This window comes from Desulfovibrio aminophilus DSM 12254, assembly GCF_000422565.1.
Classification (GTDB): domain Bacteria; phylum Desulfobacterota; class Desulfovibrionia; order Desulfovibrionales; family Desulfovibrionaceae; genus Aminidesulfovibrio; species Aminidesulfovibrio aminophilus.
Genome location: NZ_AUMA01000006.1, coordinates 55,396 through 110,208, shown reverse-complemented (window position 1 = coordinate 110,208; position 54,813 = coordinate 55,396). Strand labels below are relative to the sequence as shown.

Sequence of the window (54,813 nt, the reverse complement as noted above, 5' to 3'; positions counted from 1 at the left end):
CAGTCCGGAGCCAAATCCTTGCGGGCGACCACACCCAGATCACCGCCATGCTCCGCTCCAGGGCCCTGGGAATAGAGGGTCGCCGCCTTGGCGAAGGTCAGCTTGCCGGAATCGATCTCCTGGCGGACAGCGGCGGCGGTCATGCCCTCGGGCAGGACGATCAGCCGCAAATGCAGATATTCGCCTTCGGCGCTCTTGCCGTGCCTGGCCTCGAACGCCTCGCGCACCTCGTCCTCGCTGACGACGACCTTGACCAGACCGCTCACCAACTGACGTTTTTTGATCTCCAATCGTTTGTTCTCAAAGAACTTCTCCCAACTCAGACCCTGAACGACCAATTCCTTGCGCAGTTGCTCCTCGTTCATGCCGGTCTTTTCCATGATCCCGTTGATCGAGGCCCGTACGTCGGCGTCGGAAACCTTGATTCCGTAACGCCCCGCCTCCTGCTCCAGAAGGATGTCCATGATCATCTGGTCGATGATCTGGCGGCGCAGGGCGTGCATCTCCTCGGCGTTGGCCGGATTGGCGTAGCCGCCCTCGATGGCCATCTTGACCTGCTGTTTCAGGTCGAAGTCGGTGATGATGCTCCCGTTGGCCACGGCCACGATGCGATCCGCCACGAACTCGGCGGCACGGGCCGTGGAGGCGCCCAGGAAGACGGACAGAAAGAGCAGGATGGCCGCCGGAACGGAAAAGCGTCTGATCAAGATTCGGCTCCTTGTCGTGCCGCGCCCGCCGGAAACGGGCCGTCCGGCGGTTTGCGGAAAAGCCCGTTCACTGTAGTCTCTTTGTCCCCGGGTTGCAACGCCGGGCGAGGCCCGCCGCCAGCCGGGGCTACTTCCTTCCCGCCGGTTTCGACACGGACGCGGCGTCCGGCGAGGATTCCTCCAGATCGCCCTGGTCCACCTCCTGATCCTCGGAGGGCTCCATGACCACGCCGTCGCCGGGCTGCTCCCTCTCTCCAGTCGCCGTCGCGAGCCCCTCGCCCCCCTGCTCCTTGTCGTCGAGCAGTTCCATCTCGGCGCCCAGGGTCTTGCGGTCCTCGCCCCCTTGGCCGGCCACCTTGGGCAACAGGTGCGCGCTGACCGCGATCTTCGCCGCGATGAGCTTCGCGGAAAGCCATTTCTCGAAGGCGTCCTGGAGCTTGACCTCGGCCAGCGCCTGCTCGATGAGCGGATAGGCCTGTGGAGCGGAGAGCACCGAGGCGGGCAGCCGCTCCAGAAGCACCAAGCTCTTGTAACCGGAATCGTCATGCAGAATGGAGGTGTTCTGCCCCGGCTGAAGCTTGGCCAGGGCGTCGCGCCACTGGTCCGGCATCTGCCCATCGCGCATGGTCAGTTCGCGCACCGTGGCCGGTCCCTGATTCGCCACCAGGGCTTCCGCATCGCGCTTCCGCCGGTACTCCTCAAGGGCCTTCTCCACCGTGTCCCGCTCCGGGGCGAGGATCAGGGCCAGACGCACACGCGGCGGCAGGGAAAACTCCTGCGGATGGTTGCGGTAATAGTCCTCGGCCTCGGAAAATTCGATGCGTACCTGCGGCCGCAGCACCTGCTGGAAAAACCGTTCCAGGGTCAGGTGGGCCCGCAGTTGCCGCCGCCAGGAGTCCAGGTCGATATACTCCTCAACAAGGATCTGCTCGAAGGCGCCGGGAGGGTAATCAGCGCGGATTTTGGCCTCGGCCTCGCGCACTTCATCGTCCGTGGGTTGCAGGTCACGCGACTCCATCTCGGCGGCCACCAGCTCCAGCATGACGAGCTGGCCCAGCACCTCGCCGTACTCCTTGCGCAGCGTCGCCACGCTGGGCGCGGAGGCGGCGATCTCCAGGTGCATCATGTCGTGCTGGAACTCGAGTTGGCTCAGATAGATCGGGCGCCCGTCCACGCGGGCCACCACCCCCGTCTCCTCGTCGGAGGAGGAGGCGCAGGCCGTCAGCAGCAGACACATGGCGATGAGGGGAAGCAGTCGTTTCATCCGGTCCGTTCCGTGGTCGTCCCGGCCTCGCGGCCGAGCAGGCCGTCCAGCTCACGGTTGAGGGCGACGATGTTCTCCCGGACCGCTCCGTTTCCGGCGGCCCGGATCTCCAACTTGCCCGGCGGCAACAGCTTGGCCCGGTCAGGCCGGGCCGCGACCCAGGCCACCAGATCCGCCGGCGACACCGCGTCGTTGTCAGGGCCGAAGGACAATACGGCCCGGGTGGGCGTCAGTTCGGCCCGCACCACCTGCAACCGCGACAGGGTGCGCTTGAGGTGCAGCACGGCCAGGAAGTTCTCCAGAGCCTCGGGCAGGGGCCCGAACCGATCGCGGATTTCGGCTTCCAGCTCCTTGAGCGCCGTCTCGGTGTTGGCCGAGGACAACGCCTTGTAGTAGCTCAGCCGTTCCCGGGACTCCTGCATGTAGTCGCCGGGGATGTGCGCCTCGAAGACGAAGGTCAGTTCCGGGTCCGTGACCTGGCGGCGGGATTCGCCGCGCAGCCTGCGCACCTCTTCTTCCAGCATTTCCAGAAACAAGTCCAGCCCCACGCGGCCGATCTGGCCGGACTGGGCCTCGCCCAGGATGTTCCCGGTCCCGCGCAGACGCAGGTCCTCCATGGCCACCTTGAATCCCGCTCCGAGATAATCCAGGTCCAGGATGATCCGCAAGCGCCGTCGCGACTGCTCGGGCAGCCCATCCACCGAAGGCACCACGAAGAAGGCATAGGCCTGCCGCTCACTGCGCCCCACACGCCCGCGCAACTGGTAGAGCTGGCCCAGGCCGAACATCTGGGCCTGATCCACGATGAGCGTGTTGGCGTTGGGGAAGTCCAGCCCGGACTCGACGATGGCCGTGCAGACCAGGACGTCCATCTCGCCGTGCCAAAAGCGGTGCATGGCCTCTTCCAGGCCCTTTTCGGACATCTGGCCGTGGGCCATGCCCACGCGGGCTTCTGGCGCGAGCTTCCGCACGTACTCGGCCACACGTTCCAGCCCCTGGACCCGGTTGTAGACCCAGAAGACCTGCCCGCCACGCGCCAGTTCCCGCTTCAGCACGTTGCCCAGAAAGGTGTCGTCGCGCTCCACCAGGGCGGTTTCCACGGCTTTGCGCTCCGGCGGCGGGGTTTCGATGACCGACAGCCCGCGCAGGCCCGAGAGCGAAAGCTGGAGCGTACGTGGAATGGGCGTGGCCGTGAGCGTGAGCACGTCGATGTTCTTGCGGTAGTGCTTGAGTCTTTCCTTGTGCTTGACCCCGAAGCGCTGCTCCTCGTCAAGAATGAGCAGGCCCAGGCGGGGAAAGGACACGTCCTGGGAAAGCAGACGGTGCGTTCCGATGAGGATGTCGACCTCGCCCCTGGTCGTGGCCGAGACCACGGCCTTCTGCCGGTCCTTGGGCACGAAGCGGCTGAGCATGGCGACCCGGATCGGAAAGCTCTCCATGCGCTTGAGAAAGGTCTGGTAATGCTGCTCGGCTAGGACCGTGGTCGGGCAGAGCAAGGCCACCTGACGCCCTTCGAGCACGGCCCGGAAGGCCGCGCGCAGGGCCACCTCGGTCTTGCCGAAGCCAACGTCGCCGCAGATGAGGCGATCCATGGGCTCGGGCTTCTCCATGTCGGCGAAGACGTCGGACACGGCCCGGGCCTGGTCCGGAGTTTCCTCGAAACCGAAGGTGGTTTCGAACTCCCAGTACAATTCGGAAGGCGGCCCGTAACGGAAGCCCTTGGCCACGCGGCGGAAGGCGTACATCTCCACCAGCTCGGCCGCGATCTTCTCGATGGCCTTGCGGGCCCGCTCCGTGGCGCTACGCCAACGCGCCCCGCCGAGCTTGTCCAGGGCCGGAGACGCGCCCTCGGGCCCCTTGAAGCGCTGCACGAGGTTCAACCGGTCCACGGGCAGGTAGAGCCGGTCGTCCTTGTCGAAAAAGAGCAAAAGATAGTCGTTGGCCGCCTCGCCCACGGAGAGCCGGTGCAGTCCGCCGAAGCGAGCCAGTCCGTAATCCCGGTGCACGAGCAGGTCGCCCTCCATGAGATCGTCGTAGCGGTCCAGCCCCTCGAAGGGTTTGTCCCTGGAGGCCCGCCGTCCCTCAGCCGCGGGTTCCGGCTGAAGCACGTCCTCGGCCAGGACGAGCAGGTCGGCCCAGGTCAGGTCGAACCCCTTCTTCAACGGCGAAACCAGGGCGAACAGCCCGCGCGCCTCCGGCGAATACTCCATGGACAACGGCAGTTCGTCCTGGGCGGCCAGGGTCAGGAATTTGCGGCGCGAACGCTCGGAACGGAATGAAAGGATCGTCTGGCGGCGACTCCGCGCCCAGCCCTTGAGTCCGTTCACCAGCGCGGTCCAGGGGCGGCGCTGTTCCTCGGGCTTCCAGAAGAGGTCCGCGAAGGCGTTCACCGCTTGCTCTGGGAGTTCCGCCCCGTCGCGGTCCCGGCCCAGGGTTAGGTCTTCAAACACGAGCTGGGGTTTGTGCAGATAGGCCTGCCGCGCCGTCTCCTCGGGCCGCAGCAGGAAGCGCACGGGCCAGCGGCGGCCGGTGGCCTCGGTCTCGCGGCGCAGAAACTCCCGCCAGGAAAAGACGTGCTCTTCCAGCCGGGCGCGCAGATCCGTGGCCGAGGAGAGAATCCAGACCGCATCCGGCGGAAGGTGAGCCTCGATGCCAACGGCGTCGGACCAGAACAGGCCGGGCCAGACCTGCCCGTCCACCCGCTCCGCCCCCTCCAGCAAGGCCTGCTCCTCGGCCGGGCCCATTTCACCCGTGGTCTTGAGCTTGCGCCACCAGGCGCGGGCGGACTGGCCGTGTTCACCGGAATACAGCCCCGGCGCCACGGGCAGAATCACGGCCTCGGCCAGTTCGGCGCGCGAACGTTGGCTGGAGGGGTCGAAAAGCCGCACACCTTCCAGGGTGTCGCCGAAGAACTCCAGGCGCAGCGGCAGGCCGTAGCCTGGGGCGTAGATGTCCAGGATGTCGCCGCGCACGGCCAGTTCGCCGGGCGCGCCCACCAGAGGCCGAGAGACGTAGCCCCAGAGCGCGGCTTGTTCGCGGATCAGCTCCGGCGACATCTCGTCACCCCGGGTCAGGGTCAGGTTGTTGGCCCGCAGCAAGTCCGGCCGCGGCCAGCGCGGCAGGAGGTTGTCCGCCGTAAGCAACACTGCCCGGGGCGTGGAGCCGTAGGCCAAGGAATAGAGCGCGGCCCAGCGCGCGGCCCATTCGTCGGGTTCCGAGCGCTTGGGCAGATAGGGCGGCAGTTCGGTCCAGGGGCGTTCCCAGGGAACGAGGGCGTCCTCGTCCGGCTCCTGGCCGGGTCGGCGGCCGCATTCCAGGAACAGACGCAACAAGGCGGCCAGTTCCCGGTGCTCCCGCGCGCCGGAGGAAACCAGAACCACGCTCCGGCCCCGGGCCATGAGGGCCTGGGCCGCCAGGGCCTGGGAGGCCGAACCGCTTTTGAAGACGCGCAGGCCGGTCCTGCCGCCCTCCAGAAATTCAGTGAGTTCCTTGGGGTAGTCCAATTGTCCATCCAAAGGCGAAAGCCGCCTTCCGCCGTCGCCGGGCGGAAGGCGGCCTGCCGTCATGACGCGGATCGAGAGGGATCAGACCTGGCTCAGGGCGTCCTTCTCCTCGCCGGAAAGCAGCCGGTTCAGGTCGAGCAGAATGAGCAGGCGGTCCTGGAGCTTGCCCACGCCGCTGATGTACTCGGACTCCAGGCCCGAAACGACCGGCGGCGGCGGTTCCACCGTGTTGGCGGGTATGCGCAGAACCTCGGACACGGAGTCGACCACGAAGCCGACGATCATCTGGTTGATCTCGATGACGATGATCCGGGTATGCTTGTCGTGATCGCGTGTCTCCAAACCGAAACGCTTGCGCAGATCCACGATGGGAATGACCTTGCCGCGCAGGTTGATGACGCCCTCGACGAATTCCGGAGCGCGGGGAACCTTCGTGATCTCCATGGTGCGGATGATCTCCTGCACCTTGAGGATGTCCACGCCGAATTCCTCTTCGCCGATACTGAAGGTGACCAACTGAATGAGTTCGTCGTCCTGTTTCTTCATGGCCTCGTTCATGGCCTCTCCTCTTGTCGGAGGTTCAGGGCGGTCCCTTCCCCGCCCGTCCTAGCAAACTATTGCAATGGGATTTTTTTTTGTCAATGAGATTCGGCAACCATTCGACATGCCAAATGGTTTGCGCACCCCGGAGCGGATTTGACTCTTGACGCGGAAAACTCTAATTGACGCGGAACGCCATCGGCGGCTAATTCCCAAAAAAATCCCGGAGGACATCTCCCGCATGGGACAATATTTCCCCTTCTTTGACCAGGCCTCCCTGGAAGACCAGATCCGCAATCTGGCCGACGACGAGCTGCTCGATTTCTGGGAGGAAACCCAATACATGGCCAAGTTCTCGGACAAGGAGCAGGAAGAGGAAGCCCCGGGCTACAACCCGGAATACGAACGCCTCATCCTGCACGAACTCCAGGTCCGCACCTGCCGTCGCGGCCGCGACTAGGCCGTTCTGAACCGACCCACCGGACGCCCCGTTCGCGGGGCGTCTTTTTTTATCCTCAGCCCCACACCGGCGCCCGGCCCACGCTGAAGTAGGCGAAGCCCTTGCGGCCCATGCCCGCCGGGTCGTAGAGGTTGCGCCCGTCGAAGACAAGCGGCGCGCGCAGCAAGGATTTCATGCGGCCAAAATCCGGGTTGCGGAACTGGTTCCATTCCGTGACCACCGCCAGGGCGTCCGCCCCGATCAAGGCCTCGTATTGTCCGTCCACGATCTCCAGCAGGGGATTTCCGCCCAGTTCCCGGCGCGCCCGCTCTGCCGCCACCGGGTCGAAGGCCCGCACACGCATGCCCGAGGCCGTCAGCCGGGCGACCACCTCCCGCGCCGGGGCCTCGCGGATGTCGTCCGTATTCGGCTTGAAGGCCAGCCCCCAGAGCGCCAGGGTCTTGCCCGAGACGCCGCCTTGGGCCGCGAAATACTCTTCCACCTTGCGCGCCAGGAGCCCTTTCTGCTCCTCGTTCACCGCGTCGACCGAGGACATCAGCCGGGGCTCGTAGCCGTGGTCACGGGCCGTGCCGATGAGCGCCTTGACGTCCTTGGGGAAGCACGAGCCGCCGTACCCCGCACCAGGGTAGATGAAGCTGTAGCCGATGCGCGAATCCGAGCCGATGCCCAGGCGCACCTCGCCCACGTCCGCGCCCACCCGTTCGCAGATGTTGGCTACCTCGTTGATGAAGGAAATCTTGGTGGCCAGCATGCAGTTGGCCGCGTACTTGGTCATCTCCGCGCTGCGCACGCCCATGACGATGAGCTTCTCGCGGCTGCGCGCGAACGGTGCGTAAAGCGACTTGAGCAGTTCCGCGCTCTCCTCGCTCCGCGTGCCCACGATCACCCGGTCCGGCTTCATGAAGTCGTTGACCGCGTCGCCCTCTTTCAAAAATTCCGGGTTGGAAACAACGTCGAAGCCGATCTCCACGCCCCGCACGGCCAACTCGTCGGCGATGATTCCGCGTACGCGGTCGGCCGTGCCCACCGGCACGGTGGATTTGTCCACCACCACCACGGGAGTGGCCATGCAACGGCCGATGTCCCGGGCCACGGCATCCACGAAGGAGAGGTCGCAAGCGCCGTCCTCCCGCGAGGGGGTGCCCACGGTGATGAACACCAAAGCCGAGCCGCGCAGGCCTTCTGCAAGCTCCGTGGTGAACGTCAGGCGTCCCTGGGCCGTATTCCGGCGCACCAGTTCCTCAAGGCCCGGTTCGTAGATGTGCACCCGCCCCGCGCGCAACCCCTCGACCACCTCGGGGTTCACGTCCACGCAGGCGACCTCGTTGCCCATCTCCGCCAGGCAGGCCGCCGACACCAGCCCCACGTACCCCGTTCCCACGATGCATACGTTCATCCGAAAAACTCCTTTCGCCTCGACTTCCAAACGTCGCCCATGCGTTAGCCTCACCAAACCACGGGTGTCAACAGAATCAAGGACGGCCGCCTTGCAATCCAGGCCGTTCCCTCGTAGGAACCGAAAAGGACATCAAGAAAACCGGAGGAACCGCATGCCCGTTCTCTGCGTCAACGTGGATCACGTGGCCACCCTGCGCCAGGCCCGTCGGGGCCGCGAACCCGAACCGGCCACAGCCGCGGCCCTGGCCGAACTGGGCGGGGCCGCGGGCATCATCGTGCATCTGCGCGAAGACCGCCGCCACATCCAGGACCGCGACGTGGACATTCTGCGCCGCACGGTGAACACCCGGCTGCACTTGGAAATGGCCGCCACTGGGGAAATGCACGGCATCGCGTTGCGCGTGAAGCCGGACATGGTCTGCCTTGTGCCCGAGAAGCGCCAGGAACTGACCACCGAGGGCGGCCTGAACTGCCTGGGGCGGGAAAAGGAACTGCGCGAGTATCTGGCCCCCCTGGCCGAGGCGGGCATCGAAGCCAGCCTCTTCGTGGACGCCGATCCGCGGCAGATCGAGGCCGCGTCCAAGACCGGGGCGCGCTTCGTGGAACTCCACACCGGCCACTACGCCGACGCCGCGGACCGCGCGGCGCGCAAGGCCGAACTGGGCAAGATCCTGGACGGCATCCGCCTGGCCCAGGACGCCGGGTTGCGCGTGAACCTGGGACACGGCCTGGACTACGAAAACGTGCTGGCCTTCGCCCGCGTGCCGGGCATCCGGGAATATTCCATCGGCCACAGCATCATGGCCCGAGCCATCTTCACCGGCCTGGAACGGGCCGTGCGCGACATGGCCGAACTCGTCCGCGGGTTCGCGGACTAGGGGAAGAGCGTGATCCGAGGCATCGGCCTGGACGTGGTGGAGCTGGCGCGCATCCGCGCCGCCCTGGACCGCTTCGGCCATCGCTTCGCCGCCCGCATCCTTACGCCGAGGGAGCTGGAGCAGCTCCCCGAGGCCGACCCCGTGCCTCGGCTGGCGGCCCTGTTCGCGGCCAAGGAGGCGGCGGTCAAGGCCCTGGGCACGGGCTTTTCCGACGGCATTGGCTTCCAGAGCCTGGAGATCGAGCACCTGCCCTCGGGCCGCCCCATGCTGTCCCTGCTCGGCGCGGCCCAGGAACGGGCTCGGACGCTAGGCGCGGACGCGACCCACGTCTCCCTGACCCACAGCCGAGGCACGGCCGCCGCCGTGGTCGTCCTGGAGGGCCGGGAATGACGGACGAATCCTGGCGCAGCCCCTTGCCCACCCCGGCCGAAATGGCCGCCTGGGACCGAGCGGCCATCGAGGACTTCGGCATCCCCGCCCGCGTGCTCATGGAGAACGCGGCCCGCGAGGCCCTGGCCGCGCTGATGGAGGCCCACGGGCCCCTGACGGGAAAATCCGCGCTGGTCCTGGCCGGACCGGGCAACAACGGCGGCGACGCCTTCGCCCTGGCCCGGCTTCTGGACGGACAAGGCGCCGACGTCTTCGTGCTGCACACCCGGCCGCGCAAGCAGTACCGGGGCGAGACCCGGGCCAACCTGCTCCTGGCGGCCCGACTGGGCCTCTCCCTGGAACTGGGCGCCCCGGGCCAGACCCTGCCCGAGGCCGACATCGTGGTGGACGGTCTGCTCGGCACGGGCTTCTCCGGCCCGCTGAAGCCCGCCATGCTCCACCTCGTGCGCGAGATCAACCGCCTGGGCCGCCGCGCCTTCGTCTTCTCCCTGGATATCCCCTCGGGGATGGACGGCCTGGACGGGACGCCCCGGCCCGAGGCCGTACGCGCCCACGCCACCGTGACCTTCCAGGTGGCCAAGACCGGCCTGCTCCACCCCGGAGCCGGAGAATGGACCGGGCGGCTCCTGGTCCGCGACATCGGCATTCCGCGCCAGGTGCGGGACGCCACGCCCACGCGCCAGTGGCTTCTCGCCCCCGGCGTCCTGGACCTGCTCCCCCGGCCCGAGCCCACCATGCACAAGGGCGCGGCCGGACACGTCCTCGTCCTGGGCGGCAGCGAGGGCCTCACCGGCGCGCCGCTGCTGGCCTCCCTGGGGGCCCTGCGCGGCGGGGCCGGACTGGTCACCCTGGGCTCTCCGACGGGTCTGGCAGACGCCGCGCGCGCGGGCTTCCCCGAGGTCATGGCCCTGCCCCTGGGCCACGGTCGCTCCTGGGACCAGGATCTGGCCGAGAACCTGGACGCGAGGTGCTTCGACGCCGTCGTCCTCGGGCCGGGCCTGGGCCGCTCGGACGGCGCGGGCCGCTTCGTCCAGACCCTGTTGCGCCGCCGCCTGCCGCCCCTGGTGCTGGACGCCGACGCCTTGTTTTTCCTGGCCCGCGATCCGGAAACCGCCGCCCTGGTTCCTGAAGGCTCGGTGCTCACGCCCCACCCGGGCGAGGCGGCCCGCCTGCTCGGAACGGACACGGCCGCGGTGCAGGCCGACCGCTCGGCGGCCGCCCGTGAACTGGCCCGGCGCTTCCGGGCCGTGGCTCTGCTCAAGGGCGCGGGCAGCCTCATCGCCTCCCCGGACGGCGACCTCCACCTCTGCCCCGTCGCGGCCCCCTGTCTGGCCACCGGCGGCTCCGGCGACGTGCTGGCCGGACTGCTCGGCTCCCTGCTCGCCCGTGGCCTCGACCCCTTGCGTTCCACCTGTCTTGCGGTGTATTGGCACGGTTCCGGCGGAACGATGCTCGACTCCCTCTACCCCGCCCGGGGCTGTCTGGCCCGGGAGATCGCCGACATCCTCCCCGAAGTCCACAAGGAGCGCCCATGCTGAAGGCCAAGGACATCATGACTCCGGCCCCCGTGACCCTGTCCCCGGACATGGACATCCCCACGGCCGCCCGACTCCTCCTGGAAAAGAAGATCAACGGCGCACCGGTGCTGGACGCCGAAGGCCGCCTCGTGGGCATCCTCTGCCAGAGCGACCTCATCGCCAAACGCAAAAATCCGGCCTTGCCCTCCTATATCGCCTTCCTCGACGCCTTCATCCAGCTGCCGCCGACCAAGGCCTTGGAGGCCGAATGGAAGAAGGTGGCGGCCGCCACGGTGTCCCAGGCCATGACCGCCTCCCCGCGGACCGTGACCCCGGAGACGCCGCTGGAAGAGATCGCCACCCTCATGGTGGAGAAGAAGCTCTATACCCTGCCCGTGCTGGCCGACGGCAAGCTGATCGGCGTGGTGGGCAAGGAAGACGTGCTACGGACCCTCATTATGAAAGACACGAACAGGGCGTGAACACGGAGATGACGGTCAAGCTCCGGGACGCCACGGCCACCCTGGAGCTGGGACGCGTCCTGGGTGAGGCCCTGGCTCGATCTCACCAGCCTCCGGCCCTGCTCCTGTGCGGAGACCTGGGCGCGGGCAAGACCACGCTCACTCGCGGGCTGGTCCTGGCCCTGCCCGGCGCGGCAGAGGCCGAGGTGAGCAGCCCGAGCTTCAACATCGTCAATCAGTACCCCACCCGCCCCCCGGTGGCCCATTTCGACCTTTACCGGCTGGAAAACATGCCTGTGGACGACGAAATTCTGGACCAACTCGCGGGCGAGGGCTCGCTCAACATCGTGGAATGGGCCCAGTTCCTGGACCGGCGCCACTGGCCGGAGCCACGCCTGGAACTGGAGCTGACGTCCGACGCCGGAGGCAGGATCGCCCGGTTGCGGGCTGTCGGCGTCGATGCGGAAACCCTGCTGGAAACCGCGCGGCTCCGGTCGCCGGAAACGTTTTTCTCCAAGGAGTGAGAGGCGATGAGCATTGTGGTGCAGAAGTACGGCGGCACGTCGGTGCGCAACCTGGAGTGCCAGAAGCAGGTTCTGGCCAAGGTCAAGCGCCCGCTCCAGGACGGCGACAAGGTGGTGGTGGTGCTCTCGGCCATGTCCGGCGAGACCAACCGTCTCATCGCCCTGGGCAAGGAATGGTCCGCCAATCCCGATCTCGCGGAAATGGACTCCCTGGTGTCCACGGGCGAGCAGGTTTCCGTGGCCCTCTTCGCCATGCTCCTCCTGAGCCACGGCATCCGCGCCCGCTCCCTGCTGGCCCACCAGATTCCGATCCACACCAGCAGCGCCTACGGCAAGGCCCGCATCACCCAGATCGACAGCACCAAGCTGAAGGCCCTGCTGGAGGACTACGACGTGCTCGTGGTCGCGGGCTTCCAGGGCATCGACGCCGACGGCCGCGTCACCACCCTGGGCCGGGGCGGTTCGGACACCTCCGGCGTGGCCCTGGCCGCCGCGCTCCAGGCAGCGGTCTGCGAAATCTACACCGACGTGCCCGGAGTCTTCACCACGGACCCGAACATCTGCTCCAAGGCCCGCAAGATGGACCGCATCGCCTACGACGAGATGCTGGAAATGGCCAGCATGGGCGCCAAGGTTCTGCAGATCCGCTCCGTGGAGTTCGCCAAGAAATACAACGTGGCGGTGCATGTGCGCTCGACCTTCAGCGACGAGCCCGGCACCATCGTGACCAAGGAGGACAAACGCATGGAAGCCGTGCTCGTTTCCGGCATCGCCTACGACAAAGACCAGGCCCGCATCACCCTGACCCGTGTGCATGACCGCCCGGGCGTCTCGGCGGCCATCTTCGGCCCCATCGCGGCCAAGAAGATCCTCGTGGACATGATCGTCCAGAACCCCAGCAAGGACGGCCACACGGACATCACCTTCACCGTCCCCCGAATCGACGTCGAACCCACCCTGAAGATTCTGGAGGGGCTCAAGCTGGAACTCGGCTGCGAGGATATCCTGCACGACGCCGCCGTGGCCAAAATATCGGTCATAGGCGTGGGCATGCGCAACCATTCCGGCGTGGCCTCGATAGCCTTTCAGGCTCTGAGCAAGGAAAACATCAACATCAAGATGATCTCCACTTCGGAAATCAAGATCACCTGCCTCATCGAGGAAAAGTACACCGAACTGGCCGTGCGCACCCTGCACGACGCCTTCGGCCTGGAGAAGGATTCGCTCAAAGCCTGACGAGGAGGGGCCATGCGACAGGTCGCCATCTACGACACCACCCTGCGGGACGGAACCCAAGCGGAGGAGATCCATCTCACCCTTGAGGACAAGCTGCGCATCGCCCTCAAGCTGGACGAACTCGGCATCCACTACATCGAGGGCGGCTGGCCGGGCTCCAACCCCACGGACAAGCAGTTCTTCAAGGACATCCGCTCCTATGAACTGAAGAACGCCAAGGTGGCGGCCTTCGGCAGCACACGCAACGCCAAACTGGCCCCGGAGAAAGATTCCAATCTGAAGGCTCTGGTGGACTGCAAGGCCCGGGTGCTGACCATTTTCGGCAAGACCTGGGATCTGCACGCCACCAAGGCCCTGGGCGTGTCGCTGGACGAAAACCTGGCGATCATCGGCGACAGCCTGGGCTTCCTGCGGCCCCGCTGCGCCGAACTCTTCTTCGACGCCGAGCACTTCTTCGACGGCTTCGCGGCCAATCCCGAATACGCCCTGGCCTGCCTCGGCCGGGCCTTCGAGGCCAAGGCCGACGTGCTCGTCCTCTGCGACACCAACGGCGGCCGCCTGCCCCACGAAATCGGGATAGCCGTGGAGGCCGTGCGCAAGGCCCTGCCAAAGGTCCGTCTGGGCATCCACTGCCACAACGACTCCGAACTGGCCGTGGCCAACTCCCTGGAAGCCGTGCGCCTGGGCGCCGAGCAGGTCCAGGGAACCATCAACGGCTACGGCGAACGTTGCGGCAACGCCAACCTCTGCTCCATCATCCCCAACCTTGAAGCCAAGCTGGGGATCGAATGCATCGGCCCGGAGAATCTCAAGAAGCTCACCAACACGGCCCATTTCGTGAGCGAAACAGCCAACTTGCGGCCCTTCCTGCGCCAGCCCTTCGTGGGCGGCTCGGCCTTCGCCCACAAGGGCGGCATCCACGTCCACGCAGTGCTCAAGGACTCCCGCACCTACGAACACGTGGAGCCCGAAGTCGTGGGCAACAAGCAGCGCGTGCTCCTCTCCGATCTGGCGGGACGCAGCAACATCATGTTCAAGGCCAAGCAGTACGGCTACGACCTGGACAAGGAAGACCCGTCCGTGCAGGATCTTCTGGCCGAATTGAAGAGCCGCGAGGCCCGGGGCTACGACTACTCCGTGGCCGAGGCCAGCTACGAAATCCTTTTCTTCCGCACCATGGGCTGGTCCAAGCGCTACTTCCAGCTCATCAATTTCCGGGTGCTCGACGCCACGGGCCCGGACGGCGAACCCTTCTCCGAGGCCACGGTGATGCTCAAGGTTCGCGGCGAGGTGGAGCACACGGCCTCCACCGGCCACGGCCCGGTGAACGCCCTGGACATGGCTCTGCGCCGGGCCCTGCTGCCCTCCTACCCCAGCCTGGCCGAGATGCGTCTGCTGGACTTCAAGGTCAGGGTCATGTCCGGCACCTCCCGCGACACGGGCGGCACGGCCTCCTTCGTGCGCGTGCTCATCGAGTCCGGCGACAAGAACGAGCGCTGGACCACGGTGGGCGTTTCGCACAACATCATCGAGGCCAGCTGGCAGGCCCTGGTGGATTCCATCAACTACAAGCTCTTCAAGGACGATCCCCAGAAGTGGCCCGCCCAGAACCCCAAGGGAAAGGGCAAAAAGAAGAACTCCTGACATGGCCCGCATCAGCATTCTCATGGACAATGCCGAGGCCGAGGGGCTGGCCTGCGAATGGGGATCGGCGATGGCCTTGGAGGACGACACGGGCGGACTCTGGCTCTGGGACACGGGAGCTTCCCCGAAGTTCCTGGACAATGCCCGGGCGCTGGGCCTGGACTTCAACCGAGCTCAAGGGTTGGCCCTGAGCCACGGCCACTATGATCACACCGGCGGGATCGCGACCCTGCTGGACGCAGGCTTTTCCGGCCCCATCCTGGCCCATCCCGAGTTCAACCGCCCGCGCTTCGCCCGACACGGTGGGAAGATCGAACCCGTGGGCATCCCGGTTCCCTTGAAACGCTTCGAGCCCGTGAACGGCGCACGGGAACTCACCCCGTCCCTGACCTTCGTCACGGACATCCCCAGGCTCCCCGGCCTGCCCCAGTCCCTTCGCGGCCTACACCTGGACCCCGCCGGACAGATCCAGGATCCAGTGTCGGACGACGCCTGCCTCTTGCTTCGGACCCGGCGAGGTCCGGTGGTCGTGCTCGGTTGCTGTCACGCGGGCCTGGAAAATACCTTGAACTGTCTGCGGGAACGACTGGGCGTCGGCCGGCTGCACGGCCTGGTGGGCGGGGCGCATCTGTACGACGCGGACCAGGAACGCCTGGAAGGCGCGTTGCGGGCGCTGCAAAAATGCGGGGTGGAACGCCTCTGCCTGGGGCACTGCACGGGCGAAGCCGCCGCGGCCTGGCTGGCCGGGCGGCTGAACTGCGGCATGGAGCCCCTGCGGCCGGGGCTCGTCCTGAACTTCTGACCTACTCCGCGAACCAAAGCAGTCGGGCCACCTCGATGTCGACCACGCCCCGGGAACGGCGGCCCCAATAGATGTTCTGCGCCCGCCACAGGTCGGGAGTCACCCCGATGTCCGCGGCCCGGGCCAGGATCACGGCGATACGCCGCCAGTCCGGCACGGACTCGCGCAGCAGAGCGCAGACGCTCTCCCCGATCCGCCGGGCGAGGATGTGCCCATCGGGATGGTTTTGTCCGGTGGCTCGCAGAAAAGCGATGAGATCGGCTCGGCCGGGCACGTGGCCCATGACCCAGATCCAGCCCAGGGCGGCCCAGAGTCGCTCCCAGCAAGGCGCCTCGGTCTGGGTGGTCTGGGCCTCGCGAAAGGAGTTGAAGAGATAGACGCCGGTGCGCGCCTGCTCCATCTGTTCACTCCAGACGTGGTTCTCGGCCCGGGCCACCCACTTGACCGCCAGATCCTGACGCTTTTCCCAGGGAAGATACTGGCCGGGCACGCATTTTTGCGCCCCTCGGCTCTCCGAATCGATGCGTACGCAACTGCTCATGGGGTCGTCGGACTCGGTTTGTTCCCAGACCCAAGTGCATTGGTCCAGGCCGGGCTCGTGCCGCCAGGTGATGCCCGCTCGCCCTCGGGGATGCCCCTCCTCGCTGAGTCCGTCCAGGGACACCTCCACGCTCACCCCGGGCCAGGACGCCGTGGCCGACTCCCCGCTGGGCGGCATGCGGCCCTCGGCCCAAAGGGAAAACAACCCTTGGGCCACCAAGCTTTCAGCCGTCTCGCGGCGGGAGCGCACCTCCTTGGTCCAGAGATCCACTCCTGAGCCCAAAGCCGGGTCGTTGGAGGCCGCCAGGGTCAAATGCGACAGGAGCAACGGCTCCAAGTCACGACAGCCTGTGCGTTGGGCCAAGCCCATGGCCCGCAGGGCGAAGGTCAGGGCGTTCAGCGGTTCGATGCGGCCCAGATCGTCGAAGAACCAGGCGCAACTGGCGAAGGACGAGAGGGCCCACTTCTGCATGGTCAGGAGCTTGAAGCCCGTGTCACGGGCCGCCTCATCCAGACCCGGGAGGAAATGCCGTTTCCCGAACTCGCCGTTCTTCCAAAGTCCGGCGAGCACCTTGCCGAAATCCGTGAGGGCCTCCTCGGGATCGCGGAACACGCCCGCGCCGGCCGAATGAAAATGGGCGTCCATTTCGACCTTGACCGCGTTCAGGCCGTCACGCAGGGGTTTACGCCAGTGTTGCCCCCAGCCGGGGTGACCTCCTGTGGTGCAGCCGCAATCCGAACGCCAGCGCTCCACCCCATGCACGCAGCTCCAGGACGAGGCCTGCCGCAACCGGGCCTTCGAGCGCGGAGGATTGGCCGCCAGATAGGCGCCGTAGTTGGTCACCCGCCAGCCGTCGCGGCACGCCCGGGCCTGGGCCAGGACATAAGCCAGGGCCATCTCGCCGAAGGCGAAGTGGTGGCCGTAGGTTTCGCCGTCTGTGGCCAGGGAGAGCAGGCCGGGACGCCCGGCGCTGTTGATCCGACCCCAGAAGCGTTCGCCGTCGCGCAGGAGGCCCTCGAAGGCCACGGCCTGGGACAGCGGACCGTCATAAAAGAACACAGCCATGGAACGGCCGCCGGACAACTCCACAAGATAGGGCCGGGTGATGTCCAGATCCCCCTCGTGGGCCTCCCGCCACTGGCCGTCGACGTCGGCCACGGCCTCCACCTGGCGCGGAGCCAGGATGGTGTAGGCTATTCCCGCGTCCGCCAGGATCTCCAGAGTGCGGTCGTCCACGGCCGCCTCCGAGAGCCACATGCCCTCGGGCTTGCGCCGGAAGCGGGCCTCGAAGTCGGCCACGGCCCAGGCCACCTCGGCCCGGCGGTCGAGATCCGTGGCCAGGGGCATGATGACGTGATGATATATCTGGGCCAGGGCGTTGCCGTGGCCCAGGCGCTCGACGCTCTTGCGGTCGGCCTCCAGAATCCGGGCGTAGGCGTCCGGGGCGTGGCTCTCCATCCAGGTGAGCAGCGTGGGCCCGAAGTTGAAGCTCATCCACTCGTAGCAGTTGAACAGTTCGAGTATCCGGCCGCCGCCGTCCAGGCGACGGGCGTACGCCAGGGGCCCGTAGCTCTCCCGGCAGATGCGTTCGTTCCAGTTGCGGGCCGGGGCCGCGCTGCCCTCGGGAAAGACCATGTCCATCCAGGGATCCTCGCGGGGCGGCTGGTAAAAATGGCCGTGGATGCAGAGAAACTTGTCGGGCATGGCGGAAACCTCGCTGTTGCCTCCACCATAGCCGTTCCGGTCGTGGAGTCCAAGAGCGGGCCGGGAGAAAAAAACGCCCCGCCGGAAATCCCGGGCGGGGCGTCGGAGGGACCGGGAAGCCGGCCGCTACATCATGCCGGACACCTTGCGCATGAGGCGCAGGAGCTGGTTGGTGAAGCCCGCCTCGTTGTCGTACCAAATGATGAGCTTGAGCATGGTGCCGCCGATGACCGTGGTGAGCGCGGCATCCACCACGCCGCCATGGGTCGAGCCGATGAAGTCCGTGGACACCAGCGGCTCCTCGGAGAAGCCCATGCTCTCGTTGGCGCCAGCCTTAAGCAGAGCGTTGACCTCCTCCTTGGAGGTGGCGCGCTCCAACTCACAAACCAGATCCACCAGTGAGACGTTGGGCGTGGGCACGCGCACGGCCATGCCGTCCAGGCGGCCCTTGAGCGCCGGGATGACCAGGGTGGCGGCCTTGGCCGCGCCGGTGGTGGTGGGGATCATGTTCACGGCGCAGGCCCGGGCGCGGCGGATGTCCTTGTGCGAACCGTCCAGAACGCGCTGGCTCATGGTGTAGGAATGCACCGTGGTCATGAGCCCGTGGCGGATGCCGTAAGCCTCGTGAATGAGTTTGGCGGCCGGGGCCAGACAGTTGGTGGTGCAGGAAGCGTTGGAGACGATCCGATGCTCGGGCTTCAGTTCGGAATCGTTGACGCCCATGACGATGGTGGCGTCGGGCTCCTTGGCCGGGGCGCTGACCACGACCTTCTTGGCCCCGCAGGCGATATGCTTCTCACAGGAGGCACGGTCCGTGAACTTGCCCGTGGTCTCGATGACCAGATCGCAGCCCAGTTCGCCCCAGTTCCACTCGCCCGGGCCCTTGCGGGTCACTGTGACCGGATGGTCCTTGAGGGTGAAGCCGGTCTCCGTGGGCGCGGCGGACGGGAAGCGGCCATGCACCGAGTCATAGCGCAGCAGATGACACAGCTCGCTGTTGGTGGCCCGCGCGTTCACGGCCACCAGCTCGAAGTCATTCTCGTCGGCCAGAAGCCGAGTCAGATAGCGGCCGATGCGGCCGAAGCCGTTGATGCCGATGCGAACAGACATGCGTCGTACTCCTTCTCCATGCCTCGCCGGGAACTCAGGCCTTGCCCGAACACCCCAACACGTTCTTGATCTTGTGCCGCACCATGTTCTTGACCGCCTCGCGGGCGGGGCCCAGGTACTGGCGGGGATCGAAATCCGCCGGATGCTCCGTGAAATGCTTGCGGATGGTGGCCGTCATGGCCAGCCGGATATCCGTGTCGATGTTGATCTTGCACACCGCCATGCCGGCCGCCTTGCGCAGCAGTTCCTCGGGCACGCCGCGCGCGCCGCCCACCTGACCGCCATACTGGTTGGCCATGGCCACGAATTCCTGCGGCACCGAGGAAGCTCCGTGGAGCACGATGGGGAAGCCGGGCAGAAGCTTGCCGACCTTCTCCAGGCGCGCGAAGTCGAGCTTGGCCTCGCCCTTGAACTTGTAGGCCCCGTGACTCGTGCCGATGGCGATGGCCAGGGAGTCGCAGCCGGTCTTGCCCACGAATTCGGCGGCCTGGTCCGGGTCGGTGTAGATGCTCTCCTCCGAGCTGACCTCATCCTCCACTCCAGCCAAGCGTCCCAGCTCGGCCTCCACCCAGACGCCTTTGGAGTGGGCGTACTCGACCACCTTCTTCGTCTCGGCGATATTCTCCTCGAAGGGCAGGTGCGAACCGTCGATCATCACCGAGGTGAAGCCGCCGTCGATGACCTCCTTGCAGATACCGAAGTTCTGGCCGTGATCCAGATGCAGGACCACGGGCAGGTCCGTGAGGGCCATGGCCGCTTCCATGAGCTTGATGATGTAGATCTGCTGGGCGTACTTGCGGGCTCCGGCCGAAACCTGGAGGATGAGCGGGGAGCGCTCCTCCTGACCGGCGGCCATGATGCCCTGGATGATCTCCATGTTGTTCACGTTGAAGGCACCGATGGCGTAGCCGCCGGCGTAGGCCTTCTGGAACATCTCCTTGGGGGTGACGAGCGGCATTGGGTCCTCCTTGGCGTGTTTGGCCGGGCCGGGCCCGGAACCGGGGGTGAAGTATATTCCGCTGAACGAACGGCGTCAATGATGCACGGGCTTTTCCAGCATCCCGCGCAACTGGTCGCGGGTCTCCGGGTCGTTGAAGTCAAAGCGCAGAGGCGTGAGCGTCACGTGCCCCTCCGTGAGCAGGAGCCGATCGCGGCCAGGGCTGATCAGGCCCGGGGGAATCTCCCCGGAGAGCCAGTAGTAGGGCCTGCCGCGCGGGTCGCGACGAGTCTCGTACCAGTCCTGGTAGGAGGCGCGGGTATGCGGGCAGATGACCAGATCCTTGGCCCGGGACAGTTCGCAGGCCGGGAAGTTCAGATTCAGCAGACACTTGGACGGCAGTTGATCCCAGGCCACCCGGCGGATCAGACGCTCGACGTAGGCGGCCTGCCCCGAAAGATCGCGAGGGTTGAAATCGTCCATGGACACGGCCAGGGCGGGCAGGTCCATGAGCGCGCCCTCGGTGGCCGCCGAAACCGTGCCGGAATAGAGGATGTCCACGCCCACGTTGGCCCCGGCGTTGATGCCCGAGACCACCAGGTCGGGCTGCCGCGACAGGAGCGTGGACAGGGCCAGCTTCACGCAGTCCACGGGCGTGCCGTAGACGCCCCGGCCCTCGAAGCCGTCCTCGTGAAAGTCCTTGACCCGCAGAGGCATGCTGATGGTCACGGCGTGTCCCACGGCGGACTGTTCGGTCACGGGAGCGACCACGCTCACCTCGTGTCCGGCGTCCGCGAAGGCCCGGTACAGGGCCCGCAGGCCCACGGCCTGTATTCCGTCATCGTTGGTCAAAAGAATGTTCATGAGCCCTCGCGCCGAGGCGCGGTGTTTGACATTGCGGTCACTTCGGGGCAGTTTTCGGCATCACGCTCCCGCCCTCCCCGGCGAGGTAGCGCAACCCCAGCCCGATGGCAAGAAACGTGAGCGGTAAGAACATTTTCGTCCGCGATCTCAACGCCGGACAGCAGATACAGGAACTTTTCCTCGTGGCCGAGGCCAAGCTCGGCCAGTCCCGCAACGGTCCCTACTGGAGCCTGACGCTCTCCGACCGCAGCGGCCAGGTGGAGGCCAAAATCTGGAGCCCGCTCAGCCAGGAGTTCTCCGAAATCCCGGCCGGACGCTTCGTGCGCGTGCGCGGGGCCGTGACCAGCTTCCGCGACCGGCCCCAGGTGGTGGTGGAACGCCTCGAGCTCCTGCCGGAAGCGGAAAACGGCGTGACCCTCTCCGACTTCCTGCCCGCCAGCGTCCGGCCGCCCGAGGAGATGCTGGAGGAAATCGAGGATCTCTGCACCGAACACCTGGAGCACAAGCCCTGGAAGAACTTCGCCCGCAAGGTTCTGCGCGACGAGGAAATCCGGTCTCGCCTGCTGGCCGGGACCGGGGCCAAGACCGTGCATCACGCCTACATGGGCGGACTCCTGGAACACACCCTTGCCGTGCTGCGGCTCTGCCTGGCCCACTGCGACCTCTACCCTCAGCTGGACCGCCAAATCCTGGTGGTGGCGGCCGTGTTCCACGACCTGGGCAAGGCTTGGGAGCTGTCCGGCGGCCTGACCAACGACTACACGGACCAAGGGCGGCTGCTGGGCCATATCTGGATCGGCCTGGAAAAGCTCGAACCCTTCCTGGCCAAGGCCAAGGATCTGGACGAACAACTCATCCTGCACCTCAAGCACATCATCCTTTCGCACCACGGCGAGTACGAGTTCGGCTCACCCCGGCGACCGAAGACCCCCGAAGCCTTCGTCCTGCACTACGCCGACAATCTGGACGCCAAGCTGAACACCATCGCCGCAGCCTTCGAGGATCTGGATCCGGCCGGGAGCCCCTGGACCGGCTTCCAGCGCTATCTGGATCGCTATCTCTACCGCTCCACACCCACGCCGGACGACCGAAACCACGGCCAAAAGGCCCCGAACGCGCAGTTCCTGCTGCCCATCAAGGGTTGATCGGGGTTTCAACCAGACTTGACCCTGCTGATCGCGGAAAGGGCTCCGGCTCCAGATGAATGCGGGCTGAAGCCCCTCCCTCCTCGCTTGCCAGAACGGCGCGCCTGGAGTACAACGGTCATACCTCGTAACTCCAAGAAACGGCACCACAATCCTGACCTCGGCGGACGTTGACATGTTCATCACCCTTGAAGGAATCGAAGGCACGGGCAAGAGCACCCAGCTCAGGCTCATGGCCGAGTATCTGGAATCCCGGGGCCAGGACGTGCTCCTGACCCGCGAACCCGGCGGCAGCGACCTGGGCCGGGAACTGCGGCGCATGCTCCTGCACATGGACAACCAGGGCATGGCCCCCACGGCCGAGCTGTTCCTCTACCTCGCCGACCGGGCCCAGCACGTGGCCCAGGTCATCCGGCCCGCGCTGGAGGCCGGCAAGTGGGTCATCTCCGACCGTTTCGCGGACTCCACCGTGGTCTACCAGGGCTACGGCCGGGGCCTGGACCCCAAGCTCCTGCACTCGCTCAACGCCGTTGCCGTGGACGGGCTCTGGCCCGAGATGACCATCCTCCTGGATCTGGACCCGGAAACCGGCCTGAACCGCGCCCTGGCCCGCAACCTGCGCGAAGGCAAAAGCCGTGAGGAAGGCCGCTTCGAGGCCGAGGCCCTGGACTTCCACCGCCGCGTGCGCGAGGGCTACCTGACCTGGGCCGCCATCCACCCGGAGCGTTTCCGCCTAGTGGACGGCAAGGACACGCCCGAGGTGGTCTTCCAGCGCATACGCGACCTGCTGGAACCTCACCTTCCATGAGCGACGCGGCCTCCTGCTCCCTGCCTCCGGATCGCCGCGACGCCTCGCGCCTCCTCCTGGACGGCGCCAAATTCCTTCTGCTCCTGACCGCGATGGCTTGGCTCCTCGGCCGCGGCAGCGAAACGCTCGGCTACAACTGGCAGTGGTACCAAGTGCCCCGCCACCTGGCCCAATTCCAGGACGGCCGCTTCATTCCGGGCCCCCTGCTGGACGGCCTGCTGGTGACCCTGCGCATCACGGGCCAGGGCCTGATCCTGGCGCCCTGTCTGGGGCTGGCGGCGGCCCTGCTCCTGCTCTCCGGCTCGCCCGTGGGGCGTTTCCTGGCCCGTGCCTACGTGGAGCTCATCCGCAACACGCCCCTGCTCATCCAGCTCTTCTTCGCGGCCTTCGTCATGGCCCCCCTGCTGGACCTGGAAGCCGAAACCGCCGCCGTGCTCTCCCTGAGCCTTTTCGAAGGGGCCTACGCGGCGGAGATCATCCGCGCTGGGATCACCAGTATCGACCCGGGGCAGTGGGAAGCCGCCGAAAGCTACGGCCTGACCACTTGGCAGGCCTACCGCCACGTGATCCTGCCCCAGGCCCTGCGCCGCGTGCTGCCGCCCCTGGCGGGCCAGGCCGTGTCCCTGGTCAAGGATTCGGCCCTGGTCAGCACCATCGCCATTCACGATCTGACCATGGAGGGCCAGATCATCGTCTCGCGGACCTTCCTGGCCTTCGAGATCTGGTTCGCCGTGGCCGGGCTCTACCTGGCCGTGACGTTCCTGCTCTCCTTCCTGGTGAATCGCCTGGATAAGCGGCTCAGGCTGGTGTAGGGTTCATACTGCGATCAACCCCAACCTGTGGAGGACGCCATGACCTTGTGGAGAACCTTCGTCTCGGGCCTGGTGACGCTCATCGTCGTCGTGGGCCTGGCCGCCGACGTGCGGGCCGAAACGGCGCGCGCCGAGATCGCGCGCCAGAGCACCCTGGAGGACGTGCTCAAGCGCGGCGTGCTGCGCGTGGGCTTCTCGACCTTCGTGCCCTGGGCCATGCAGGCCAAGGACGGGCAGTTCGTGGGCTTCGAGATCGACGTGGCCCGCAGGCTGGCCGAGGACATGGGCGTGAAGGCCGAGTTCGTGCCCACCAAATGGGACGGCATCATCCCGGCCCTGCTCACCGGAAAGTTCGACATCATCATCGGCGGCATGGGCATCCGGCCCCAACGCAACCTGAAGGTCAACTTCTCGATCCCCTACGAGCACACCGGCATGGCCCTTGTGGCCAACAAGGCGAAGGCCGCCGGATTCAAGACCCTGGCCGACTTCAACAAGCCCGGCGTGATCGTCGCCGTGCGCCTGGGCACCACGGCCCAGGAAGCGGCCCAGAACTTCCTGCCCAAGGCCGAGATCAGGCCCTTCAACGACGAGGCCCAGGCCACCCTGGAACTGGTCAACGGCCGGGCGCACGCCATGGTGGCCTCGGCCCCGCTGCCGCGCATCCAGGCCGCCCAGCACCCGGACAAGCTCTTCCTGCCCCTGGGCGACGCGGACTTCACCCGCGAGCCCATCGGCTTCGCCGTGCGCAAGGGCGACCCGGACTTCCTCAACTTCCTGGACAACTGGATCCGCGCCACCAATTCCCTGGGCTGGCTCGACGCGCGCTTCAAGTACTGGTTCGAAACCGAGGACTGGAAGGGACTGGTCGAGTAGCCGCATGTCCCGACCCGCGACCGTGCGGCGGCCCGGGGCCCGCGTCCTGGACGCGGCCCTGGTCCTGATCGTCTGCCTGGCCCTGGCCTGGCTGGCCCTGCGCCTGGACCGCCTGGACTACCGCTGGAACTGGGGCGTGCTGACCCAGGCCTTCTGGCGCGCGGGCAGCGCCACGCCCGGCCCCCTGCTCCAGGGCCTGTTCACCACCGTGCGCCTGAGCCTCTGGTCCGGGCTCCTGGCCCTGGTCCTGGGCACGCTCATGGCCCTGGCCCGGGTCAGCCCCCGCCCCTTCCGACGCATGGTCGGCACAACCTACGTGGAGGTGGTCCGCAACCTGCCGCCCCTGGTCCTGGTCTTCCTGGGCTACTTCTTCCTCGGCAGCCAGCTGGCTGCGGCCCTGGACCTCCAGGAGCGCGTCCTGGCCCTGCCGCCCTGGGCCCAGGACACACTCTCCTGGATCCTGGGGCCGCCGGGCCAGTTCCCGGAGCTGCTCTCGGCCGTGCTCGTGCTCGGCCTGCTGGAGGGAGCCTACATCACCGAGATCGTGCGGGCGGGCATCCGCTCCCTGGAACCCGAACAGTGGGAGGCGTCCTGCGCCCTGGGCCTGACCCGGGGCCAGCAGCTGCGCCACGTGATCCTGCCCCAGGCCATGACGCGCATGCTCCCGGCCCTGGCCGGACAGTTCATCTCCACGGTCAAGGACACGGCCATCGTCTCGGTCATCTCCGTGCGCGAGGCGACCTTCCAGGCCACGGAGCTTTCGGCCGCCACCTATCGGACCTTCGAAATCTGGATCACGGTCCTGGCCCTCTACCTCGTGCTCAGCGGGACCTGCTCCCTGGCCGCGCGGCGGCTGGAGGCGCGCCTGGCCCACCGCGAGACCGCCGGAGTCCGCAACGGTCCGCTTTGACAGAAAGACCGGAAACGATCATAGTTTCAAGCCAAGAACCATCCCGGCCAAGGCCCGGAAACCCGCGCCGGAAAGGAGAAGCCCATGTCCCACGACATCAAGCTCTACGCCCTGAGCACCTGCATCCACTGCAAGAACACCAAGGCCTATCTCGACGAGTGCGGCGACGCTTACGAATGCGTCTTCGTGGACAAGCTGGAGGGCGACGAGCGCAAGAAGATCATCGACGAGGTGAAGAAGCTCAACCCAGCGGTGTCCTTCCCCACCATGGTCATCGACGGGGAGGTCATCGTGGGCTTCAACAAGGACCGCATCAACAAGGCCCTCGGGAAGTAGTCGTGGACGCCAAGCAACTCTTCGAACAGCTGCGCCGGTTCCAGGAGCCCAAGGGCTATTTCTTCAACACGGACATGGAGATGACCCTGCCCCTGCTGGAGAGCCTGCTGACCAACAAGGAGCGCTACGGCTACATGGCCTGCCCCTGCCGCCTGGCCAACGGGACCTTCGAGCAGGACAAGGACATCGTCTGCCCCTGTGCCTACCGCGAGGACGACGTGCGCGAGTACGGGGCCTGCTTCTGCGGCCTGTACGTGTCCAGGGAATGGAACGAGGGCAAGATTCCCCGCGAGATCGTGCCGGAAAGAAGACCGCCGGAGAAGATTCTCGGCTAGGGATGGGTCCGGGAGACCGGGGCTCCGCCCCGGCCCCGCCAGGGGCCCGCAGCCCCTGGACCCGCGACACAAAATCGGAAAAGATACATTATTTCAAAATGTCGGCCTGGATCTTGGCCACGGCCTTGAGCACGCTTCCCGGGCCGCCGAGTTGGGGCATGTGCGCGTCCCCGGGGAAGAAGACCACGAACAGCCCGGGCCGCAGGCCGAAGGTTTCGGCCCCGGCAGCCGGGGCGCGGTGGAAGGCGACGTCCTTGTCCGGGTCGTAGTCCCCATCGCACGTCAGCCCCTCACGCGGAACCCAGCCGCAACGCTCCTCCCCGCGCACCACCATCTGCACGTCCGCGTAGACCCGGTGGCTCTCGAAGCGGGCCTGCTCCGGCAGTCGCAGCGCGCCCTCGAAGAGGTTCACCCAAGCGTCGCGGCCCTGGATTTCGCGCTCGCCGAGCGGCGAATCGGGCGTCAGCCCGGCCAGGCACAAGCGCACCCGCTCCATGAGCGGCGAACGGAAGTAGAGCCCCCAGTTTTCCAGTCGGTCGAGGATCATCGCGTTTCCTCCACGTCAACGGGTTCAAGCGAGCGCAGCCAGGCGGCGAAACTCTCCCGGCCCCGCTCGGCGTGCAGTTCCTTGCGCACGGCCTTCTTGGCCTTGCGGTTCAGGGACGGCATGAGTCCGAAGTTCACGTTCGAGGGCTGGAAACGTCGGGCCGGAAGGGTGCGCAGATGCCCCAAAAGCGCGCCCAGAGCCGTCTCCCGGGGTGGCAGGGACACCGCCGGGCCCGCGCCGAGCTTCCCGGCCAGGGACAACCCCAGCCAGAGCCCGCAGGCGGCGGATTCGAGATAGCCCTCCACGCCGGTGATCTGGCCAGCCAGATAGACGCCGGGCCGGGCCTTCAATTCCAGTTCCGGGGTGAGCACGCTCGGCGCGTCCACGTAGGTGTTGCGGTGGATGCTGCCCAGGCGCAGGAACTCGGCCCGCTCCAGGCCCGGGATCATGCGGAAGACGCGCTTCTGCTCCGGGTAGGTCAGCTTGGTCTGGAAGCCCACGAGGTTGTAGGCCGTGCCCTCGCGGTTCTCGGCCCGCAACTGGACCACGGCGTAGGGCTGGCGGCCGCTGCGCGGATCCGTGAGCCCCACGGGCTTGAGCGGGCCGAAGGCCAGGGTCATCTCGCCGCGCTCGGCCATCTCCTCCACGGGCAGGCAGCCCTCGAAATGCACGGCCTGCTCGAAGTCCCGGGGCGGAACCTTCTCGCCCGCCAGGAGCGCGGCGACGAAGGCCTTGTACTGCTCCTCGTCCAGGGGGCAGTTCAGGTAGTCGTGGTCCTCGGGCCGGTAGCGCGAGCCCAGGAAGGCCACGCCCATGTCCACGGAGTCCGCCGAGACGATGGGCGCGATGGCGTCGTAGAAATAGAGCCGCTTGCCGCCCACGGCCAGGGCCAGACTTTCGGCCAGGGGCGCCGAGGCCAGGGGCCCGGCGGCCAGGACCACGGCCGAGGCCTCGGCCAGCTCGGGATCGTCCAGGGAGAGCACCTCGCGCCGGATCAGCTCGATGTTGGGCTCGGCCCCCACCGCGCGGGTCATTTCGGCCGAGAACAGCTCACGGTCCACGGCCAGAGCCTTGCCCGCGGGCACCCGCGTGGCCTCGGCCGCCGCCATGACCGCGCTGCCCAGGGCGCGCATCTCCTCCTTGAGCAGGCCCACGCCCGTGGTGGACTCCTCGGAGCGCAGGGAATTGGAGCAGACCAATTCGGCCAACCCCGGGCTGCCGTGGGCCTCGGAATAACGCTGAGGCTTCATCTCGTAGAGCCGCACCGCCACTCCCCGCCTCGCCAAGACCAGGGAGCATTCGCACCCGGCCAGACCTCCGCCGATCACCGCCACCAGGGACAAGGACACCTCCGGCGCGGGTTGTGGGAACCCGCTGTTTTGCGTACCATGCGCTTCTGAAAAAGCTCAACCTCAACTTGAAGGAAAACGAAGAATCCAATGGCCGAGCCTCTCTTGAGCATCCAGGAACTCTGCACCGACTTCCTGGGCGTCCGGGGCCAGGCCCGGGCCGTGGACGGCGTGAGCCTGGACGTCCTGCCCGGGGAAACCCTGGCCCTAGTGGGCGAATCGGGCTGCGGCAAGACCGTCCTGGCGCTCTCCGTGCTCCGTCTGATACCCGATCCTCCGGGCCGCGTCACCTCCGGCCGGGCGCTCTTTCGCGGCCGGGATCTCCTGGCCCTGCCCGAGGCCGAGATGCGCGGCCTACGCGGCAGCGCCCTGTCGATGGTCTTCCAGGAGCCCATGACCTCGCTCAACCCCGTGTTCCGCGTGGGGGAGCAGATCGCGGAAACCCTGCGCCTGCACAAGGATCTGGACAGGAAGGCCGCCTGGAGCGCGGCCGTGGACATGCTCGACAGGGTCGGCATCCCGGCCCCGGCCGAACGCGCGGCGAGCTTCCCCCATGAGATGTCCGGCGGCATGCGCCAGCGGGTCATGATCGCCATGGCCCTGGCCTGCGACCCGGACCTGCTTCTGGCCGACGAGCCCACCACGGCCCTGGACGTGACCATCCAGGCCCAGATCCTGGACCTTCTGGTCCAGGTGCGCGAACGCCGCGCGGGCGGGGCCACCCTGCTCATCACCCACGACCTGGGCGTGGTGGCCCGGGCCGCCGATCGCGTGGCCGTGATGTACGCGGGCCAGATCCTGGAACAGGCCCAGGTGGGCCGCCTGTTCAAAAATCCGCTGCACCCCTATGCCCAGGGCCTGCTGGCCTCCCTGCCCCGTCCCGGGTCGCGCGGGCGGCTCACGCCCATTCCCGGTACGGTGCCCTCGATCTTCGATCTGCCCCGGGGATGCCGTTTCCATCCGCGCTGCCCCAAACGCTTCCAACCATGCGACAGCGAAGCCCCGCCCCTATTCACCCCCGAGGTCGGGCACGATGTGCGCTGCTGGCTCTACCGATGACCCACGACGCCCCCCTTCTCGAAGCCCGCGACCTGTCCCGCCGCTACCGTGTGCGCGGCGGCCTGCTGGACCTCTCCCCGGCCACGGTGCGCGCCCTGGACGGCGTGAGCCTGAGCCTGGCCCCGGGCGAGACCCTGGGGTTGGTGGGCGAATCCGGCTGCGGCAAGTCCACCCTGGCGCGCCTGCTCCTGGCCCTGGAACGGCCCACCTCCGGCCAGGTGCTCTACCGGGGCCGGGACGTGGGGGAATGGCCGGAGAAGGAATTTCGGCGCAAGGTCCAGATGGTCTTCCAAGACCCGTACTCCTCCCTGAACCCGCGCCAGCGGATCGGATCGGCCGTGGGCGAGGCCCTGGACATCCACGGCCTGGGCACGCCCCGGGAGCGCCGGGAGCGCGTGGCCGAACTGCTCGCCCTGGTGGGGCTCTCGGCCGAGCAGGCGGACCGCTACCCGCACGAGTTCTCCGGCGGCCAGCGCCAGCGCGCGGCCATCGCCCGGGCCCTGGCCCTGAGCCCGGAGCTGGTCATCTGCGACGAGCCGGTCTCGGCCCTGGACGTGTCCATCCAGGCCCAGGTGCTGAACCTCCTGGCCGACCTCCAGGAACGGCTGGGCCTGACCTACCTGTTCATCTCCCACAGCCTGTCCGTGGTCGGCCATGTGAGCGACCGGGTGGCGGTCATGTACCTCGGGCGGCTGGTGGAGCTGGCCCCGGCCGACGACCTCTTCGCCGCTCCCCTGCACCCCTACACGCGCACCCTCCTGGCCGCCGCGCCCGTGCCCGACCCGGACGCGCGCGCCCCGGCCGCCCGGGCGCGCGGCGAGCTGCCGAGCCCCCTGGCCCCGCCCCCGGGCTGCGCCTTCCATCCCCGCTGCCCCGAGGCCCGTGACGACTGCCGAGAACGGATTTCGAACCTGCGCGAGGTCGCGCCGGGGCGGTTCGTGGCCTGCCACGCGGCCGGAAAGTGACCCCAAGCGCATCGCGAAAAAATCGAGAGTCTTTCAAATATCCAAGGAGTTCAAGATGATCAGCCGCGACGAGGCCCTGAGCCTGCTGAAGAGCCGCAACAACGAACAACACCTCATCGTGCATGCCTTGGAGACCGAGGCCGTGATGCGCGGGCTGGCCCGCCGCCTGGGCCGGGACGAGGAACTCTGGGGCCTGGCCGGTCTGCTGCACGACCTGGACTATGCCGAGACCAAGGACGAAACCGCCCGGCACGGGCTGCTCACGGTGGAGATGCTGGACGGCCGCCTGCCGGACGAGTCCCTGGCGGCCATCATGCGCCACGCCTGCGAGCTGAACAACGGCGAGGCCCCGGCCACGGAGTTCGACTTCGCCCTGCGCTGCGGCGAGACCGTCACCGGGCTGGTCCACGCCAACGCCCTGGTGCGGCCCGGCGGGCTCGACGGCATGGAGCCCAAGAGTCTGAAAAAGAAGATGAAGGAGAAGGCCTTCGCCGCCGCCGTGAACCGCGAGATCATCCGCGAATGCGAAAAACTCGGCCTGGAGCTGGGAGAGTTCTTCCAGATCGCCATCGGGGCCGTGACCTCAATCCGCGCCGAGGTCGGGCTGGCCTGACCGTAGTCACAACCTGATCTCGTTGCATTGGTTCAAAATGCGTGTTACGGAAAGCCTGCTGTTTAGCGAAACGTATCCACGGTATCCAACGATTCTCATGAGGCGGGCGATCCCATGCACATCTCCGAAGGCATTCTTTCCGCTCCGGTACTTCTGACGGGAGCCGCCCTGGCCGTCGCGGGCGTCGCCGTCGGCCTGAAGCGACTGCCTCCCGAACGCATGCCCCAGGCTGCCATTCTCTCCTCGGCCTTCTTCGTGGCTTCCCTGGTGCATGTCCCGGTCGGCTTCACCAGCGCCCACCTCATCCTCAACGGCCTGCTGGGCGCGATCCTCGGCTGGGCCGCCTTCCCGGCCATCCTCGTGGCCCTGCTGCTCCAGGCCGTGCTCTTCCAATTCGGCGGCCTGACAGTGCTCGGCGTGAACACCACGACCATGGCCCTGCCCGCCGTACTCTGCGCCCTGGCCTGCCGCCCCCTGCTGCTCTCGCCGGACAACCGCCGCGCGGGCCTGGGCGGGTTCATCTGCGGTTCCCTGGCCGTATTCCTCTCCGGCATCCTGGTGGCCCTGGCCCTCATCGGCACGGGCGAAACCTTCACGCACGCGGCCTGGGCCATCTTCCTGGCCAACCTGCCGATCTGCCTCATCGAGGGCTTCGTCACGGCCGCCGCAGTGGTCTTCCTGCGCCGGGTCAAGCCCGAGGTTCTCTCCGGCGCGCTGGCCTGATGTCCGACCTGGAAGCCCCTCTTTCCCAGGGAAGCGGTCCGATCCACCGCCTCGACCCGCGCGCGCGGCTCCTGGCCATGCTCTTCTTCAGCATTCCCGTGGCCCTGGCCCGCTCCGACGCCTCGGCCCTGGCCGCCCTGGGCTTCGGCCTCCTGGCTCTGACCTTGGCCCGCCCCGCGCCCGGCCTGATCCTGCGCCGTCTGCTGGCGGTGAACGCCTTCACGGCCTTCCTCTGGGTCTTCCTGCCCCTGGGCGGCCAGGGCGAGGCTCTTTTCCACCTGGGCCCCCTGGTCTACTCCCGCGAAGGCGCGCGACTGGCCCTGCTGCTCACCCTCAAGACCAACGCGGCCTTCCTGGCCGTGACCTCGCTCGTGGGCACCATCGCCCCCCAGGATCTGGGGCGGGCGCTCCAGGCCCTGGGCTTGCCGGAAAAATTCTGCCACCTCCTGCTCATGGCCCACCGCTATCTCTTCGTCATCCAGCGGGAATTCCGCCGTCTGCTTACGGCGGCCGAGGCGCGGGGCTTCAAACCGCGCACCGACGGGCACACCTACCGGACCTACGCATGGCTCCTGGGCATGCTCCTGGTGAAAAGTTGGGACCGGGCCGAGCGGGTACACCAAGCCATGCTCTGCCGGGGCTTCAACGGCAGATTCCACTCCTTGGCCGAGTTCTCCTACGGCGCGCGGGACGCGATCTTCTTGATGCTGGCGGGACTGGCCTCGGCGGCCGTGGCCGGACTTTCAATTCTGGAGAAAACGGCGTGAACGACGCGGAAGCCCTTATTGAAACCCGCGGATTGGTCTGCGGCTATCCGGGACGGGAGCCGGTGCTGCGCGGACTGGACCTGACCCTGCGCCCCGGGGAACGCCGGGGCCTCGTGGGCCCCAACGGCAGCGGCAAGACCACCCTGCTCTTCGCCCTCATGGGCCTGATCAAGCCCTCGGAGGGGGAAATCCGCCTCTTCGGCCGGGCCATGACCGGCCCCAAGGAATTCGCCGCGGCCCGACTGCGCCTGGGGTTTCTCTTCCAACACGCCGACGACCAGCTCTTCAGCCCCTCCGTGCTCGACGACGTGGCCTTCGGTCCGCTGAACCAGGGGCTCTCCCGCGCCGAGGCTCGCCGCCGGGCAGAAGAAACCCTAGAATTGTTAGGACTCTCCGACTTCGCCGACCGGGTGCCCTACCGCCTCTCGGGCGGGGAGCAAAAGCTGGTGGCCTTGGCCACGGTGCTTTCCATGCGGCCCGAGGCGCTCATCCTGGACGAGCCAACCACGGGCCTGGATCGGGAGACCAAGGCCCGCATCGTGGACATCCTCAACGGGCTCGACATCGCCGTCCTGGCCGTGTCCCACGAGCCGGACTTCCTCTCCAAGATCACGAACCGGCTGTATTCCCTGCGCGACGGCAGGCTGGTGGAGAGCACGGTCGAGCCGCACGCCCACGTGCATGTGCATGCGGAGGGCGGCCTGCCCCACTCCCACGACGACTAAGACTCGACCGGACCTTCCGCGAACCCCACGGTATCCCAGGAAAGCATGATCCGAGCGCGTTCCAGGGCGAAGCGCTCAACCTCCGCGTGCCAGGAGGAAAAATCGCTCACCAGTTGTTCCCCCAGGGGCGTCAAGGCATAACCTTTGCGGCCCGCCACCTTGGCCACCACAGGGTTGCCCAGGGCAGCCTCGGTGCGTTTGATGCGGCCCCAGGCGGCCCGGTAGGACATGCCCAAGGCCTGGGCGGCCTTGTGCAGGGAACCCAGCCGGGCCACCTCGCGCAAAAGCTGGACCCGGCCCAGGCCGAAGAGCATGCCGCCCTCGTTCTCGAACCAGAGGTGGACGCGCAGGGTGGCCTGCGGAAGTTCCCGGGACATGGCGGCCTCCTTGGCTTGTCCGATTTCTCGGATAAGTCCATTATGTTTCCGGCGGCATAAAAAGTAAAGCGCGCCACCGTTCCCCGGCCCTCTTGGCAAACGCCGGAGAATGACTATGCTTCCCGGACGCCGGGAGCCGCCCGAGCGCAAGGAAACCGATCTCCCATGACCATGAACAGATCGCCCGAGGGCCTGGACCAGTCGCCCTACCGCACCATCTGGACCCTCTCCTGGCCCCAGATCCTGATGATGGTCTTCAACTTCCTCATCGGCTTCGTGGACGTCTGGACCGCCGGGCGCATCAACCGCGAGGTCCAGGCCTCCCTCGGGCTCATCACCCAGTCGCTGTTCTTCTTCCTCATCGTGGCCACGGCCGTGGCCAACGCGGGCGTGGCCGCCATCGGCCAATCCCTGGGCGCGGGCCGGGAACTTCGCGCGCGGCGTTATGTGGGCCTCTGCATCCTCCTGGCCCTGGTCATGGGTGGCCTGCTCATGCTCCTGGGCCTGCCGCTGAAGAGCCTCCTGCTCTCGGCCCTGCAGGTGCCCGACTCCATCCGGCCGGTCACGGAATACTTCCTTTGGGTCTACCTGCTCCTCCTGCCGTCCTATTCCCTGCTCATCGTGCTCAACGCCGTGTTCCGGGCCCGCAAGCAGGTCTTTTTCCCGCTCTACTCCATGGCCGTGGTGACGATCTTGAACACCGTGGGCGACCTGGGCCTGGGCCTGGGCTGGTGGGGCCTGCCGGAACTGGGCTACCAAGGTCTGGCCTGGGCCACCTTCTGGTCCGTGACCCTGGGCGCGGCCGCCAACGTGGCCGCCCTTTGGAAGGAGGGCCTCCTGGCCAGGGCAACTTTCGCGCCCTGGCGCTGGGTGCGCCGGGCCCTGCCCTATCTCTACAAGGTTTCCTGGCCCTCGGTGGTCATGCAGGTGGTCTGGCACTCGGGCTATCTCGTACTGTACGCCATCACCGCCGCCCTGCCCCGGGACAACGTCGCGTCCCTGGCGGGCATGTCGGCGGGCATCCGCGTGGAGTCCCTGCTCTTTCTGCCGGCCTTCGCCTTCAACATGACGGCGGGCATCCTGGTGGGCCACTCCCTGGGAGCGGGCCGCTTCGAGGAGGCCCGCTCCTACGGCTACCGCATCCTGGTCATCGGCCTGGTCTGCATCGTGGCCGTGTCCCTGGTGGTCTGGCAGTTCCTGGAGCCCCTGGCGGCCTTCCTGGCCCCGGATCCGGCCGTCCAGCGCGAGGCGGTGAACTATCTGTTCTGGAACCTGCTGGCCATCCCCTTCACCCTGACCACCATGATCCTTGCCGGAGCCTTCAACGGCGCGGGAGCCACCCATTTCAACATGGTCATCATGGGCCTGGCGACCTGGTGCCTGCGCCTGCCCCTGGCCTACGTGCTCGGACACCTCGTCATGGGCCGGGCCTCGGGCATCTGGATCTCCATGCTCGCCTCCCAGGCCGCGCAATCCCTGGTCATGCTCTACGTCTATGCCTTCAAGGACTGGTCCTGCCACGGCATGATCAAACACAAACACTGCAAAAAGGAAGCAGCGCATGCCCCTCGCATTTGAACCGCTGAGCCTCGACCGCCAGTTTGATTACGGGCAAATCCTGGCGGCCACGCCGGAAGTCACCTCGGACTACGCTTTCGCCAACATCTGGGGCTGGGCCGAGCACTACGGCCTGGAATGGGCCTTCGCCGGGGGCTTGATCTGGATTCGCCAGACCCGTCCGGACCTCGTGTACTGGGCCCCCATGGGCCCCTGGGACGACTACCGCTGGACCGAATGCAAGGCCGTGACCGAGGCCGCGACATTCACCCGCGTGCCCGAAACCCTGGCCCGGGTCTGGAAGGACGCCTTCAACGGCGGCATCCGCCTGAGCGCCGCCCGCGACCACTGGGACTACGTCTATTCCGTTCCCGACCTCGTCGCCCTGCCCGGCGAGATGTACCGCAAGAAGCGTGAGCAGTTGGAGCGGTTCAAGAACGACAATCTCTGGCAGTACAGCTGCATGACCCCGGATTGTGTGGAGGAAGTGCTCGACATGCAGGCCGACTGGTTCCGCTGGCGCGAGGAAGAGAACGAACACTCCCCGGCCCTGGAGGCCGAAAACCACGCCATCACCCGTGTGCTCCAGCACATGGACCGTCTGACCTGCCTCATGGGCGGCACCGTGCGCGTGGAGGGCCGCATCGTGGCCTACACCGTGGCCGAATGCCTGTCCAAGGACACCCTGGTGATCCACTTCGAAAAGGCCGACACCCGCTTCCCGGGAGCCTACCAGGCCATCAACCAGATGTTCCTCGAGCACGCGGGCAAGGACTTCGCCTTCGTCAACCGCGAACAGGATCTGGGCGAAGAAGGCCTGCGCAAGGCCAAGCTCTCCTACAACCCGGCCCGCTTCGGCAAGAAGTACGACGTGGTGCTGGGCTGATGCTGGAGCGCCCCCGGCTGGCGGTCCTCGGGCTGGACGGCCTGCCCCTGTCCCTGGCCGAACGCCTGGCCCCTCGGCTGCCCAACCTGGCCTCGCTGCTGCCGGGGGCCGGAAGCATCCGGGCCGAGCTGCCCGAACTCTCGCCGGTGAACTGGACCTCCCTGGCCACGGGCGAGGGCCCGGAGGTCCACGGCGTGTTCGGCTTCACCCGCCTGGACCCGGCATCCTACGAGCTGTCCATCGTGGACGCCACGCAGGTGGCCTGCCCCACGGTCTTCGACCGCCTGGGCGCACGAGGCCTGACGAGCCGGGTGATCAACCTGCCCAACACCTACCCGGCCCGTCCCCTGCGCGGCATGCTCGTGGCCGGATTCGTGGCCCGGGATCTGGAACGGGCCGTGTTCCCGCCCTTCCTGGCCGGGCAGTTGGCCCGCCTGGGCTATCGCCTGGAAGCCGACACCACCCGGGGCGCGGCCGATCCCGAGTACCTCCTGGCCGGTCTGCGGGCCACCCTGGCCTCGCGCCGGGCGGCCCTGGATCTGCTCTGGCCGGACTTGGCCTGGGATCTGTTCGTCTTCGTACTCACCGAGACCGACCGGCTGTTCCACTTCCTCTGGTCCGCCGTGACCGAGGACTCCCACCCCTTGCACGCCGACTGTCTGGAGCTGCTCACCCTCTGGGACAAGCTCATCGGCGTCTTTCTCGAACGCTACGCGGCCCTGCCCGAGCCCAAGCGGCTCATGGTCCTGGCCGACCACGGCTTCACCGGCCTGCGTACCGAGGTGGATCTGAACCGCTGGCTGGTGGAGGCGGGCCTGCTCCGGCTTCTGCCGCCCGGCAGGCATGGCTCCGAGGCCGAGTGGGAAGCCGCCCGAATCGCCCCGGAAAGCGCGGCCCTGGCCCTGGACCCGGGGCGCATCCACCTGCACACACGCCGGGCCTTCGGCCGGGGGCGGCTCACCGACGCCGAGGCCGCGTGCCTGGCCGGAGAAATCCGAGAAGCGCTCCTGGGCTTGACCTTCCAGGGCGAGCGGGTCATGGAACAGGTGTTTTTCGAACGTGAGCTGTACCCCGGGACCAACGGGAACATGTCCCCGCCGGATCTGCTCTGCCTGGCCCGGCCAGGCTTCGACCTGAAGGCCAAATTCAACAGGGACGCCGTCTTCGGCCGCTTCGGCCGGGACGGAACGCATACGGCGGGCGACGCCTTTTTCCGCGACTCGGCCGGAAGCCGGCCGGAGCGGATGCGCGACGCGGGCCGCCTCACCCTGAGCCATTTCGGAATCCACGCATGCCCATAGACTTCGAACATGATCTCAACCCCGAGCAGCTTCAGGCCGCGCTCCACACGGACGGCCCGGTGCTGGTCATTTCCGGGGCCGGTTCGGGCAAGACCCGGACCATCGTCTATCGCTTGGCCCGCCTCGTGGAGCTGGGCGTGCCCCCGGAGCAGATCCTGCTCCTGACCTTCACCCGCAAGGCCGCCCAGGAGATGCTCTCCCGGGCCGGAGCCCTGCTGAACCGTCCCCTGGCCGGGACCGGCGGGGGCACCTTCCATTCCTTCGCCTACTCCGTGCTGCGCCGCCACCCGCAACTGGTCGGAACCACCGGCGGCATCACGCTCATGGACCGGGGCGACGCCGAGGACGCCATCCGCGACGTGCGCGACGGGCTCGGCCTGGGCAAGTCCGACCGCTCCTTCCCCAAGCGGGCCACGGTGGCGGACTGCATCACCAAGTCCCGCAACAAGGAACTGCCGCTCAAGGAACTGCTGGAGCGCGAGGCCTACCACCTGATGCCCTACCTGGGCGACCTGGAAGCCCTGGCCGCGGGCTATGAGAGCTTCAAACGCGGCCACGGGCTGGCGGACTACGACGACCTGCTCTTCCTCCTGGAGCGGGCCCTGACGGAGCAGGACTGGCTGCGCGAGGAACTGCGCACCCGACACCGCTACATCATGGTCGACGAATACCAGGACACGAACCTGGTCCAGGCCCGCATCGTGCGTCTGCTGGCGGGCCGCGCGGGCAACGTCATGGCCGTGGGCGACGACGCCCAGTCCATCTACGCCTTCCGGGGGGCCAATGTGGCCAACATCCTGGATTTCCCAAAGGATTTCCCAGGGGCCAGGATCATCCGCCTGGAACGCAACTACCGCTCCACTCAGCCCATCCTGGACCTGACCAACCACATTCTGGACGGCGCGCTCCAAAAATTCGACAAGCGGCTGGTGGCCGCGCGCCAGGGCGGCAACCGCCCTCTGCTGGTCCAACCCCTGAGCGACCAAAGCCAAGCCCGCCAGGTGCTCAACACGGTCATCGAGCTGGCCCGCCGCCACCCGTTGCATGAGATCGCCGTACTCTTCCGCGCCGGATACCAGTCCTTCCCTCTGGAGGCGGCGCTCTCCCAGATGGGCCTGGCCTACCAGAAGTACGGCGGCATCCGCTTCCACGAGGCCGCGCACGTCAAGGACGCCCTGGCCTATCTGCGCCTGACCCGCAACCCGGCGGACCTGCTCTCCTGGCAGCGGGCCCTGGCCCACATCAAGGGTGTGGGAACCAAGACCGCCACCCGCATCGCCCAGGCCATCCTGGCCGGAGACCAGAAAGCCCTCGACAAGAAGGTCAAGAAACACGCCGAGCTGGGTGCGTTGCTGCGGGATATGGATACCCTGCGCCGCACGGCCAAAACCCCGGCCGGGGCCCTGGAACAGATCCTGGCCTTCTACACGCCCATCCTGGTGAGCCAATACCCGGACGACTATCCCAAGCGTCAGGCCGGGCTGGAGCAGTTGCTCCAGATCGCGGCCTCCTATCAGGACGTGGACGCCTTCTTGGCGGACCTGAGCCTGGACGGCGAACAGCAGGAATCGCGCCGCGAGGACGCCCTGGTGCTTTCCACCGTGCATTCGGCCAAGGGCCTGGAGTGGAACGCCGTACTCATCATCGATCTGGTCCAGGACCGTTTCCCCTCCAAACGGGCCCTGTCCCGGCCCGAGGATCTGGAAGAGGAGCGCCGCCTGCTCTATGTGGCCTGCACCCGGGCCCGCGACGAACTGGCCCTGTTCGTTCCCGGCTCACTCTACAACCGCTATAACGGCATCACCGAACCGGCCATCCCTTCGCCCTTCGTCAGCGAGCTGCCCGAGTCCTGCTTCCAGCGGGTCCAGGAGTCCTATCTCGGCGGCGTACGCCCCCTGGCCGCCCCGGCTTCCCGCCCGGCCGCCGCGAACGCTCCGGAACGGCCGCGAGGGCCTGTAAACGCGCCCGGCGAACTGGGGCGTTGCAAGCACAAGATCTTCGGCCCGGGCAAGATCGTGGCCCGCCTGGAAGACAACAAGTTCCGGGTGAACTTCCCCGGGTTCGGGCTCAAGGTCATTGTGGGCGACTACCTGGAAATGTTATAGCATCAGCCATTGGAGGCCCCATGCCCCCGACCTCGGAAGACGACTTTCTGGCCCGCATCGAGAATCATTTCTCCGCCGGGCGCCCCCTGGCCCTCCTGGAGCGCGGCGACGACTGCGCCCTGCTGGACCTCGCGGGCGGCCTGCTGGCCACCTCGGACCTCTTCCTGGAGGACGTGCACTTCCGGCGCTCGTACTTCACACCCGAAGACATCGGGCACAAGGCCCTGGCCGTGAACCTGAGCGATATCGCGGCCATGGGCGGCAAGGCCCTGGCCTTCACCCTCTCGCTCATGGTTCCCCCGGGCCCCGACGAGGCCTTCTGGGACGGCCTGCTGGCGGGCATGGCCGAGCTGGCCCGGATCCACGGCGTACATCTGGCCGGAGGCGACCTGAGCCGGGCCGAAACCATCGGCCTGGACATCTGCGCCCTGGGCCGCCCAGGCCCCTCGGGCCGTGTGTTGGCGCGCGGCGGCTGCCGCCCCGGGGACGCGCTCTTCGTGATCGGCGAACTGGGATTGGCCCGGGCCGGTCTGCTGGCCCTGGAGCACGACGGCACGGCCGCCAAGGACCGCTGGCCGGTCTGCTGCGCCGCGCATCTACGTCCCACGCCCCGGCTGCCGGAAGGGCTGGCCCTGGCGGAAAGTGGCCTGGTCCGAGGGCTCATGGACGTATCCGACGGCCTGGCCCGCGACCTGCCCCGACTCCTGGGCCCGACCCTGGGAGCGAATCTGGCTCTCACTCCCCGGGATCTGCATCCCGAGCTGTCCGCCCATGCCGAAGCCCTCGGCCAGAGTCCCCTGGAGTTGGCCCTGCGCGGTGGCGAGGACTACGCCCTGTTGGGCGTCGCCGCGCCCGGCGACCTGGCCGCGATTCTGGACCTGCTGCCCAGCGCGCGGGCCATCGGCATGGTGTCGGAGCTCCCGGGCCTGCGCCTGAACGGCGTACCGGTGACCGTATCCGGCCATGACCATTTCTCGCCCCCGGCCGGGGCGGGCTTGCGGCTCGCGCCCATCGGCAGGGTGCGTTCCTCCCTGACAAGCCGCGATCAGGCCCCGAAATGCGAGGACGAGGACGCGCCGCGCGCCTGGATCGACCTCGATCCGGCCCTGCTTCCGGCCCTGGACGGCCTGGAGGCCGGGCAGAAGATCCAGCTCCTGACCTGGCTCCACCTGGCCGACCGAAGCGTGCTGCGGGTGCATCCCCGTGGCGACCGGGGCGTGCCCAAACGCGGCGTCCTGGCCACCCGTTCGCCGGACCGGCCGAATCCCATCGGCCTGCACGAAGTCACGATCTTGGAAATCCGGGGAACGAGCCTGCTGGTGGATGGCCTGGAGGCCGTGGACGGCACTCCGGTGGTGGACGTGAAGCCCGCGCTCAAGCCGCGAACAAAATGAACAGGGCCCGCCGAAGCGGGCCCCTTCACTTCAGCGTGGGAAGGCTATTTTTTCTTCAGCCAGCCCATCATGGAGCGCAGATTGGCGCCCACCTGCTCGATCTGATGCTCGGCGCCCAGGCGGCGCATCGCCAGGAAGTGGGCTCGGCCGGACTGGTTCTCCACCAGGAAGTCGCGGGCGAAGGTGCCGTCCTGGATCTCCTTGAGGATGGACTTCATCGCCTTGCGGCTCTCCTCGCCGACCACCCGGGGGCCGGAGACGTAGTCGCCGTACTCGGCCGTGTCGGAAATGGAGTAGCGCATGCGGGCCATGCCGCCCTCGTAGAGCAGGTCCACGATGAGCTTCATCTCGTGCATGCACTCGAAATAGGCCATCTCCGGCTGGTAGCCGGCCTCCACCAAGGTCTCGAAACCGGCCTGGATGAGCGAGGTCAGGCCGCCGCAGAGCACGGCCTGTTCGCCGAAGAGGTCGGTCTCGGTCTCCTCGCGGAAGGTGGTCTCAATGACGCCGGAACGGGTGGCGCCGATGCCCTTGGCATAGGCCAGGGCCAGGTTCAGGGCCTTGCCCGAGGCGTCCTGGTGCACGGCCACCAGGGCGGGCACCGCACCGCCCTCGGTGAAGGTGCGGCGGACCAGATGCCCCGGTCCCTTGGGCGCGATCATGATCACGTCCACGCCCTCGGGGGCCACGATCTGGTTGAAGTGGATGTTGAAGCCATGGCCGAAGGCGATGGCGTTGCCGGGCTTCAGGTTCGGCAGAATGTCCTGCTTGAAGACCTGGGCCTGGGTCTGGTCCGGCAGAAGGATCATGACCAAGTCGGCCTGCTTGGCGGCCTCGGCGGCGCTCACGGGCTTGAAGCCGTGCTCCTGGGCCAGGGCGTAGTTGGGGCCGCCGGGACGCTGGCCGACCACGACCTTGACGCCCGAGTCGCGCAGATTCTGGGCGTGGGCGTGGCCCTGGCTGCCGTAACCGATGATGGCCACGGTCTTGTTCTTGAGCAGCTTCAGGTCCGCATCCTTCTCGTAATACACTTTCATCTCGCTTCCTCGCGTTCAAGAGGGTTTCTGGAATATCCCCGCCGGACGGGCGATCGGCGCCCCGGGGCCAGGAATGGGCGGAGGGGGACGCCGAGATTCCCCCGCCCAGGTCGAAGGCGTGCCTCAGCTCGACAGTTGCATGGCACGGCGTAGGGATACCGTTCCCGAGCGGGCGGTTTCCTTGATGCCGAACCGGGTCAGAAGGCTGATCAGGGCGGATATCTTGTCCTGGTCGCCGGTGATCTCGATGGTCAGCTCGTCCACGCTCACATCCACCACCTTGCAGCGGAAGATGTCCACGATGCGCAGAATTTCAGCGCGCTTGGAGTCCTCGGCGCTGACCTTGAGAAGGACCATCTCACGCTGCACGGCCTTGAGCGTGGTCAGGTCGACCACCTTGATGACCGTGACCAGCTTGCGCAGCTGCTTGATGATCTGCTCGATGATGAGTTCGTCGCCGTCGGTGGTGATGGTCATGTGCGAGACGCCGGGGTCCAGGGTAGGCCCAACGTTCAAAGACTCGATATTGAAGCCGCGGCCGCTGAACAGGCCGGCCACCCGGGACAGGACGCCGGGCTCGTTCTCCACGGTCACGGAAAGAATATGGCGCATGCGGCTACCCTCCTACACCAGCAGCATTTCGGTGAGAGACGCGCCGGCGGGGATCATGGGGTACACGTTCGCCTCACGCTCCACACGCACATCCACGATGACCGTCTTCTTGAGCTTGAAGGCCTGTTTCAGGACGGGCACCACGTCTTTCTTTTCGGTCACACGGAAACCGGCAGCCCCGTAGGCTTCAGCCAGCTTGACGAAGTCAGGCTGGGCCTCCATGCAGGTTTCGCAGTAGTTCCTCTGATAGAAGAGTTCCTGCCACTGCCGGACCATGCCCAGGTAGCCGTTGTTCAGGATCACGATCTTCACCGGCAGATTGTGACAGACCGCCGTGGCCAGCTCCTGAATGTTCATCTGGATGGAGCCGTCTCCGGCGATGTCGATGACCAGGGCCCCGGGGAAGGCCATCTGGGCCCCAATGGCGGCCGGGAAGCCGTAACCCATGGTTCCCAGCCCCCCCGAGGAGAGGAAGGTGTTCGGCTTGGTGATCTTCAGGAACTGGGCCGCCCACATCTGGTTCTGGCCCACCTCGGTGGTGATGATGGCCTTGCCCTTGGTCAGTTCCCCAATGGCCTCCACCACGTACTGCGGGCTGATGCCCTCCCCTTCCTTGTAGGTCAGCGGATGCTCCTTGCTCCAGGCCTTGATCTGCTTGAGCCAGGCCTTGTGCTTGCCGGGCCAGTCCAGTTCCGAAGCGGCCTGTTCCAAATCCTTTTTCAGGGCGGCCAGGGCCAGCTTGCAGTCGGATACCAGGGGCACATGCACGGAGACGTTCTTCTGGATGGAGGTCGGGTCGATGTCGATATGCACCAGCGTGGCCTTGGGCGCGAAGGTGCTCACCTTGCCCGTGACGCGGTCGTCGAAGCGCGCGCCCACGGCCAGCACGAGGTCGGCGTTGCTCACGGCCATGTTGGCCGTGTACGTGCCATGCATCCCGAGCATGCCGAGCCACAGGGGATCGTCGCCGGGGAAGGCCCCCAGGCCCATGAGCGTCGAAGTGACCGGAATGGACAGCTTGCGCGCCAGCCAGGTCAGTTCCTCGTGGCCCTTGGAGCTGATGACCCCCCCGCCGGAGTAGATGAGCGGCCGCTCGGCCTTCTTGATGAGCTGGGCGACCTTGCGCACCTGTCCGATGTGCGGCTTGTAGGTCGGGTTGTAGCTGCGCATGGAGACGTCGTCGGGATAGGCGAAGGCGGTCTTGGCCTGCATCACATCCTTGGGCAAATCCACGAGCACCGGGCCCGGGCGGCCCGAGCGCGCCAAGTAGAAGGCCTGCCGCACCACATGGGCCAACTCGCGCACGTCCTTCACCAGGTAGTTGTGTTTGGTGCAGGGGCGCGTGATGCCGACGATGTCCACTTCCTGAAAGGCGTCGTTGCCGATGAGCTTGGTCGGCACTTGGCCCGTGAGGATGACCACGGGAATGGAATCCATGTAGGCGGTGGCGATCCCGGTGACCGTGTTGGTCGCCCCGGGACCGGAGGTGACTAGGCATACGCCTGCGTTGCCCGAGGCCCGGGCGTATCCGTCGGCGGCGTGAATCGCGCCCTGCTCGTGACGGACGAGGATGTGCTTGATGGGGGAGTTGGGAAGCTCGTGATAGATGTCGATCACTGCGCCGCCCGGGAAGCCGAACACGACCTCCACGCCCTCGCGCTTCAGACACTCCAGAAGGATCTGGGCCCCGGTCATTTCCATGCGATCACGCCTCCACTTGACGGTATTTATCAAGCAAAAATTGCAGCTTGGTCTTTCCGGCGAGCTTCTTCTTCTTGATCGCCTTGATCTCCTGCATCTGGGTCGGGCTCAGGTAGGGCTTGCTCTCCAGCTTTTCCAACAACTTCTCATATTCCTGGTGCTGTTCGTAGAGGTCGCGCAGCTCACTATCCTGGGAACCGAACTTCTCAATGATGGCCAGATCGTTGGATTCCATGCGTCGCTCCTTGGTTGCTTGTTCATTCTTCCGCAGCCTCGGACACCATGCGGTTCCACGGCGGCTCCAGTCGGGACGTCACGAGCAGGGTCTTCTTCCTGCCCGTCTGGCCGGTCTCCAGCTCGATCTGGTTCTTTTTCAGATCCAGCCTTCCGGCGATGTAGTCGATGAGCGCTTTGTTGGCCTTGCCGTCCACTGCCCGGGCTCCCAGGCGGACCTTGAGGGCCCCCTGGTAGGTGCCGACCGGCCCCTCGGACTTCGCGCCGGGCTGCACCCAGACGAGAAGCCGCCAGCGGCCGGCCCCGGCGGGCCGCACATATTCAGGCAGCCCGGACATTTCCCCTCACTCGGCCTTTTTCAGAAAAGTGACCTTGGACTCCATCTCCTCCAGGCGCTCCCGTTCGGGCTGTCCGGCCTCAAGCAGACGCAGATGACTCTCCAGCATGCCCTTGAGCTGGACCTCGAACTCGGCGCGCTGGCGCTTGAGCCGCTCCACTTCCTCGCGCAACTGGGTCAGGCGGGCGTAGCCCTGCTGGACCATGCCCTCGGCCTTGCCCCGGGCCTGGTCCAGAATGATCTCGGCCTCGCGCCCGGCCTGGGCCTTGAGGTCGTCGACCATCTTCTGGGTGCTCATGAGCGTGTCGCGCAGGGTTTCGTCGCGGCGGCGGTACTCCTCGACGGTCTCCTCCAGCCGCTTGAGCTTGCGCAGCACGTCCTTGCGCGAATCCACGGCCTGTCCCAGGGCCTCGGCGGCCTCCTGGAGGAACTGGTCGACCTCCAGACGGGAATAGCCGAGAAACGAACGGGAGAATTTCCTGTTCAGCAGGTCGATCTTGGAAACGGACATGTCAGACTCCCACCATGCTCATGGCCATCCGGCTGAAGACCCGGATGAGAATGGAATCCAGCAGCTGGATGCCGACGATGACGAGAATGGGCGAGAGGTCGAAGCCTCCGACCACCACGAAGGGCAGCCGCCGCCGGATCCAGTAGAACACCGGCTCTGTCACGTTGCGCAAGAAGCGGACGATGGGGTTGTACGGGTCGGGGTTGACCCAGGACAGAAGCGCCGAAATGATGACCACCCACATGTACGCGGTCAGGATCATGTGGATGATGTTGACCACTCCCGTCAGGATGTCGAGCATGTAGCCCATTTTCTTGTCAGACTCCCCGGCCGGTCAGCCCCGGCCGCCGCGTTGTGTTTTCAAATTGGCACAGCGGCATTCAAGAATCAAGTCCCGCGTGCCCGGCCCCGCCCGCATACGCCCTGCGCAGGTTGCGCAGGAAGGTGAAGAAGTCAGGAATCATGACCTCGGCGTCCAACCGCTCGTCGCCGTAAGACCAGAAACGAACGCCAGCGGCCCGGGCCGTGCGCTCGTCCACCACGGAATCGCCGATGAACACGACCTCCTCGCGCGGACAGCGCCAGTCCGAGAGGATGCGCAACACCCCGTCAGACGCGGGCTTGGGCCTGGGCTCGGTGAGCGCCGTGACCACCGGTCGGAAGAAGCCTGTCAGGTCGGCATGCGAGAGAATGTGGTCCATGGTGTCGGCCCGGCTCGTGTTCACGGCCAGCCGGAACCCCCGGGAACGCAGCCAGAGGAGCAGCCCGCGGACACCGGGCTCACGGCGCACGTGCGGCAGGACCAGCCGATAGTCGAAGGTCTCCCGCATCCGCATGGCTTCTTCATAGCGCTCCGGCGGCAGGATGTGTCGAAAGGAATCGAAGGTGTTGCGGGTGTGGGTGTAGCGCTCCTCTTCGGGGCTCATGGGCGGCAGGCCGAAATGCGCTCGGAAGCGGTTGTAATACCAGACGTTGGCCGCGAAAGAGTCGATGAGCACTCCGTCGCAGTCGAAGATGAAGCCCCGGATCCCGGCCAGAACCTCCGGCCGCATGAGGTCGTTGACGATGATCACCGGGCCTCCCCGATTTCGCCCGGCAGCACGGCCACGTCCAGACGGCGCAGCAGGTCGGGCCGTCCGGTGGGCTCCCGCCTCCGGCCGGAGAGCCTCCAGACCGGCGCGGACACGACCCGGGTTCCGGCGGGCAGCCCGGCCAGGGCCGGACGCGCGGCCGCGTCCAGGGGCGCCGCCGCCAGCCCGGCCTCGGCCCAGGTCGACGCGGGCTCGGCCTCGCCCGTGACGAGCAGCGCGCCCTCGGGCAGGAAAAAGGCCGCCGCCTCCAGAAGCACGCGCCAGGGGTACTGCGGACGGCCCACCACCGGCGCGGTCAGGCCGGTGAGCGCGCGATCCAGTTCAGCCTCGCCGGTGCCCTCCTCCTCGGGCTCCAGGCCCAGCCCCCGGCCGAAGGCCTCCCAGGAGGCCGCCAGCCCCTGTTCCAGACGCTGCATCTCCAAGAAGCGCTCCTCATAAAACCAAGCCAGCAGGAGCGTCATCTGGGCCTGCGCGGGAAACGGATCGCTCTCCTGCGTTGCTGGCAGACCCCGCATGCGCCGGGACAGCTCGGACTGGATGGCCGCGGAACCCTCGTCGTTCCGATTCAAGGCCTCGGTCAGGCCGTACGCGGCCAGATCGCCGGGCGCCTGAAACTGCTCTCCGAAATTCACGCTGTCGCGCACCAGCGCCCTCGCAGCCGCCGGCTCAAGGGGCAGGCCGGCAGGACGCAGGCGGCCTTCGCTTGCAGCGTCATCATACCCCGGGTCCAGCAGCAGGACGCCGGGCAAAACGCCGTCGGGCAGCAATTCCGCATGCATGGTGGGGAAAAATACGAACATGCCGTCACTCCTTGGCCGGGCTTTCGGCCGGGTCGAGGACACGGGTTTTGAACCGCGCGCACTGGCCCTCGCACAGTGGCAGGGTCAGCAGGCACAGGCCTTCCCGTGCGAACACGCAACCGGGCGGCTCGTCCTCCGGGCCGGGCTGAAAATTCGCGCACTGGGGATCGGCTCCGGCCAAGCGTTCGAAACGCCGCTGCCAGAGTCCGGAAGCCGCCGCGTCCTCCAGGCCGAAGGCGTCGGCCTGGCGCAGAAAGTCCTCGTACACGGACTCCCAGCGCTGGAGCACGAGGCAGCGCCATTCCTCGTGATAGCCGGGATTCAGGCGTTCCTCGTAGAAACACCGCCCGCGCTCGAAAAAGGCGCAGGCCGTTCCCGGCAACCTTGTGAGCACCCCCATCGTCCTTCCTTCAACCGGCCGGAAACGGCCAGAAAAGGCCTGTTTAAAGCCCTGACGAACGGAAGTAAAGGCCGTGTCCGGCGTATTGACCTGCTCGGGCGCTACGTGTATAGCGCTCCTAACGTCTCGGGAGGCTGCCCATGTTCGGAATCGGAATGTCGGAACTGCTCATCATCCTGCTCATCGTGGTCGTGATCTTCGGAGCCAAAAAGCTGCCGGAAATCGGCGGCGGACTCGGCAAGGCCATCAAAAATTTCAAGAAGGCCACCACCGAGCCCGAGGAGATCGACGTGACTCCGAACAAGGGCGCGCCCAAGAAGGACAAGGACGAGCAGTAATCCTCTCGATTCTTTGAAAAAATGAAAGCCCGGAACCTTGGTTCCGGGCTTTTTTCATCCCTCGGACTCTGCGGAAAGATCAGGAAGTTCCTCAGCCCGAATTGGCCCGCGCCAAAAGGCGCTGCTCCAGAAGCCCGTTGAGCATTTTCTGGAAGGTCAGCGCCAGGGCGGGATCCTCCCGTTCCAAACGATCGAGGTTCTCTCGGGAAAAGAAGCCCACCCGGCACTCCGTGATCGCCACCACGCTGGACAGCGCCGGATAGCCCAAGGACGCGCCCAGTTCGCCGGCAACGGTGCCCGGGCTCAGGGTGCGCAGGCGGACGGTCTGCCCGTCGGAGCGCTTCACGTCCTCCCGAGCCGTGCCCCGCAAAAGCAGGAAGAAGCCCTCGGTGGGCCGCCCCTGCTCGATGAAGGCCCGGTCCGGGGCCACCGAGCGCTCCTCCAGCCAGGGCCGCAGCCGCTCCGCGATGTCCTCGAAGAGTTCCTTCTGCTCCAGATGGCGGAGCATGTCGTCCACCACGAGATCGAAAAAGTCGTCCACCCCTCCCCGGTTGCGTCGCTCTTCCAAGGCGAGCAGCTCCTCCGCCAGCAGGCGCTCCTCACAGCACTCCAGGGCCTGGTCCATGTCCGGCCGGGCCTGGAACGCCTCGGCCTCGGCCCCGGCGGAGCGCCGCAGCTGCTCCAGGAAGACCCTGCCCGCGTAGGCGAAGACCAGGGTCACGCCGCGTGTCTGGGCCAACTGGGCCAGGCGGTGGAAGCTGTTCAGGGCCGAGATGTCGAAGCCGTTGACCTGCCGGAAGTCGAGCAGGATGCAGAGCAGGCCCCGCTTCTCGTCGGCCATGCAGGCGCTGAGGCGGGTCAGCAGGGAGTTGGCCGTGCCGAAGAACAGGAAGCCCTGGAGCCGGAACACGGCGATGCGGCCGCCCTGCTCCGCCAGGATGCGCTGGTGCGGCACGGGCCGCTCCACCGTGCTGCGCAGCATGGTGCCGTCGCTCTCCTCGCGGATCACGGAGATGCGGCTGTAGTTGACCACGAAGAGCACGATGGCCGCGCCCAGGCCCACGCCCACGCCGGTGAGGAAGCCGAAGTTGGCGATGACCAGCAGGATGAACAGGACCAGGAGATAGTCCCACAGGGGCATGTGCCGCCAGCCCTGGACCACCCACTCCCAGATGGTGGACAGGCCCATGAAGAGCACGAGGCCGCCCATGAGGAAACGCGGAAAAGAACCCACGAGGTTCGAGCCCAGGAAGAGCACCGCGCCGGTGACCAGGGCGGCCAGCAGGCCCACGATGCGGGAATGCGCGCCGGTGCTGGCTCCGAACAGGGACAGGCTGATGGCCACGTAGCCCACGTTGGAGCAGCCCAGCCCGGCCACCGCGTTGCCCAGGCCGTTGGCCAGGAGCTCCCGGTTCAGGTCCAGATCGCGCCGCGCGCCCAGCTCGATGCCGCTGGCGTTGAGCAGGAGCGAAACCATGGAGAGCAGCGGAATGGTGAGTAGCGGTCCGGCCTGCCGCCAGATCACGTCCCAGCGCACCAGGGCCAGGTCCGAGGGGCCGAAGACCGGCCAGCGGGCGGCCTCGCCGCCCACGCCCAGGAGCAGGCCCATGGCCCGCGCACCCTCCAGGCCCATGCCGGACAGGGAGACGAAGGCCAGGAAGAGCGCCAGGGAGGCGACCAGCGTGACCGGAAGGATGAAGAAGTTCCGAAAGCGCCGCAGGGCGAAGAACAGGAACAGGGCCATGGCCGCGCCCGGGAGCCACTTGATGAAGCTCGGCCGGGTGAAGAGCTGGCCCAGGATGTCCAGATTCAGCGGCGCGCCGGTCATGATCCCGAAGCTGCCGCTCAACAACAGCCAGCCCGTGCCCGCCAGGAACCCGCCGACCACGGGATAGGGCATGAAGCGCACGAGGTTGCCCAGGCGGAAGCGCCCCAGCAGGATGAAGACCAGGGCCGTGACGAGCGTGGACAGGCCCAGGGCCGCGGCCACGGTGGCGAAGGCCGTATCCGGCGAGCCCCCGGCCAGGACCACGGCCATGGCTCCGGCCGTGGGGGCCAGAATGGCCGTGGGCGTGTCCTGGGGACAGGCCACGGAGGCCCGGAAGCTGCTCATCAGGGCCACCACCAGGCACAGGGCCAAGCCGCCGAAGAGCGTCAGGCTCGTGGCCCGGATGGCGCCGTGGCTCAAGCTCCCGGAAAAGATCAGGGTGGCGAAGGAGAGTTGGTTGACGACGATGAACAGGCCCGCCGCCAGTCCCACGCTAACGGTGTTCAGCAGCCGCGCGGGCCGGAGATCCTCCAGAATTTCTTGCAGCACTGCCCCCCCTGGAGCACCCGTTACCGCCGGAAACGTTCGTCGTCATCCGGAACCGGGAACAGAGCGAAACCACGCAGCACGTAATGCAATCCCGACACCGCAGTCAAGGCCGCGGCGAGAAGAATCAGCCCGTCCTGGAGCAGGGGCCAGGAACAGCCCAGCGACTCCTGGAGCATGACCATGAAGACGAGGCTGATCTGCGCGGCGGTGGTCAGCTTGCCCCAGAGCGACGGCCGGATCTTGTTGCGCACCTCCACGCCCCAAAAGTTGAGCATCACCAGCCCGCCCACGATGATGGCGTCGCGGCTGACCACCAGGGCGGCCAGCCAGGCGGGCAGGAAGCCCGCCAGGGACAGGCAGATGAAGGAGGTCACGAGCAGGACCTTGTCGGCCAGGGGGTCGAGCATGCCGCCCAGACGGGTGCGCTGGTGCAGCAGCCGGGCCAGGAGCCCGTCCAGGGCGTCGGTCAGGCCGGCCAGGGCGAACAGCCCCCAGGCCAGGTCGAAACGGTGGCTGGTGAAGGCCGCCGCAAAGGCCGGAGTGAGCAGGATCCGGGAGATCGTCAGCAGGTTGGGGATGGTCCAGTTGTCTTCCCGGAGAGGCATGCGCACCTCAGCCGCCGGATTGGGTCCGTGTCAGGCCCCGCGCGGGAAGGTATTCCTTGAGCCGGGCCTCAAGGGCCTCGGCGTCGATCACCTTGAAGCGCCAGGAGGCGGCCACGCCGGAGGTGGCCAGTTCCATGTCGGTCATCTGCACGTCCTGGACCGCGCCGAAGTCGCGTAACACCCGGTCGAACTCGGCCGCGCCATCGGGCGAGAACCAGCCGGACACGCGCAAGGTCGTGAAGCTTCCGGCGGAAACCGAGGACTGGCCGGCGAAGTAGCGACTCCAGAGCTTCTCCCAGAGGCCCACGGGATCGGGATGCACGTCCGAGAGTTGGGTCTCGGCGGTACGGATGGTGCCTTTCCAGAGCGTTCCCACCCCGCGTTCCAGGGTGAACTCGGGCAAGACCCCGGCGTGGCGCTCCAGACCTCCCATGATCGCCAAGTCGTCCAGGCGGCGCGACTCCTCGGCCGTGAGCGGACTGAGCAGGCGCAGATCGTAGGCCAGGGGCCGTCCGGCGGTTGCGTAGGCCCCGCAACGATTCAGGACGGCCTTCAGGGCCGTCTGGTTCACTTCGACGTTCAAGGTCAGTCGCAGCCCCTCGGGTTCCTGCACGGCCGAGACGTCCTGGTAGCCGGTGACGTACTGCTGGGCGCGATCCTGAAAATATTCCTGGAGCTTGGCCTCCTGGGCCTCGCCGGGCCGCGCGGGCAGGATCGCCAGCACCGCCTGGTTCACGGCCTGGACGAAAGCCGTCTGACGGGCCTTGGCCCGCAGTTGCATGGGACTCAGATTCTGTTCCAGGGGCAGGAAGACCTCCACAGAACCGGCATGAGCCGGGAAGGCCGAAGCCAAAAGAAACAGGAAAAGGCAAAGGGCGGTCGAACGCGGAGACACGCTGTCACCTCGGGGTGTCGTTGCTCACGGACTCGTTGATGGGAGAAGCGCCCTCGGCCGGAGTTGCCGGAGGCGTCCAGAGAATGGCCACGGCGCAACGCGCCAGGATCTCGGGATTGCGCATCAGGGCCCGGACCCGCTCGACATCCCCGGCCGACAATACCGGGTCGACGTTCGAGGGCCCCAGGGTCGCGGCCTTCACGCTCAACGGCTGGGCCCCGCAGCGTTCGCGCACGGCCGGATCGTCGGCCGAGGCGGCATAGATCGCCAGGCGGTTGGCCAAGGTCGCGGCGCGAGAAACCAGGAAAGCGCCGTACAGACCCGTTCCGGCGTCGTCCAAAATCACCGGCAGGAGAGCCGGAATCAGCGGCAGAACGCGTGCGTCCACGATCAGGCCGCTGTGGGGAGAAGGACCGCCCGGCGCGGCCGGAACCTGCAGAAGGCCCGGCGCGGGGGCCGGAGCCGGGGCAAGGGGCGTCATGCCCGGCGTGGGCAGCGCGGAAGCGCTCGGGGCCAGGGTGCGCCTGGGCGGCACGCCGCTCTGGAACTGGACCAGGGATGGCGGCACGAGCAGATCGAGGAGCGGGCCCGAGAGCCGGGCCTCGGCCGTGGCCGCCATGCCGCGGCGCCCTTCGGCGTCCTGGCTCTCGGCTCCCTGGAAGGGCGAATTCTGCAACAGGCCGCGCACCCGTCCGGCCAAGGACTGGTCCCGGGCCAACAGTCCGCCGACGCCGAAATCGGCGTCGAAACGGATGGCCGAAACCGCGTCCAGCAATTCCTTGCGCGCGGCCAGGGCGGCCTTGCGCAAGGCCACGGCAGGGTCACCGGTGGGCGCGTACGGGTCCAGGTCCACGGTCTCGAAGGCCTGGGCCTCGACCTGACCCCGAACCCAATCGACCCGCGCCTCGGCGTACGCCGAAGGATCGGACCAGCAGAGGGCCCAGACGGCCAGGAATACAATCACCGTGGTCGATTTTCGCATGTTTTCGCCTCGTGTACGACGGATGACGCCGTTTCACGGTGTACCCTGGCGGGGGCCGGAGCGCAAGGCCACGACCTTGCGGCGCGGTCCCGGGGCGTGCTAGCCTGTGGAAAAACGTCGATGCAGGCCAGCGGAGGGCCCATGCTCATCTATTTCATGCAACACGGCGCCTGTCTGCCCCGCCAGATCAATCCCGAACAGCCGCTCAGCCCTGTGGGCCGGGGCCAAGTCGAAAAGAGCGCGCGAGCCATGCGGCTGCTCGGCGTGCGGCCCGAGGCCATGGCCGCCAGCAACAAGCTCCGGGCCACCCAGACCGCCGAGATCGTGGCCAAGGCCACGGGCTTCGATTCCCGGCGCATCGCCCGCTCCGAGGCCCTCAAGCCTTCGGCCCCGGCCGAAGCCGGCCTGGAGTTCCTGCGCCAGTTCGACAAGCTGGGCGCACTCTTCGTGGCCGGACATCTGCCCAACCTGGCGCTCATGGCCTCGCAACTCCTCTCCCCCTACCCCGAGCCCATCGCCCTGGGGTTGGAGAACGGCGGCCTGCTCTGCATCGACGTCCCGCACCTGGCGGCGCGCAACGGCAATCTGCTTTGGCTGCTCAAGCCCCAGCATCTGCAGCTCCTGGCCGGAACCGCCGTCTAATTCAACCACTCCAAGGCGGCGCGAAGCACTGCCTCGTCATCACCGGGAGTCAGCCAGCGCAGGCCGGGCACGGCCCGAAACCAGGTGAATTGGCGCTTGGCGTAGGCCCGTGTGTTTTTGATCCAACGCGCCACGGCCTCATCCAGGCCGCATTCTCCCCGAAGATGGGCCAACAGTTCGGGGCAGCCGATACCGCTGAAGCCCGAGGCTTCGGGGTCCGGGCAGCGCTCAAAGGCTTGGCGCACCTCCTCCAGTGCCCCGGCCGCCAGCATGGCCCGCACCCGCGCGGCCAACAACGGTTCCAACGCGGCCACGTCCGTGCCCAGGCCCAGGAGCAACGGCTGGAATGGGGCGGCCTCGGAGCCCTCGTGGTGCCACCATGTCAGGGTCTTTCCCGTGGCCAGGAAGACCTCCAGGGCCCGGGCGTTGCGTTGGCTGTCGTTGGGATGGATGCGCGCCGCGTACTCCGGGTCCAGGCGCGTCAGTTCCGCGTGCAGGGTCGGCGCCCCCTCGCCACGCAGCCGCGCAAGAACGGCCTCGCGGACCTCGGCGGGGATGGGCGGAATGGGGGCCAAGCCATGCAGGATGGCCCGCAGGTAGAGCCCCGTGCCGCCCACCAGAATGGGCAGCCGCCCGGCTCCGGCCGCCTCCCGGACCTCCCGGCGGGCCAGCTCGGCGAAGGCGGCGGCGGTAAGGCTTTCGGCCGTGGGTAAAAAGCCATACAGCCGGTGTGGACAGACGGCCCGCTCCTCGGCGTCGGGCTGGGCCGTGACGATGGGCAGATCGGCGTAGACCTGGCGGGAGTCGAAATTGACCACCACGGCCGGAATCTCCCTGGCCGCGGCCAGGGCCGCCCCGGTCTTGCCCGTGCCCGTGGGCCCGGCCAGGCAGAGGACGCGCACGCGTTCCATGCGCGCGTCAGGCCCCCTCGCGGGCCCGGGCCACGCAACGGGCATAGAGCGGGCTGACGACCTCGTCGGGCACGAGGCCCTTCACGTTCCCGCCGTGGCAGGCCACTTCCTTGACGATGGTCGAGGAGAGGTACATCCACTTGTAGTCGGTCATCAAAAACACGGTCTGGATATCCCGGGCCAGGCGGCGGTTCATGAGCGCCATCTGGAACTCGTACTCGAAGTCCGAGACGGCGCGCAGCCCGCGCAGCACGGCCCCGGCACCCCGCCGGGTCACGTAGTCGATGAGCAGGCCGTCGAAGGACTCCACCAGCACGTTGGGCTGTTCCCGGAAAACCTCCCGGGCCAGCTCCACGCGCTCCTCCACGGTGAAGAGCGTTTTCTTGGGGGTGCTCTTGGCCACGGCCAGGATGACCCGGTCGAAAATCATCAGCCCACGGCTGGTGATGGACAGATGCCCCTTGGTCAGCGGGTCGAAGGTGCCCGGGTAGACCGCCAGGCGGGGATTCAGCGCTTTATGCTCCATAAGGTGATCCTGGTCTGACCGTAGAGCCGGTCGGTGAGAAGTTCCAGGCCCTCGGGCCGAAGGGGCGGCAGAGCGGCCTCGGATTCGGCCAGAACAAGGCCGCCTTCTTCCATCCACTGCTTTCGCGCCAAGTTGTCAAGCGCCGGAGCCAGCAGTCCTTGCCCATATGGCGGGTCCACGAAGGCCAGGCCGAAGGGCCGCTCCGGCGGCCGCGAAAGCACGGAGAGGGCGTCCTTGCGCAGAACCCGGAAGCGTCCTGGCTGGACGCCGAGCGCCTTGAGGTTGTCGGCGATGAGCGCGGCCGCCCGGGCGTCCTTCTCCAGGAACCAAGCCAAGTCCGCGCCCCGGCTCAAGGCCTCGATGCCGAGGCTGCCGCTTCCGGCGAAGACGTCCAGCGCGCGCAGGCCGCCCCACACCAAACCCCGGGCCTCAAGCATGGAGAACACGGCTCCGCGCACCTTGCCGGTGGCGGGGCGGTAGCCCGGGCCCTCGCCGGTCTTGATGCTCCGGCCACCGTAAGTTCCCGCGATGATCCGCATCTACATCTCGGAGATGAGTTCCACCATCCGGCGGTTTACGTCCATGACCCGGTCGCGCAGTTCGGTCTGGTCCGCCCAGGAACGCTGCCGAGCCTGCTCCACACGCTTGCGGAACTCGGCATAGAGCCGTTCGCTGTCCTGGATGAGGAACTCCCAGTCGATGCGCGGCGCGGCCTTCTCCACGTCCACCACAGGCCGCATGGCCAGCCCGGGCTCAAGGGTCAATTCCTCGCGGTAGGCCGCGATGTGGGCCTCCACGCCCAGT

General features: G+C 67.1%; 59 protein-coding genes (2 of these 59 cut by a window edge). 29 read left to right on the top strand and 30 right to left on the bottom strand.

Translation table 11 applies throughout. The features are described from left to right. The 4 genes from H587_RS20775 to H587_RS0102515 form a co-directional block, all read right to left on the bottom strand. Positions 1-707 carry the 5' portion of a SurA N-terminal domain-containing protein gene (locus tag H587_RS20775; protein WP_027174924.1) on the bottom strand. 229 nt of this gene lie to the left of the window's left edge, so the window shows 707 of its 936 coding nt (coding positions 1-707); it begins with the start codon at positions 705-707; its stop codon lies off the left edge, out of view. Between the two features lie 127 nt (positions 708-834). Then, on the bottom strand, positions 835-1,971 hold the full coding sequence (locus H587_RS16975) for a peptidylprolyl isomerase (RefSeq protein WP_051202387.1): 1,137 nt from the start codon (positions 1,969-1,971) through the stop codon (positions 835-837). Next, complete coding sequence (gene mfd / locus H587_RS16970) at positions 1,968-5,474, bottom strand: transcription-repair coupling factor (protein ID WP_051202386.1); 3,507 nt, start codon at positions 5,472-5,474, stop codon at positions 1,968-1,970. Before mfd ends, H587_RS16975 begins: the two co-directional genes overlap by 4 nt. An 81-nt stretch (positions 5,475-5,555) precedes the next feature. Continuing rightward, a complete protein-coding gene (locus tag H587_RS0102515) occupies positions 5,556-6,032 on the bottom strand; it encodes a chemotaxis protein CheW (RefSeq protein WP_027174923.1) in 477 nt (158 codons plus the stop codon). Between the two features lie 223 nt (positions 6,033-6,255). On the opposite strand from H587_RS0102515, the gene H587_RS0102510 reads away from it, so the two are divergent. Then, positions 6,256-6,474, top strand: a complete 219-nt coding sequence (locus H587_RS0102510; RefSeq protein WP_027174922.1) for a hypothetical protein — start codon at positions 6,256-6,258, stop codon at positions 6,472-6,474. Between the two features lie 55 nt (positions 6,475-6,529). Here H587_RS0102510 and H587_RS0102505 read toward each other — a convergent pair whose 3' ends face one another. Then, complete coding sequence (locus tag H587_RS0102505) at positions 6,530-7,900, bottom strand: UDP-glucose dehydrogenase family protein (protein ID WP_342662360.1); 1,371 nt, start codon at positions 7,898-7,900, stop codon at positions 6,530-6,532. Between the two features lie 124 nt (positions 7,901-8,024). Here H587_RS0102505 and H587_RS0102500 point away from each other — a divergent pair, with 124 nt between their 5' ends. From H587_RS0102500 to H587_RS0102465, 8 genes are read left to right on the top strand one after another with little or no spacing between them, the layout of a single operon-like run. Then, positions 8,025-8,750, top strand: a complete 726-nt coding sequence (locus H587_RS0102500; protein WP_027174920.1) for a pyridoxine 5'-phosphate synthase — start codon at positions 8,025-8,027, stop codon at positions 8,748-8,750. Between the two features lie 9 nt (positions 8,751-8,759). Next, the gene (locus H587_RS0102495; RefSeq protein WP_027174919.1) at positions 8,760-9,140 is read left to right on the top strand and encodes a holo-[acyl-carrier-protein] synthase; all 381 of its coding nucleotides are present in this window, start codon (positions 8,760-8,762) and stop codon (positions 9,138-9,140) included. Continuing rightward, positions 9,137-10,678, top strand: coding sequence for an NAD(P)H-hydrate dehydratase (locus H587_RS0102490; RefSeq protein WP_027174918.1), 1,542 nt, complete (start codon positions 9,137-9,139; stop codon positions 10,676-10,678). The genes H587_RS0102495 and H587_RS0102490 overlap by 4 nt, the downstream gene beginning before the upstream one ends. Then, positions 10,672-11,139: a CBS domain-containing protein gene (locus tag H587_RS0102485; protein WP_027174917.1), complete on the top strand. Its 468-nt coding sequence runs from the start codon at positions 10,672-10,674 to the stop codon at positions 11,137-11,139. The genes H587_RS0102490 and H587_RS0102485 overlap by 7 nt, the downstream gene beginning before the upstream one ends. Then, positions 11,136-11,642 (top strand): tRNA (adenosine(37)-N6)-threonylcarbamoyltransferase complex ATPase subunit type 1 TsaE, encoded by a 507-nt coding sequence (gene tsaE / locus H587_RS0102480; protein WP_027174916.1) that lies wholly within the window; start codon positions 11,136-11,138, stop codon positions 11,640-11,642. The genes H587_RS0102485 and tsaE overlap by 4 nt, the downstream gene beginning before the upstream one ends. Before the next feature lie 6 nt (positions 11,643-11,648). Further along, a complete protein-coding gene (locus H587_RS0102475; protein WP_027174915.1) occupies positions 11,649-12,878 on the top strand; it encodes an aspartate kinase in 1,230 nt (409 codons plus the stop codon). Positions 12,879-12,890: 12 nt separating this feature from the next. Next, positions 12,891-14,522, top strand: a complete 1,632-nt coding sequence (cimA, locus tag H587_RS16965) for a citramalate synthase (protein ID WP_051202385.1) — start codon at positions 12,891-12,893, stop codon at positions 14,520-14,522. A gap of 1 nt (position 14,523) precedes the next feature. Beyond that, positions 14,524-15,324 (top strand): MBL fold metallo-hydrolase, encoded by an 801-nt coding sequence (locus H587_RS0102465; RefSeq protein ID WP_034608465.1) that lies wholly within the window; start codon positions 14,524-14,526, stop codon positions 15,322-15,324. A 1-nt stretch (position 15,325) separates the two neighbouring features. Here the strand turns inward: H587_RS0102465 and H587_RS0102460 are convergent, their stop codons facing one another. The 4 genes from H587_RS0102460 to surE form a co-directional block, all read right to left on the bottom strand. After that, a complete protein-coding gene (locus tag H587_RS0102460; protein WP_027174913.1) occupies positions 15,326-17,569 on the bottom strand; it encodes a DUF3536 domain-containing protein in 2,244 nt (747 codons plus the stop codon). A gap of 126 nt (positions 17,570-17,695) precedes the next feature. Next, positions 17,696-18,679, bottom strand: coding sequence for a type I glyceraldehyde-3-phosphate dehydrogenase (gap, locus tag H587_RS0102455; RefSeq protein ID WP_027174912.1), 984 nt, complete (start codon positions 18,677-18,679; stop codon positions 17,696-17,698). Between the two features lie 34 nt (positions 18,680-18,713). Further along, positions 18,714-19,637 (bottom strand): class II fructose-1,6-bisphosphate aldolase, encoded by a 924-nt coding sequence (gene fba / locus H587_RS0102450; protein WP_027174911.1) that lies wholly within the window; start codon positions 19,635-19,637, stop codon positions 18,714-18,716. Positions 19,638-19,712: 75 nt separating this feature from the next. Continuing rightward, positions 19,713-20,480 carry a 5'/3'-nucleotidase SurE gene (gene surE / locus H587_RS0102445; protein ID WP_027174910.1) on the bottom strand — a complete coding sequence of 256 codons (768 nt, stop codon included), beginning with the start codon at positions 20,478-20,480 and terminating at the stop codon, positions 19,713-19,715. Positions 20,481-20,596: 116 nt separating this feature from the next. On the opposite strand from surE, the gene H587_RS0102440 reads away from it, so the two are divergent. The 7 genes from H587_RS0102440 to H587_RS0102410 all read left to right on the top strand — a co-directional run bounded on the left by H587_RS0102440 (position 20,597) and on the right by H587_RS0102410 (position 25,702). Further along, positions 20,597-21,625 (top strand): 3'-5' exoribonuclease YhaM family protein, encoded by a 1,029-nt coding sequence (locus tag H587_RS0102440; RefSeq protein ID WP_027174909.1) that lies wholly within the window; start codon positions 20,597-20,599, stop codon positions 21,623-21,625. Between the two features lie 175 nt (positions 21,626-21,800). Next, a complete protein-coding gene (gene tmk, locus H587_RS0102435) occupies positions 21,801-22,433 on the top strand; it encodes a dTMP kinase (RefSeq protein WP_027174908.1) in 633 nt (210 codons plus the stop codon). Then, complete coding sequence (locus H587_RS0102430) at positions 22,430-23,245, top strand: amino acid ABC transporter permease (RefSeq protein ID WP_051202384.1); 816 nt, start codon at positions 22,430-22,432, stop codon at positions 23,243-23,245. Before tmk ends, H587_RS0102430 begins: the two co-directional genes overlap by 4 nt. A 39-nt stretch (positions 23,246-23,284) precedes the next feature. After that, positions 23,285-24,121 carry a transporter substrate-binding domain-containing protein gene (locus H587_RS0102425; RefSeq protein ID WP_027174906.1) on the top strand — a complete coding sequence of 279 codons (837 nt, stop codon included), beginning with the start codon at positions 23,285-23,287 and terminating at the stop codon, positions 24,119-24,121. A gap of 4 nt (positions 24,122-24,125) precedes the next feature. Next, on the top strand, positions 24,126-25,031 hold the full coding sequence (locus H587_RS0102420; protein WP_027174905.1) for an amino acid ABC transporter permease: 906 nt from the start codon (positions 24,126-24,128) through the stop codon (positions 25,029-25,031). 84 nt (positions 25,032-25,115) lie between these two features. Further along, a complete protein-coding gene (locus tag H587_RS0102415; protein WP_027174904.1) occupies positions 25,116-25,367 on the top strand; it encodes a glutaredoxin family protein in 252 nt (83 codons plus the stop codon). 2 nt (positions 25,368-25,369) lie between these two features. Then, positions 25,370-25,702, top strand: coding sequence for a ferredoxin-thioredoxin reductase catalytic domain-containing protein (locus tag H587_RS0102410; protein WP_027174903.1), 333 nt, complete (start codon positions 25,370-25,372; stop codon positions 25,700-25,702). An 88-nt stretch (positions 25,703-25,790) separates the two neighbouring features. On the opposite strand, the gene H587_RS19475 is transcribed toward H587_RS0102410, so the two are convergent. Both H587_RS19475 and trmFO read right to left on the bottom strand, forming a co-directional pair. Continuing rightward, positions 25,791-26,249 (bottom strand): NanQ anomerase/TabA/YiaL family protein, encoded by a 459-nt coding sequence (locus H587_RS19475; protein WP_051202383.1) that lies wholly within the window; start codon positions 26,247-26,249, stop codon positions 25,791-25,793. Then, the gene (gene trmFO / locus H587_RS0102400; protein WP_027174902.1) at positions 26,246-27,592 is read right to left on the bottom strand and encodes a methylenetetrahydrofolate--tRNA-(uracil(54)-C(5))-methyltransferase (FADH(2)-oxidizing) TrmFO; all 1,347 of its coding nucleotides are present in this window, start codon (positions 27,590-27,592) and stop codon (positions 26,246-26,248) included. Before trmFO ends, H587_RS19475 begins: the two co-directional genes overlap by 4 nt. Positions 27,593-27,688: 96 nt before the next feature. On the opposite strand from trmFO, the gene H587_RS0102395 reads away from it, so the two are divergent. The 6 genes from H587_RS0102395 to H587_RS0102370 all read left to right on the top strand — a co-directional run bounded on the left by H587_RS0102395 (position 27,689) and on the right by H587_RS0102370 (position 32,450). Continuing rightward, on the top strand, positions 27,689-28,657 hold the full coding sequence (locus H587_RS0102395; protein WP_027174901.1) for an ABC transporter ATP-binding protein: 969 nt from the start codon (positions 27,689-27,691) through the stop codon (positions 28,655-28,657). After that, positions 28,654-29,622, top strand: a complete 969-nt coding sequence (locus H587_RS0102390; protein WP_051202382.1) for an ABC transporter ATP-binding protein — start codon at positions 28,654-28,656, stop codon at positions 29,620-29,622. Before H587_RS0102395 ends, H587_RS0102390 begins: the two co-directional genes overlap by 4 nt. 55 nt (positions 29,623-29,677) lie before the next feature. Next, positions 29,678-30,235 carry an HDIG domain-containing metalloprotein gene (locus H587_RS0102385; RefSeq protein ID WP_027174899.1) on the top strand — a complete coding sequence of 186 codons (558 nt, stop codon included), beginning with the start codon at positions 29,678-29,680 and terminating at the stop codon, positions 30,233-30,235. A 114-nt stretch (positions 30,236-30,349) separates the two neighbouring features. Further along, complete coding sequence (cbiM, locus tag H587_RS0102380; RefSeq protein ID WP_027174898.1) at positions 30,350-30,958, top strand: cobalt transporter CbiM; 609 nt, start codon at positions 30,350-30,352, stop codon at positions 30,956-30,958. Then, entirely contained in the window at positions 30,958-31,725 is a 768-nt protein-coding gene (gene cbiQ, locus H587_RS0102375) for a cobalt ECF transporter T component CbiQ (protein ID WP_027174897.1), read from the top strand. Before cbiM ends, cbiQ begins: the two co-directional genes overlap by 1 nt. Next, entirely contained in the window at positions 31,722-32,450 is a 729-nt protein-coding gene (locus H587_RS0102370; RefSeq protein ID WP_027174896.1) for an energy-coupling factor ABC transporter ATP-binding protein, read from the top strand. The genes cbiQ and H587_RS0102370 overlap by 4 nt, the downstream gene beginning before the upstream one ends. On the opposite strand, the gene H587_RS0102365 is transcribed toward H587_RS0102370, so the two are convergent. After that, positions 32,447-32,827: a winged helix-turn-helix domain-containing protein gene (locus H587_RS0102365; protein WP_027174895.1), complete on the bottom strand. Its 381-nt coding sequence runs from the start codon at positions 32,825-32,827 to the stop codon at positions 32,447-32,449. The two genes, H587_RS0102370 and H587_RS0102365, sit on opposite strands and share 4 nt — an antisense overlap. Before the next feature lie 171 nt (positions 32,828-32,998). Here H587_RS0102365 and H587_RS0102360 point away from each other — a divergent pair, with 171 nt between their 5' ends. From H587_RS0102360 to thiL, 5 genes are read left to right on the top strand one after another with little or no spacing between them, the layout of a single operon-like run. Then, positions 32,999-34,405: an MATE family efflux transporter gene (locus H587_RS0102360; RefSeq protein ID WP_034608494.1), complete on the top strand. Its 1,407-nt coding sequence runs from the start codon at positions 32,999-33,001 to the stop codon at positions 34,403-34,405. Then, a complete protein-coding gene (locus H587_RS0102355; RefSeq protein ID WP_027174893.1) occupies positions 34,389-35,270 on the top strand; it encodes a DUF2156 domain-containing protein in 882 nt (293 codons plus the stop codon). Before H587_RS0102360 ends, H587_RS0102355 begins: the two co-directional genes overlap by 17 nt. Continuing rightward, positions 35,270-36,571 carry an alkaline phosphatase family protein gene (locus tag H587_RS0102350; RefSeq protein ID WP_027174892.1) on the top strand — a complete coding sequence of 434 codons (1,302 nt, stop codon included), beginning with the start codon at positions 35,270-35,272 and terminating at the stop codon, positions 36,569-36,571. Before H587_RS0102355 ends, H587_RS0102350 begins: the two co-directional genes overlap by 1 nt. Then, positions 36,562-38,676 (top strand): ATP-dependent helicase, encoded by a 2,115-nt coding sequence (locus tag H587_RS0102345; protein ID WP_027174891.1) that lies wholly within the window; start codon positions 36,562-36,564, stop codon positions 38,674-38,676. The genes H587_RS0102350 and H587_RS0102345 overlap by 10 nt, the downstream gene beginning before the upstream one ends. Positions 38,677-38,696: 20 nt before the next feature. Then, on the top strand, positions 38,697-40,070 hold the full coding sequence (gene thiL, locus H587_RS16955) for a thiamine-phosphate kinase (RefSeq protein ID WP_342662358.1): 1,374 nt from the start codon (positions 38,697-38,699) through the stop codon (positions 40,068-40,070). 44 nt (positions 40,071-40,114) lie between these two features. Here thiL and ilvC read toward each other — a convergent pair whose 3' ends face one another. The 10 genes from ilvC to H587_RS0102290 all read right to left on the bottom strand — a co-directional run bounded on the left by ilvC (position 40,115) and on the right by H587_RS0102290 (position 46,793). Beyond that, positions 40,115-41,107 (bottom strand): ketol-acid reductoisomerase, encoded by a 993-nt coding sequence (gene ilvC, locus H587_RS0102335; protein ID WP_027174890.1) that lies wholly within the window; start codon positions 41,105-41,107, stop codon positions 40,115-40,117. Between the two features lie 123 nt (positions 41,108-41,230). Further along, entirely contained in the window at positions 41,231-41,719 is a 489-nt protein-coding gene (ilvN, locus tag H587_RS0102330) for an acetolactate synthase small subunit (RefSeq protein ID WP_027174889.1), read from the bottom strand. A gap of 12 nt (positions 41,720-41,731) precedes the next feature. Then, positions 41,732-43,420, bottom strand: coding sequence for a biosynthetic-type acetolactate synthase large subunit (gene ilvB / locus H587_RS0102325; RefSeq protein WP_027174888.1), 1,689 nt, complete (start codon positions 43,418-43,420; stop codon positions 41,732-41,734). 4 nt (positions 43,421-43,424) lie between these two features. Then, positions 43,425-43,655 carry a DUF465 domain-containing protein gene (locus H587_RS0102320; protein WP_027174887.1) on the bottom strand — a complete coding sequence of 77 codons (231 nt, stop codon included), beginning with the start codon at positions 43,653-43,655 and terminating at the stop codon, positions 43,425-43,427. 22 nt (positions 43,656-43,677) lie between these two features. Continuing rightward, positions 43,678-43,992 (bottom strand): DUF167 domain-containing protein, encoded by a 315-nt coding sequence (locus H587_RS0102315; RefSeq protein ID WP_027174886.1) that lies wholly within the window; start codon positions 43,990-43,992, stop codon positions 43,678-43,680. A gap of 6 nt (positions 43,993-43,998) precedes the next feature. After that, entirely contained in the window at positions 43,999-44,502 is a 504-nt protein-coding gene (locus tag H587_RS0102310; RefSeq protein ID WP_027174885.1) for a DivIVA domain-containing protein, read from the bottom strand. Between the two features lies 1 nt (position 44,503). Beyond that, positions 44,504-44,803, bottom strand: a complete 300-nt coding sequence (locus H587_RS0102305) for a YggT family protein (RefSeq protein WP_027174884.1) — start codon at positions 44,801-44,803, stop codon at positions 44,504-44,506. Between the two features lie 79 nt (positions 44,804-44,882). Beyond that, the gene (locus H587_RS0102300; protein ID WP_027174883.1) at positions 44,883-45,575 is read right to left on the bottom strand and encodes an HAD family hydrolase; all 693 of its coding nucleotides are present in this window, start codon (positions 45,573-45,575) and stop codon (positions 44,883-44,885) included. After that, entirely contained in the window at positions 45,572-46,393 is an 822-nt protein-coding gene (locus H587_RS0102295) for a hypothetical protein (protein ID WP_027174882.1), read from the bottom strand. Before H587_RS0102295 ends, H587_RS0102300 begins: the two co-directional genes overlap by 4 nt. Positions 46,394-46,397: 4 nt before the next feature. Continuing rightward, on the bottom strand, positions 46,398-46,793 hold the full coding sequence (locus tag H587_RS0102290) for a hypothetical protein (protein WP_027174881.1): 396 nt from the start codon (positions 46,791-46,793) through the stop codon (positions 46,398-46,400). Between the two features lie 140 nt (positions 46,794-46,933). Between H587_RS0102290 and H587_RS0102285 the strand changes: the two genes are divergently transcribed. Beyond that, positions 46,934-47,131: a twin-arginine translocase TatA/TatE family subunit gene (locus tag H587_RS0102285; protein ID WP_027174880.1), complete on the top strand. Its 198-nt coding sequence runs from the start codon at positions 46,934-46,936 to the stop codon at positions 47,129-47,131. A gap of 91 nt (positions 47,132-47,222) precedes the next feature. Here the strand turns inward: H587_RS0102285 and H587_RS0102280 are convergent, their stop codons facing one another. The 4 genes from H587_RS0102280 to H587_RS0102265 are packed head-to-tail and all read right to left on the bottom strand — an operon-like array spanning position 47,223 to position 51,930. After that, positions 47,223-49,448: a SulP family inorganic anion transporter gene (locus tag H587_RS0102280; protein WP_027174879.1), complete on the bottom strand. Its 2,226-nt coding sequence runs from the start codon at positions 49,446-49,448 to the stop codon at positions 47,223-47,225. A 20-nt stretch (positions 49,449-49,468) separates the two neighbouring features. Next, positions 49,469-50,053: a CDP-alcohol phosphatidyltransferase family protein gene (locus H587_RS0102275; RefSeq protein WP_027174878.1), complete on the bottom strand. Its 585-nt coding sequence runs from the start codon at positions 50,051-50,053 to the stop codon at positions 49,469-49,471. Positions 50,054-50,060: 7 nt separating this feature from the next. Continuing rightward, a complete protein-coding gene (locus H587_RS0102270) occupies positions 50,061-50,948 on the bottom strand; it encodes a hypothetical protein (protein WP_027174877.1) in 888 nt (295 codons plus the stop codon). A gap of 4 nt (positions 50,949-50,952) precedes the next feature. Beyond that, complete coding sequence (locus H587_RS0102265; RefSeq protein ID WP_027174876.1) at positions 50,953-51,930, bottom strand: hypothetical protein; 978 nt, start codon at positions 51,928-51,930, stop codon at positions 50,953-50,955. Positions 51,931-52,071: 141 nt separating this feature from the next. On the opposite strand from H587_RS0102265, the gene H587_RS0102260 reads away from it, so the two are divergent. Next, positions 52,072-52,572 (top strand): SixA phosphatase family protein, encoded by a 501-nt coding sequence (locus H587_RS0102260; RefSeq protein ID WP_027174875.1) that lies wholly within the window; start codon positions 52,072-52,074, stop codon positions 52,570-52,572. Here the strand turns inward: H587_RS0102260 and miaA are convergent. The 4 genes in view from miaA to H587_RS0102240 are tightly spaced (at most 7 nt apart) and all read right to left on the bottom strand, a layout consistent with a single transcriptional unit that may run on beyond the window. Beyond that, positions 52,569-53,483: a tRNA (adenosine(37)-N6)-dimethylallyltransferase MiaA gene (gene miaA / locus H587_RS0102255; RefSeq protein ID WP_027174874.1), complete on the bottom strand. Its 915-nt coding sequence runs from the start codon at positions 53,481-53,483 to the stop codon at positions 52,569-52,571. The genes H587_RS0102260 and miaA overlap by 4 nt on opposite strands. A 7-nt stretch (positions 53,484-53,490) precedes the next feature. After that, positions 53,491-54,009, bottom strand: coding sequence for a pantetheine-phosphate adenylyltransferase (gene coaD / locus H587_RS0102250; protein ID WP_027174873.1), 519 nt, complete (start codon positions 54,007-54,009; stop codon positions 53,491-53,493). Further along, positions 53,991-54,548 carry a 16S rRNA (guanine(966)-N(2))-methyltransferase RsmD gene (rsmD, locus tag H587_RS0102245; RefSeq protein ID WP_027175101.1) on the bottom strand — a complete coding sequence of 186 codons (558 nt, stop codon included), beginning with the start codon at positions 54,546-54,548 and terminating at the stop codon, positions 53,991-53,993. The genes coaD and rsmD overlap by 19 nt, the downstream gene beginning before the upstream one ends. Then, a protein-coding gene (locus H587_RS0102240) for an MBL fold metallo-hydrolase RNA specificity domain-containing protein (protein WP_027174872.1) crosses the window boundary here: on the bottom strand, positions 54,549-54,813 show its end. 1,346 nt of this gene lie beyond the right edge of the window; the window shows 265 of its 1,611 coding nt (coding positions 1,347-1,611); its start codon lies beyond the right edge, outside the window; it ends in the stop codon at positions 54,549-54,551. It lies immediately after the preceding gene.

Coding starts and splice junctions, on each gene's coding strand:
- H587_RS16975 (WP_051202387.1), bottom strand. CDS start 1,971: ATGAAACGACTGCTTCCCCTCATCGCCATGTGTCTGCTGCTGACGGCC.
- H587_RS0102515 (WP_027174923.1), bottom strand. CDS start 6,032: ATGAACGAGGCCATGAAGAAACAGGACGACGAACTCATTCAGTTGGTC.
- H587_RS0102510 (WP_027174922.1), top strand. CDS start 6,256: ATGGGACAATATTTCCCCTTCTTTGACCAGGCCTCCCTGGAAGACCAG.
- H587_RS0102500 (WP_027174920.1), top strand. CDS start 8,025: ATGCCCGTTCTCTGCGTCAACGTGGATCACGTGGCCACCCTGCGCCAG.
- H587_RS0102490 (WP_027174918.1), top strand. CDS start 9,137: ATGACGGACGAATCCTGGCGCAGCCCCTTGCCCACCCCGGCCGAAATG.
- H587_RS0102485 (WP_027174917.1), top strand. CDS start 10,672: ATGCTGAAGGCCAAGGACATCATGACTCCGGCCCCCGTGACCCTGTCC.
- H587_RS0102475 (WP_027174915.1), top strand. CDS start 11,649: ATGAGCATTGTGGTGCAGAAGTACGGCGGCACGTCGGTGCGCAACCTG.
- cimA (WP_051202385.1), top strand. CDS start 12,891: ATGCGACAGGTCGCCATCTACGACACCACCCTGCGGGACGGAACCCAA.
- H587_RS0102465 (WP_034608465.1), top strand. CDS start 14,524: ATGGCCCGCATCAGCATTCTCATGGACAATGCCGAGGCCGAGGGGCTG.
- H587_RS0102460 (WP_027174913.1), bottom strand. CDS start 17,569: ATGCCCGACAAGTTTCTCTGCATCCACGGCCATTTTTACCAGCCGCCC.
- gap (WP_027174912.1), bottom strand. CDS start 18,679: ATGTCTGTTCGCATCGGCATCAACGGCTTCGGCCGCATCGGCCGCTAT.
- fba (WP_027174911.1), bottom strand. CDS start 19,637: ATGCCGCTCGTCACCCCCAAGGAGATGTTCCAGAAGGCCTACGCCGGC.
- surE (WP_027174910.1), bottom strand. CDS start 20,480: ATGAACATTCTTTTGACCAACGATGACGGAATACAGGCCGTGGGCCTG.
- tmk (WP_027174908.1), top strand. CDS start 21,801: ATGTTCATCACCCTTGAAGGAATCGAAGGCACGGGCAAGAGCACCCAG.
- H587_RS0102430 (WP_051202384.1), top strand. CDS start 22,430: ATGAGCGACGCGGCCTCCTGCTCCCTGCCTCCGGATCGCCGCGACGCC.
- H587_RS0102425 (WP_027174906.1), top strand. CDS start 23,285: ATGACCTTGTGGAGAACCTTCGTCTCGGGCCTGGTGACGCTCATCGTC.
- H587_RS0102420 (WP_027174905.1), top strand. CDS start 24,126: ATGTCCCGACCCGCGACCGTGCGGCGGCCCGGGGCCCGCGTCCTGGAC.
- H587_RS0102415 (WP_027174904.1), top strand. CDS start 25,116: ATGTCCCACGACATCAAGCTCTACGCCCTGAGCACCTGCATCCACTGC.
- H587_RS19475 (WP_051202383.1), bottom strand. CDS start 26,249: ATGATCCTCGACCGACTGGAAAACTGGGGGCTCTACTTCCGTTCGCCG.
- H587_RS0102395 (WP_027174901.1), top strand. CDS start 27,689: ATGGCCGAGCCTCTCTTGAGCATCCAGGAACTCTGCACCGACTTCCTG.
- H587_RS0102390 (WP_051202382.1), top strand. CDS start 28,654: ATGACCCACGACGCCCCCCTTCTCGAAGCCCGCGACCTGTCCCGCCGC.
- H587_RS0102385 (WP_027174899.1), top strand. CDS start 29,678: ATGATCAGCCGCGACGAGGCCCTGAGCCTGCTGAAGAGCCGCAACAAC.
- cbiM (WP_027174898.1), top strand. CDS start 30,350: ATGCACATCTCCGAAGGCATTCTTTCCGCTCCGGTACTTCTGACGGGA.
- cbiQ (WP_027174897.1), top strand. CDS start 30,958: ATGTCCGACCTGGAAGCCCCTCTTTCCCAGGGAAGCGGTCCGATCCAC.
- H587_RS0102365 (WP_027174895.1), bottom strand. CDS start 32,827: ATGTCCCGGGAACTTCCGCAGGCCACCCTGCGCGTCCACCTCTGGTTC.
- H587_RS0102360 (WP_034608494.1), top strand. CDS start 32,999: ATGAACAGATCGCCCGAGGGCCTGGACCAGTCGCCCTACCGCACCATC.
- H587_RS0102355 (WP_027174893.1), top strand. CDS start 34,389: ATGCCCCTCGCATTTGAACCGCTGAGCCTCGACCGCCAGTTTGATTAC.
- H587_RS0102350 (WP_027174892.1), top strand. CDS start 35,270: ATGCTGGAGCGCCCCCGGCTGGCGGTCCTCGGGCTGGACGGCCTGCCC.
- H587_RS0102345 (WP_027174891.1), top strand. CDS start 36,562: ATGCCCATAGACTTCGAACATGATCTCAACCCCGAGCAGCTTCAGGCC.
- thiL (WP_342662358.1), top strand. CDS start 38,697: ATGCCCCCGACCTCGGAAGACGACTTTCTGGCCCGCATCGAGAATCAT.
- ilvC (WP_027174890.1), bottom strand. CDS start 41,107: ATGAAAGTGTATTACGAGAAGGATGCGGACCTGAAGCTGCTCAAGAAC.
- ilvN (WP_027174889.1), bottom strand. CDS start 41,719: ATGCGCCATATTCTTTCCGTGACCGTGGAGAACGAGCCCGGCGTCCTG.
- ilvB (WP_027174888.1), bottom strand. CDS start 43,420: ATGGAAATGACCGGGGCCCAGATCCTTCTGGAGTGTCTGAAGCGCGAG.
- H587_RS0102320 (WP_027174887.1), bottom strand. CDS start 43,655: ATGGAATCCAACGATCTGGCCATCATTGAGAAGTTCGGTTCCCAGGAT.
- H587_RS0102315 (WP_027174886.1), bottom strand. CDS start 43,992: ATGTCCGGGCTGCCTGAATATGTGCGGCCCGCCGGGGCCGGCCGCTGG.
- H587_RS0102310 (WP_027174885.1), bottom strand. CDS start 44,502: ATGTCCGTTTCCAAGATCGACCTGCTGAACAGGAAATTCTCCCGTTCG.
- H587_RS0102305 (WP_027174884.1), bottom strand. CDS start 44,803: ATGCTCGACATCCTGACGGGAGTGGTCAACATCATCCACATGATCCTG.
- H587_RS0102295 (WP_027174882.1), bottom strand. CDS start 46,393: ATGTTCGTATTTTTCCCCACCATGCATGCGGAATTGCTGCCCGACGGC.
- H587_RS0102290 (WP_027174881.1), bottom strand. CDS start 46,793: ATGGGGGTGCTCACAAGGTTGCCGGGAACGGCCTGCGCCTTTTTCGAG.
- H587_RS0102285 (WP_027174880.1), top strand. CDS start 46,934: ATGTTCGGAATCGGAATGTCGGAACTGCTCATCATCCTGCTCATCGTG.
- H587_RS0102275 (WP_027174878.1), bottom strand. CDS start 50,053: ATGCCTCTCCGGGAAGACAACTGGACCATCCCCAACCTGCTGACGATC.
- H587_RS0102265 (WP_027174876.1), bottom strand. CDS start 51,930: ATGCGAAAATCGACCACGGTGATTGTATTCCTGGCCGTCTGGGCCCTC.
- H587_RS0102260 (WP_027174875.1), top strand. CDS start 52,072: ATGCTCATCTATTTCATGCAACACGGCGCCTGTCTGCCCCGCCAGATC.
- miaA (WP_027174874.1), bottom strand. CDS start 53,483: ATGGAACGCGTGCGCGTCCTCTGCCTGGCCGGGCCCACGGGCACGGGC.
- coaD (WP_027174873.1), bottom strand. CDS start 54,009: ATGGAGCATAAAGCGCTGAATCCCCGCCTGGCGGTCTACCCGGGCACC.
- rsmD (WP_027175101.1), bottom strand. CDS start 54,548: ATGCGGATCATCGCGGGAACTTACGGTGGCCGGAGCATCAAGACCGGC.